Annotated in this window: 49 protein-coding genes and 1 tRNA gene (2 of these 50 cut by a window edge); 11 read left to right on the forward strand and 39 right to left on the reverse strand. The window is 42.5% G+C overall.

What is annotated here, in order from left to right; genetic code table 11:
• The 5 genes from K7G75_RS00270 to pbpC form a co-directional block, all read left to right on the forward strand.
• Positions 1-319: the 3' portion of a LemA family protein gene (locus K7G75_RS00270; protein WP_222981554.1), read on the forward strand. The gene continues 281 nt to the left of window position 1, outside the view; 319 of the gene's 600 nt are visible here — the last part of the coding sequence; its start codon lies beyond the left edge, outside the window; its stop codon occupies positions 317-319.
• Positions 320-321: 2 nt separating this feature from the next.
• The gene (locus K7G75_RS00275; protein ID WP_222981556.1) at positions 322-759 is read left to right on the forward strand and encodes a TPM domain-containing protein; all 438 of its coding nucleotides are present in this window, start codon (positions 322-324) and stop codon (positions 757-759) included.
• Positions 740-1,522 carry a TPM domain-containing protein gene (locus K7G75_RS00280; protein ID WP_222981558.1) on the forward strand — a complete coding sequence of 261 codons (783 nt, stop codon included), beginning with the start codon at positions 740-742 and terminating at the stop codon, positions 1,520-1,522. The genes K7G75_RS00275 and K7G75_RS00280 overlap by 20 nt, the downstream gene beginning before the upstream one ends.
• Positions 1,523-1,685: 163 nt before the next feature.
• Complete coding sequence (locus K7G75_RS00285; RefSeq protein ID WP_222981560.1) at positions 1,686-7,244, forward strand: alpha-2-macroglobulin family protein; 5,559 nt, start codon at positions 1,686-1,688, stop codon at positions 7,242-7,244.
• A gap of 10 nt (positions 7,245-7,254) precedes the next feature.
• Positions 7,255-9,627 carry a penicillin-binding protein 1C gene (pbpC, locus tag K7G75_RS00290; protein WP_222981562.1) on the forward strand — a complete coding sequence of 791 codons (2,373 nt, stop codon included), beginning with the start codon at positions 7,255-7,257 and terminating at the stop codon, positions 9,625-9,627.
• Positions 9,628-9,662: 35 nt separating this feature from the next.
• Here pbpC and K7G75_RS00295 read toward each other — a convergent pair whose 3' ends face one another.
• From K7G75_RS00295 to der, 4 genes are read right to left on the reverse strand one after another with little or no spacing between them, the layout of a single operon-like run.
• A complete protein-coding gene (locus K7G75_RS00295; protein WP_335341882.1) occupies positions 9,663-10,181 on the reverse strand; it encodes an outer membrane beta-barrel protein in 519 nt (172 codons plus the stop codon).
• Positions 10,182-10,205: 24 nt separating this feature from the next.
• Complete coding sequence (locus K7G75_RS00300) at positions 10,206-10,847, reverse strand: outer membrane beta-barrel protein (RefSeq protein ID WP_222981566.1); 642 nt, start codon at positions 10,845-10,847, stop codon at positions 10,206-10,208.
• 56 nt (positions 10,848-10,903) lie between these two features.
• Positions 10,904-11,350 carry a hypothetical protein gene (locus K7G75_RS00305; protein ID WP_222981568.1) on the reverse strand — a complete coding sequence of 149 codons (447 nt, stop codon included), beginning with the start codon at positions 11,348-11,350 and terminating at the stop codon, positions 10,904-10,906.
• Between the two features lie 30 nt (positions 11,351-11,380).
• The gene (der, locus tag K7G75_RS00310; RefSeq protein WP_222981570.1) at positions 11,381-12,682 is read right to left on the reverse strand and encodes a ribosome biogenesis GTPase Der; all 1,302 of its coding nucleotides are present in this window, start codon (positions 12,680-12,682) and stop codon (positions 11,381-11,383) included.
• Positions 12,683-12,758: 76 nt separating this feature from the next.
• Between der and K7G75_RS00315 the strand changes: the two genes are divergently transcribed.
• Positions 12,759-13,262: a GTP-binding protein gene (locus K7G75_RS00315; protein ID WP_222981572.1), complete on the forward strand. Its 504-nt coding sequence runs from the start codon at positions 12,759-12,761 to the stop codon at positions 13,260-13,262.
• A 4-nt stretch (positions 13,263-13,266) separates the two neighbouring features.
• Here K7G75_RS00315 and era read toward each other — a convergent pair whose 3' ends face one another.
• Both era and K7G75_RS00325 read right to left on the reverse strand, forming a co-directional pair.
• Positions 13,267-14,148, reverse strand: a complete 882-nt coding sequence (era, locus tag K7G75_RS00320; protein ID WP_222981574.1) for a GTPase Era — start codon at positions 14,146-14,148, stop codon at positions 13,267-13,269.
• Positions 14,138-15,505 carry an alanine/glycine:cation symporter family protein gene (locus K7G75_RS00325; protein WP_222981576.1) on the reverse strand — a complete coding sequence of 456 codons (1,368 nt, stop codon included), beginning with the start codon at positions 15,503-15,505 and terminating at the stop codon, positions 14,138-14,140. Before K7G75_RS00325 ends, era begins: the two co-directional genes overlap by 11 nt.
• A gap of 112 nt (positions 15,506-15,617) precedes the next feature.
• Between K7G75_RS00325 and K7G75_RS00330 the strand changes: the two genes are divergently transcribed.
• A tRNA-Met gene (locus K7G75_RS00330) sits at positions 15,618-15,690 on the forward strand.
• Positions 15,691-16,426: 736 nt separating this feature from the next.
• On the opposite strand, the gene K7G75_RS00335 is transcribed toward K7G75_RS00330, so the two are convergent.
• A complete protein-coding gene (locus K7G75_RS00335; protein WP_262420208.1) occupies positions 16,427-16,774 on the reverse strand; it encodes an avidin-fold protein in 348 nt (115 codons plus the stop codon).
• 224 nt (positions 16,775-16,998) lie between these two features.
• A complete protein-coding gene (locus tag K7G75_RS00340; protein WP_222981578.1) occupies positions 16,999-17,481 on the reverse strand; it encodes a GNAT family N-acetyltransferase in 483 nt (160 codons plus the stop codon).
• 71 nt (positions 17,482-17,552) lie between these two features.
• Here K7G75_RS00340 and K7G75_RS00345 point away from each other — a divergent pair, with 71 nt between their 5' ends.
• Complete coding sequence (locus K7G75_RS00345) at positions 17,553-17,990, forward strand: MarR family winged helix-turn-helix transcriptional regulator (protein ID WP_222981581.1); 438 nt, start codon at positions 17,553-17,555, stop codon at positions 17,988-17,990.
• Between the two features lie 355 nt (positions 17,991-18,345).
• Here K7G75_RS00345 and K7G75_RS00350 read toward each other — a convergent pair whose 3' ends face one another.
• Positions 18,346-18,807 (reverse strand): winged helix-turn-helix domain-containing protein, encoded by a 462-nt coding sequence (locus K7G75_RS00350; RefSeq protein WP_222981583.1) that lies wholly within the window; start codon positions 18,805-18,807, stop codon positions 18,346-18,348.
• 241 nt (positions 18,808-19,048) lie between these two features.
• On the opposite strand from K7G75_RS00350, the gene K7G75_RS00355 reads away from it, so the two are divergent.
• Complete coding sequence (locus K7G75_RS00355) at positions 19,049-20,383, forward strand: alpha/beta hydrolase family protein (protein WP_262420256.1); 1,335 nt, start codon at positions 19,049-19,051, stop codon at positions 20,381-20,383.
• 137 nt (positions 20,384-20,520) lie between these two features.
• Here K7G75_RS00355 and K7G75_RS00360 read toward each other — a convergent pair whose 3' ends face one another.
• From K7G75_RS00360 to K7G75_RS14880, 14 genes are all read right to left on the reverse strand, one after another.
• Positions 20,521-20,964, reverse strand: coding sequence for an SRPBCC family protein (locus K7G75_RS00360; RefSeq protein ID WP_222981587.1), 444 nt, complete (start codon positions 20,962-20,964; stop codon positions 20,521-20,523).
• Between the two features lie 50 nt (positions 20,965-21,014).
• Positions 21,015-21,530 carry a GNAT family N-acetyltransferase gene (locus K7G75_RS00365; protein WP_222981589.1) on the reverse strand — a complete coding sequence of 172 codons (516 nt, stop codon included), beginning with the start codon at positions 21,528-21,530 and terminating at the stop codon, positions 21,015-21,017.
• A 177-nt stretch (positions 21,531-21,707) separates the two neighbouring features.
• Entirely contained in the window at positions 21,708-22,064 is a 357-nt protein-coding gene (locus K7G75_RS00370; RefSeq protein ID WP_222981591.1) for a YciI family protein, read from the reverse strand.
• 164 nt (positions 22,065-22,228) lie between these two features.
• Entirely contained in the window at positions 22,229-22,861 is a 633-nt protein-coding gene (locus tag K7G75_RS00375; protein ID WP_222981593.1) for a LysE family translocator, read from the reverse strand.
• A gap of 68 nt (positions 22,862-22,929) precedes the next feature.
• Entirely contained in the window at positions 22,930-23,481 is a 552-nt protein-coding gene (locus K7G75_RS00380; RefSeq protein ID WP_222981595.1) for a hypothetical protein, read from the reverse strand.
• Positions 23,482-23,518: 37 nt separating this feature from the next.
• Positions 23,519-23,935: a nuclear transport factor 2 family protein gene (locus K7G75_RS00385; RefSeq protein WP_222981597.1), complete on the reverse strand. Its 417-nt coding sequence runs from the start codon at positions 23,933-23,935 to the stop codon at positions 23,519-23,521.
• Between the two features lie 297 nt (positions 23,936-24,232).
• Positions 24,233-25,132 (reverse strand): hypothetical protein, encoded by a 900-nt coding sequence (locus tag K7G75_RS00390; RefSeq protein ID WP_222981600.1) that lies wholly within the window; start codon positions 25,130-25,132, stop codon positions 24,233-24,235.
• A gap of 15 nt (positions 25,133-25,147) precedes the next feature.
• The gene (locus tag K7G75_RS00395) at positions 25,148-26,854 is read right to left on the reverse strand and encodes a SusD/RagB family nutrient-binding outer membrane lipoprotein (protein WP_262420209.1); all 1,707 of its coding nucleotides are present in this window, start codon (positions 26,852-26,854) and stop codon (positions 25,148-25,150) included.
• Between the two features lie 9 nt (positions 26,855-26,863).
• A complete protein-coding gene (locus K7G75_RS00400) occupies positions 26,864-30,034 on the reverse strand; it encodes a SusC/RagA family TonB-linked outer membrane protein (protein WP_222981602.1) in 3,171 nt (1,056 codons plus the stop codon).
• 646 nt (positions 30,035-30,680) lie between these two features.
• Positions 30,681-31,751 carry a helix-turn-helix domain-containing protein gene (locus K7G75_RS00405; protein ID WP_222981604.1) on the reverse strand — a complete coding sequence of 357 codons (1,071 nt, stop codon included), beginning with the start codon at positions 31,749-31,751 and terminating at the stop codon, positions 30,681-30,683.
• 319 nt (positions 31,752-32,070) lie between these two features.
• Positions 32,071-33,351, reverse strand: coding sequence for a S41 family peptidase (locus K7G75_RS00410; protein ID WP_222981606.1), 1,281 nt, complete (start codon positions 33,349-33,351; stop codon positions 32,071-32,073).
• Positions 33,352-33,405: 54 nt separating this feature from the next.
• Positions 33,406-34,383, reverse strand: a complete 978-nt coding sequence (locus K7G75_RS00415; protein ID WP_222981621.1) for a helix-turn-helix domain-containing protein — start codon at positions 34,381-34,383, stop codon at positions 33,406-33,408.
• 274 nt (positions 34,384-34,657) lie between these two features.
• Positions 34,658-34,876 (reverse strand): transposase, encoded by a 219-nt coding sequence (locus K7G75_RS14855; RefSeq protein WP_222983424.1) that lies wholly within the window; start codon positions 34,874-34,876, stop codon positions 34,658-34,660.
• 9 nt (positions 34,877-34,885) lie between these two features.
• Entirely contained in the window at positions 34,886-35,053 is a 168-nt protein-coding gene (locus tag K7G75_RS14880; RefSeq protein ID WP_470300072.1) for an integrase catalytic domain-containing protein, read from the reverse strand.
• A 522-nt stretch (positions 35,054-35,575) separates the two neighbouring features.
• Here K7G75_RS14880 and K7G75_RS00430 point away from each other — a divergent pair.
• The gene (locus tag K7G75_RS00430; RefSeq protein ID WP_222981625.1) at positions 35,576-36,691 is read left to right on the forward strand and encodes a helix-turn-helix domain-containing protein; all 1,116 of its coding nucleotides are present in this window, start codon (positions 35,576-35,578) and stop codon (positions 36,689-36,691) included.
• Between the two features lie 32 nt (positions 36,692-36,723).
• On the opposite strand, the gene K7G75_RS00435 is transcribed toward K7G75_RS00430, so the two are convergent.
• The 8 genes from K7G75_RS00435 to K7G75_RS00470 form a co-directional block, all read right to left on the reverse strand.
• Positions 36,724-37,311: a hypothetical protein gene (locus K7G75_RS00435; protein WP_222981627.1), complete on the reverse strand. Its 588-nt coding sequence runs from the start codon at positions 37,309-37,311 to the stop codon at positions 36,724-36,726.
• A complete protein-coding gene (locus K7G75_RS00440) occupies positions 37,308-37,835 on the reverse strand; it encodes a hypothetical protein (protein WP_222981629.1) in 528 nt (175 codons plus the stop codon). The genes K7G75_RS00435 and K7G75_RS00440 overlap by 4 nt, the downstream gene beginning before the upstream one ends.
• A 113-nt stretch (positions 37,836-37,948) precedes the next feature.
• Positions 37,949-38,131, reverse strand: coding sequence for a CPXCG motif-containing cysteine-rich protein (locus K7G75_RS00445; protein ID WP_222981630.1), 183 nt, complete (start codon positions 38,129-38,131; stop codon positions 37,949-37,951).
• 11 nt (positions 38,132-38,142) lie between these two features.
• Positions 38,143-39,465 (reverse strand): TolC family protein, encoded by a 1,323-nt coding sequence (locus K7G75_RS00450; RefSeq protein WP_222981631.1) that lies wholly within the window; start codon positions 39,463-39,465, stop codon positions 38,143-38,145.
• Positions 39,465-42,752, reverse strand: coding sequence for an efflux RND transporter permease subunit (locus tag K7G75_RS00455; RefSeq protein WP_222981633.1), 3,288 nt, complete (start codon positions 42,750-42,752; stop codon positions 39,465-39,467). Before K7G75_RS00455 ends, K7G75_RS00450 begins: the two co-directional genes overlap by 1 nt.
• Entirely contained in the window at positions 42,749-43,885 is a 1,137-nt protein-coding gene (locus tag K7G75_RS00460; RefSeq protein ID WP_222981634.1) for an efflux RND transporter periplasmic adaptor subunit, read from the reverse strand. Before K7G75_RS00460 ends, K7G75_RS00455 begins: the two co-directional genes overlap by 4 nt.
• Positions 43,886-44,039: 154 nt before the next feature.
• Entirely contained in the window at positions 44,040-44,933 is an 894-nt protein-coding gene (locus K7G75_RS00465) for a leucine-rich repeat domain-containing protein (RefSeq protein ID WP_222981636.1), read from the reverse strand.
• Between the two features lie 127 nt (positions 44,934-45,060).
• Complete coding sequence (locus tag K7G75_RS00470; RefSeq protein ID WP_222981638.1) at positions 45,061-46,977, reverse strand: ABC-F family ATP-binding cassette domain-containing protein; 1,917 nt, start codon at positions 46,975-46,977, stop codon at positions 45,061-45,063.
• A 65-nt stretch (positions 46,978-47,042) separates the two neighbouring features.
• Here K7G75_RS00470 and K7G75_RS00475 point away from each other — a divergent pair, with 65 nt between their 5' ends.
• Complete coding sequence (locus K7G75_RS00475; RefSeq protein WP_222981641.1) at positions 47,043-47,435, forward strand: DUF983 domain-containing protein; 393 nt, start codon at positions 47,043-47,045, stop codon at positions 47,433-47,435.
• On the opposite strand, the gene K7G75_RS00480 is transcribed toward K7G75_RS00475, so the two are convergent.
• The 8 genes from K7G75_RS00480 to topA all read right to left on the reverse strand — a co-directional run.
• Positions 47,423-48,478, reverse strand: a complete 1,056-nt coding sequence (locus K7G75_RS00480; RefSeq protein ID WP_222981643.1) for an NAD(P)/FAD-dependent oxidoreductase — start codon at positions 48,476-48,478, stop codon at positions 47,423-47,425. The two genes, K7G75_RS00475 and K7G75_RS00480, sit on opposite strands and share 13 nt — an antisense overlap.
• A gap of 319 nt (positions 48,479-48,797) precedes the next feature.
• Entirely contained in the window at positions 48,798-49,292 is a 495-nt protein-coding gene (locus tag K7G75_RS00485; RefSeq protein WP_262420210.1) for a hypothetical protein, read from the reverse strand.
• Positions 49,293-49,550: 258 nt separating this feature from the next.
• On the reverse strand, positions 49,551-50,453 hold the full coding sequence (gene porN / locus K7G75_RS00490) for a type IX secretion system ring subunit PorN/GldN (protein ID WP_222981645.1): 903 nt from the start codon (positions 50,451-50,453) through the stop codon (positions 49,551-49,553).
• Between the two features lie 16 nt (positions 50,454-50,469).
• Positions 50,470-52,041, reverse strand: a complete 1,572-nt coding sequence (gene porM / locus K7G75_RS00495) for a type IX secretion system motor protein PorM/GldM (RefSeq protein ID WP_222981647.1) — start codon at positions 52,039-52,041, stop codon at positions 50,470-50,472.
• Positions 52,042-52,107: 66 nt separating this feature from the next.
• Positions 52,108-52,761 (reverse strand): type IX secretion system motor protein PorL/GldL, encoded by a 654-nt coding sequence (gene porL, locus K7G75_RS00500; RefSeq protein ID WP_222981649.1) that lies wholly within the window; start codon positions 52,759-52,761, stop codon positions 52,108-52,110.
• Between the two features lie 86 nt (positions 52,762-52,847).
• On the reverse strand, positions 52,848-54,227 hold the full coding sequence (porK, locus tag K7G75_RS00505) for a T9SS ring complex lipoprotein PorK/GldK (protein ID WP_222981657.1): 1,380 nt from the start codon (positions 54,225-54,227) through the stop codon (positions 52,848-52,850).
• 119 nt (positions 54,228-54,346) lie between these two features.
• Entirely contained in the window at positions 54,347-55,504 is a 1,158-nt protein-coding gene (locus K7G75_RS00510) for a formimidoylglutamase (protein ID WP_222981659.1), read from the reverse strand.
• Position 55,505: 1 nt separating this feature from the next.
• A protein-coding gene (gene topA / locus K7G75_RS00515; protein ID WP_222981661.1) for a type I DNA topoisomerase crosses the window boundary here: on the reverse strand, positions 55,506-57,671 show its 3' portion. 318 nt of this gene lie beyond the right edge of the window; only the last 2,166 of its 2,484 coding nucleotides appear in the window; the start codon falls outside the window, past its right edge — the gene reads right to left on this strand; the stop codon is at positions 55,506-55,508.

The raw sequence follows: 57,671 nt of genomic DNA on the forward strand, positions 1-57,671 counted from the left end.
GGAACAGTTGGCGGAATTCCAACAGGCACAAACCGGCCTTTCTTCAGCCCTCTCCCGGCTTTTGGTAACGGTGGAACGATACCCTGACCTAAAGGCCAACCAAAACTTTTTGGAACTGCAATCGCAATTGGAGGGAACAGAAAACCGTATCAATGTGGAACGGAACCGTTTCAACAATCTGGCCGGGGAGTACAACATCAAAATTGAAAAAATCCCGACCAACATCATTGCCAGTATTGCCAATTTTGATCCCATCGCACTGTTCAGCTCCAATCCCGGTTCGGAAGATGCCCCCGAGGTCAACTTTGATTTTGAATGATCATGTCGCACGTAGAGGAATTTCTTAGCCCGGCGGAAGAACAGGAGATTATTGAGGCCATCATCCAGGCGGAAAAGAATACGTCAGGTGAAATCCGTGTGCACATTGAGGCCACCGCCAAAATTGACCATTTCAGCAGGGCCCAACAACTCTTTCATCTTTTGAAAATGGACAACACCAAGGATGCGAACGGGGTTTTGATCTATGTGGCCGTGGATGACAAAAAATTCGTCATTTATGGGGACACCGGCATCGATAATGTGGTACCTAAAGGATTTTGGGACTCCACAAAGGATGTGATTGCCACCCATTTTAAGCAAGGAAAATTTAAACTAGGCATTACCGAGGGCATTTTAAGGGCAGGCAAGGAGTTAGAGGACCACTTTCCATGGAACCACAATGACACCAACGAGCTGAGCGATGCCATATCCAAAGGTTAGTTTTCTTGTTGCCTTACTGTTCACTTCAATAGCTTGGGGGCAGTTTACCATACCCGAAAAACCCGATAGACAGACCAGCGTCTACGACTATGTAAACCTGTTGTCCAATGCACAGCACAGTGCGCTGGAGCAGAAATTGATCCGATATTCCGATAGCACCTCTACCCAAATTGTGGTGGCTATAATCAGTTCCACCGAAGGTGAGAACATAAACTATCTTGGAGCGCAATGGGGGCAAAAATGGGGCATTGGCCAAGAAAACAAGGACAATGGTGTGCTTATACTGTTGGCCAAGGACGACCGCAGAATTGCCATCAACACGGGTTACGGGGTAGAAGGGGCACTTACCGACATCATGTCCAAGCGCATTATCGAGTCTGTGATTATCCCCGAGTTCAAGAAAGGGGATTACTATCAAGGGCTTAACCAAGGGGCGGATGCCATTTTCAGGGTGCTCACCGGCGAGTTTAAAGAGGAGCGCACCTTTAATGACGGCTCCCAGTTTTCCAAAAAGATCTTTTTCCTTATCCTCATCTTTATCATTATTATGATCATTCTTTCCCGAAAAAATAAAAATAACCGTGGCGGCAAGGGAGGAAGACACAGAGGGCCTGACATTTGGGATATGATCATCCTGAGCAACATGGGCAGAAGCTCCGGTTCTTCAGGTGGTTTTGGCAGTGGTAGTTTTGGCGGCGGTGGTTTCAGTGGTGGCTTTGGCGGAGGCAGTTTTGGCGGGGGTGGTGCCTCTGGAGGGTGGTAGACCATCGATTTCCAATCCTAAATATTTCCCAACGTTACATCCCTTTCCAATCTTGCATACGTAAATCTAAACACCCCATCCATGAACTTTGGAACCCTTCCTATCCATTTTTAACTATCTTGGTTATGGTTAAAATTTAGTTTAATTAATTCGCCTTTTCAGTATGTCGCGGTCCTTCAAAGCACTTTTTGTTTCCTTTCTGATGTTAATTGTTTCCTGCAAGCAAAAAGGGGACACCACCGAAACCGATAATCTTTTCAAGTTTAAGGATTACATCAGTTACCATACCCACGGAAAACAAAGTGTGGCATCTCCTATAACCATCACCCTGGCCCAACAACTCGACCAGTTTGAGCTTACCCAAGAACTACCCAATGATTATCTCAAAATTTCACCCAAAATCGAAGGAAAACTTATCTTGGAGAACAAAAGAGAGCTCACTTTTCAACCTTCAGAGTTTTTACAACCCGATACCGAGTATACCGTTACACTGTCACTCCACAAGCTTTTTGAAGATATTGAACGGGAATTCAAAAAATATACCTTCAGTTTCAAGACCCTTGCGCCCGATTTCAAAATCAATCTCGGAAACTTACAATCCTACAGCAAGGATTGGCAATATTTAACCGGTACCCTGGATGCTTCCGACATACTGGACGCATCAAAAATACAAAGTGTACTCTCCGTTAAACAAGGTGATAAAAGCATTCCCATAAAATGGGACAACGCTTCGGGGCATGCCCAATATTTCAGCTTTAAAATTGACAGCATTTCCCGAAAAACGGAGGATAGTGAACTTGATATACAATGGAATGGAAAGAAATTGGGCATAGCGAATGATGGCTCCGAAAAATATCCCATCCCAGGTAAGAACAAATTCGTTATCGTGGATGTGAAAACCTCGTCCGCGCCCGATGCGGTGCTCACCCTGAACTTTTCAGAACCCTTAAAACAGAACCAAAACCTAAACGGTCTGGTTACCATAGAAAATGCAGAAAGTCTGCGCTATGAGATAAATGGCAATGTGCTGAAGGTGTACCCATCCAACAGGATTCTGGGCGAAGTAAGGATAAGTGCCTTCGAGGGCATCAAAAGCGAGTATGGCTTCACATTGAAAAAGACCTTTACAGAACTGGTATCCTTTGAACAAATGAAACCCAGTGTGCGACTTATTTCCAAAGGAACGATCTTGCCCAATGCCACTTCCACACCCATCTATTTTGAAACGGTGAACCTTTCCGCAGTTGAAGTAAGGGTAATTCAGGTTTTTGAGGACAATATGCTGCAATACCTGCAAAATAACAGCCTTACACCAGCCTATGATCCAGATTTTAGGCCCGTGGGACGAAGGGTCGCCTACAAAGTGATCCCATTGACCGAGAGAACTGATGAGAACAGCAGTTATTGGAAGGCCCATGCCCTGGACCTATCCAAATTGATCAAGATAAGTCCCGGGTCACTGTATCGCGTGGAATTCAGTTTTAAGAAAGAGCACACCACCTATGCCTGCGATGATTCTACCGAAGATGAGCAGAATACTGGAGATTATACCACCATGGATTCCGAACAGGAAACCTTGGAGGAGCGCTATTGGGACAACGAAATCTATTACTGGCGAAATTACGACTATAATTGGCAGGAAAGGGACAACCCGTGCCACCAGGCCTACTACAACTACGATAGGATTGCAGCAACAAATCTTTTGGGAAGCGATTTGGGCCTGATTGTCAAAAAGGGGAACAATCGATCCTATCATTTTACTGCCACCAATCTCTTGAGCACAAAACCAGAAGCCAACACCTCCATAAAACTGTATGATTATCAGCAGCAAATGTTGGCAGAGGTGACCACAGATGCCTCTGGCTTTGCCCTATATGATGGAGAAAAAAATATAGCCTTTGCCGTGGCCGAAAAGAACGGCAGCTTTGCTTATGCCAAATTGATGGATGGAAATGCACTTTCCCTTAGCAAGTTCGATGTGTCTGGCGAAGAGCTGCAAAGTGGGCTACAAGGTTTCATCTATACCGAAAGGGGAGTGCACCGCCCAGGAGATTTAATCCATCTTACATTTGTGCTTGATGATAAGGGAAATCCGCTTCCCAAGGACCATCCCGTGGCCTTGGAGGTGAGTGATTCCAGGGGCAAGCTGGTACAGCGCAACGTGATTACCGAAAATGAAGTGCCGGTATCGGATGGCCTTTATGCCAAGAAGGATGGAAAATTCTATTATTTTCCAATCCCCACCAAATCCAGTGACCCCACGGGAAGTTGGAACGCCAAAATTGTTGTCGGGGGCGCCCAATTCAACAAAAGTTTGAAGGTGGCCGCCATAAAACCGAATAGGTTAAAGGTGGACTTCCAATTTGAAGACGAAGTCCTGAGGGCCAATGTCAACAACCAGGGAAAAGCTATGGTACAATGGCTGCATGGAGCCCCGGCCCGCAATCTAAAAATTGATATCAATGCCACACTGAACCAGACCACCAATGCCTTTCCCAAATTCAAGGATTATGTTTTTCAAGATCCTGTTTACACCTTCAATGAGACAGAACTGCAGTGGATCTCATCGAAATTGGATGGTGAGGGCGTACTTGACATCAATGAAAAAATACCGGTCAGTGGCAAGGCCCCTGGAATGCTCCAGGCTACTTTTACCACCAAGGTCTTTGAGGGCGGCGGTGATTTTTCCATCGACGTATTCACCAAAAAGGTGGCACCTTTCACCCATTTTGTAGGCCTCAGGTCACCCAAAGCAAGGCAATATGGCTCATTTTTGACCGATGAAAACACCACTTTTGATATCGCCACCGTTGATGCCCAGGGAAATCCATCCGGGAATCGCAAACTAAAGGTGCAGGTGTTCAAGATTGAATGGAGATGGTGGTGGAACCGGGGATACGATAACCTCTCCCGATACGAAAATGCCACGGTCCACCGTCCGTTCAAGGAAATGGAAATTACCTCGGCGGGCAATGGAACGGCCAATTTCAGCATAAATGTCCCAGATGAGGAAGGAGGTCGGTTCCTTGTACGTGTGATCGATGAGGCTTCGGGCCATGCTACTGGGCGTACGGCCTATTTCTATCGTAATTGGTGGAAAAGGCCAGCTTCAGAGGACAATGAAAGTTCCAAGATACTCGTGTTCTCGGCAGATAAGGAAAAATATAGGCTTGGCGAGCAAGCCATTGTGACCTTTCCTTCGGATCGTGGTGGGCGGGCACTCATCAGCATCGAAAACGGTACAGAAGTGCTTTCACAACAATGGGTGGAGACCTCGGCCAAGGAAACCAGGGCCACCATCCCGATAACCGCTGCAATGGCTCCCAATGCCTACATCAACATTTCGTTGCTTCAACCGCATGGTCAGGTGGTGAACGATTTGCCCATTCGACTGTATGGCGTAGTCCCACTTTTGGTGGAAAACCCAGCAACCATCCTGAAACCCCAACTTGCTATGCCGGATGTTCTGGAACCGGAAAAATCTTTTAAAGTGACCGTATCAGAGTCCAACAAAAAATCTATGACCTACACCTTGGCCATTGTGGATGAAGGTCTACTGGATTTGACCCGATTCAAAACACCGGATATCCACAGTTCCTTTTACGCTAGGCAAGCGCTTGGCGTAAAGACCTTCGATATTTTTGATGATGTCATGGGGGCCTATTCCATAAGTGTTGATAATATTTACGCCATCGGGGGTGGTGGTATTGGTGAAGGCGCCAAGAATCGAAAGGCGCAGCGTTTTAAACCTGTGGTCACCTATTTGGGTCCGTTTACCCTCAAAGCAGGCGAAAAAGCATCCCATACCATTGATATGCCAAACTATGTCGGTTCCGTACGCACCATGGTAGTTGCTGGAAATCAACAAAGTGCCTACGGGAATACCGATAAAACCACTCCGGTCCGGAAACCGTTGATGGTGTTGACCTCCATCCCTCGAAAACTTTCCCCAGGGGAAAAGGTGACCATCCCTGTCACCGTTTTTGCCATGGAACCCAAGGTGAAGAACGTTAAGGTTTCCATTGATGCGGGAAAAGCCTTGGAACCTCTCGGCGAAACCTCAAAAAGTATCACTTTCAATACCGTGGGAGAGCAGATTGTCAATTTTGACTTTAAGGTCAATCCGGCATCGGCCTATCAAACCATCAAGGTAACTGCTACTGGTGGGGGGGAGCGTGCCAGCAGTGAAACGGAAGTCGATGTGGAAAACCCAAATCCAATTACTACAAAAAGTACTTTGTACACCATTGATGCCAACGGTTCGCAGACCATTCCGTTTGAAGCTTTTGGAACCTCGGGAACCAACGAGGCATTCATTGAGTTTTCCACACTTCCACCAATGGATTTTTCAAAACGTATGGACTATCTGCTGCGTTATCCCCACGGATGTGTGGAGCAAACCACATCGGCAGCTTTTCCCCAGTTATTTTTAGCGGATGTGCTGGACATCACTTTCGACAAGAAAAAGGATGTTGAGAAAAACATCAAGGCAGCGATAAGAAGATTAGGGGATTTTCAAGCGCCAAATGGAGGGTTAACCTACTGGCCTGGATATGGGAATGCAGATGATTGGAGTACCTCGTACGCAGGCCATTTTATGTTGGAGGCAAGACAGAAGGGCTATCAACTGCCTTTGACTTTCTTGGGCAACTGGTTGAAATATCAGAAAAATAGGGCCCGCCAATGGAGCAATCAGGGTACCGGCTACAACGACGACATTTCGCAAGCGTACCGCCTGTATACCTTGGCACTTGCCCAGCAACCTGAGTTAGCCGCCATGAACCGTCTGAGGGAATCGAAAAACCTGAGCAATGAGGCCAAATGGCGATTGGCAGCAGCCTATGCCCTGGCGGGTAAGAAAGAAGTGGCCCAGGAAATAGCCCAAAAGGCCAATATCAATTTCATTCCAAATGATTACGACTACAGAACCTATGGTTCCGTGTTCCGAAACAGTGCCATGGCCCTGGAGACCATGGTGGTTCTCGGTGATTCCCAGCAAAGGGATTTGGCGGTTTCCTTGGCAAAAAACCTGTCTTCGCAGCGTTGGTACAGCACCCAAGAAACTGCTTTTGCGCTGCTGTCCTTGTCAAAAATGGTCATCAAAAATGGTGGTAAATCCATCGACCTGGTCTTTACCAACAATGGGAATGAAATTACGGTGAAAACCGATCGCGCCATTGCCCAGAGAAATATCACCATTTCGTCCTTCAAGGACGAGATCCAAATAATGAACAAACACGGCAATACGATATACGCCACATTGACACAGACCGGAAAACTGCCTTTGGGCCAAGAACTGGAACAACAACAAAACCTAAACCTATCGGTTGCCTATTTGGATGCGATTGGAAATGCCATGGAGGTAAACGAATTGAGGCAGGGAACTGAGCTCCAAGCCCAGGTCACAGTGTACAACAATTCCAATGACTTTGTGGAGAATTTGGCTTTGACGCACATTGTTCCAAGCGGATGGGAAATCGTGGACACTTCCTACGCCAATGGAAGCAATCCAAATAACTCAAAGGCGGACCATGTGGATACCCGTGATGACCGCACCCATATTTATTTTGGCCTTGAACCTAGAAAGTCGAAAACATTTACCATAAAATTGAATGCCTCATTTTTGGGGGATTACTATCTGCCCGGTGCTCAAGTGGAGGTCATGTACGACAATAACTACCAGGCCCGAAATAAAGGGAAATGGATCAAGGTGGTTCAGTGATGCCGTGTGGATGAAGGATTTCTTATCGCCAGTACTACTATTTATCAAAAAACACAAGATCAAAATCAGTGTTTTGGTCGTCCTATTTGTTTTATGGTGGTTCTGTTTGCCCAAAAATCTTTTTGATGACCCAACATCCACCGTCGTAAATAGTTCGGATGGAACCTTACTGGGCGCTCGCATAGCAGACGACGGACAATGGCGATTTCCGCAGATGGACTCCATTCCGGAACGGTTCAAGCAAAGTATCCTCCTGTTTGAGGATGAATATTTCTATGCGCATCCAGGATTCAATCCCATTTCCATTATAAAGGCTTTGGGCCACAACCTAACAAAGGAAACCCGAAGGGGAGGAAGCACCATTACCCAACAAGTAGTCCGTTTGAGCCGAAAAAACAAGGGCCGTACCTATTGGGAAAAGTGCATTGAAATTTTTATGGCCACACGATTGGAGTTGCGTTATCCAAAAGATGATATTTTGAAGTTGTATGCCTCACATACACCCTACGGTGGCAATGTTGTGGGATTGGAAACAGCCGCTTGGCGCTATTTTGGCATATCGCCACATGAAATGAGCTGGGGCCAGGCAGCGACCTTGGCTGTCTTGCCCAATGCCCCGGCCCTTATCTTCCCTGGACGTAATGAACAGGTGTTTTTGGAAAAACGCAATCGACTCCTAAAAAAATTAAGGGACAACAGGATTATTGAAGAGACAACCTATGTATTGGCCATAGCTGAACCACTGCCCCAAAAACCCTTACCTTTGCCCAACCTGGTCCCTCATCTTACCGAACGTATCCGAAACGAACACAAAGGGGAGCGCATAACCACTTCCATTGACCTTGCCCTGCAAAGACAGCTCAACCATTTATCAGAAAGACATTATCAACGCTTGAAGGCAAACGAAATCCATAATTTGGCCATTTTGGTGCTGGATGTAAAGACCAGAAAGGTATTGGGATATGTGGGCAATTCCCCCTCCGGGGATGAGCATGCCAATTATGTGGACATCATTACCAAAAATCGGAGCACTGGCAGCACTTTGAAGCCATTATTATTTGCTTCTCTTTTGGATGAAGGCCAAATTTTGCCAAACAGTCTGGTGGCCGATATCCCTACTGTGATCAACGGATACCATCCTCAAAACTTCAACAAAAAACACATGGGCGCCGTGCCAGCCAGCAGGGCCCTATCCCGCTCCTTAAATGTACCTGCGGTCCGATTACTGAGACAATACGGCCTGCAAAAATTTTACAACCAACTGGGCAAAATGAACCTGAACTCATTGGACAAACCTGCTGCCCACTATGGATTGCCGTTGGTTTTGGGAGGAGCGGAGAGTTCGTTATGGGAAGTGACCAAAACCTACGCTTCAATGGCTTCGACACTCAACCATTTTTTGGAAAATTCCAGCACCTACCATCAAAATGAATTCGTGGAGCCCACATATTTGCTTCATCGTGAAACCGACTTTGGAAAACAACAATTTGACCCTCCCGTTTTGGGCGCTGGGTCGATTTACGGTACCTTTCAATCCTTATATCAGGTGAACCGACCGGAGGGTGATGAGAATTGGCACTTTTTTGATTCCTCCCGGCCGATTGCATGGAAAACGGGCACCAGTTTCGGGTTTAAGGACGCTTGGGCCGTAGGTGTAACTCCAAAATATGCCATTGGGGTGTGGGCAGGAAATGCCGATGGGGAGGGCAGGCCGGGCTTAACTGGAATCACGGCGGCCGCTCCTTTGCTTTTTGATGTTTTGGATGCCCTGCCGCAGAGCGGATGGTTCCAAGAGCCTTTTGATGACATGGTCCAATTGGAAGTCTGCCCCCTGAGTGGGCACCGCGCATCCCCATTTTGTGATGACCCTCAGAAAATATGGGTGTCCGCCAATGGAACCCGTACCGGTCCCTGTCCATACCATCAAACCATTTTTTTGGATGCTTCGGAGGATTTTCGTGTGCACTCGGAATGTTACCCTCTGGAAAACATGATTGCAAAAAACTGGTTCGTCCTTCCTCCCGTCATGGAATATTACCATACCAGTTTCAATCCCAATTACAAATCCTTGCCGCCCTTTTTGGAGGGATGCTCCAGTATTGATTCCCAACATATGGAATTCCTATTTCCAAAAGAGGATGAGGAGGTACTGTTACCGAAAGATCTGGGCAATAAAACCATGGATGTTATTTTTAAGTTGGCCCATCAGCAAAGCGAGGCCACAGTTTATTGGTATTTGGATGAAACCTACGTGGGAAAGACCGAAAATTTCCATGAACTCATCCTAAACGTAACCCCAGGTGATTACACCTTGACGGCTATGGATGACCAAGGCACTCGTATTCAACAAAGTATCCAGGTTCGGCAGGCTTCTGGGGATTAATTGTTTGTTAGATTTAGAAGCTTAAAGAAGCAGGGCTATTCCAATTTTATCTCCAATCCAAAAGAGATTATATCCCAACTGGCATTTTCGAGTGAGATTCCTCTATATGCACTTACAAGATTTAAATGGTTGCTTACTGACATCGAAACCCTAGGGGAATAATAGAACCCTCCACCAGAAGATTTTTCTAGGCTTAATGCATATCCTAAATCCACCCCGAAGGAGAAAATATTGGAAATCCTGAAACGAGCTGCACTATAAATCGGCACAAATCTGGTATCATCAAATTCAATTACGCCAAAACCAGTATCTAGTTTGTCACCAAAGGAATGCGAGTACCCAGCCGATGGTCCAACCTTCAAATTATCGGTCACATCGAACAAGTAGCCCAAATCAATAGTCCCTGCAATAGTGCTCAAAGTTTTTGAATCCCCAATAGGAAACCCGCCATTGACCCCGACCCTTACTTGAGCTTGTAGCAACTGTAAGCCAAAAAAAGAGAAAATAAGAAATATGATCGTATGTCCTATCAAATTTGATTTAGTGATATTCATAAGCTTTCAAAAAAAATGGAGAAACTATTTGGCAAAAACCCAAGTAAGCATCAATTTAATCGAACTTGTTCTCACATCAATTCCTGCTGGTGCATTACCTTCATTAATCGCTGTATTGACTAAGCCCAATTCATATCGAAGTCCAATTATTAAATCCATATTATTATCAAATTCAAATACCTTTCCTATACCAGAAAGTATACCATAATCCAGCTTTTTAAACTTGGGAATTATAGTTTCGATTTCCAATGATTCTCCCACAAGTAAATTAAGGTACCCCCCCAATTCAAAAAACCAAAGTTTTTCCCTATCGAAAGGAACGTCAAAAGTCACGGGGAAGTTTATGAAATGATATTTGTTCAAGTACTCAGAAATTATTTCTTGGCTACCAAATTGTATGGAAGTTTCCAATTTATAAGCTTTTAATTCATAGTTGAGGTCTACGTTTAGATTCAGGTCGGACATAATTTTTATGCGGTTTCCAAGGCCCGCCATATAACCAATCTTATATTCCAACAAATCGCTGTAATCATTGCCCCTCAATGAATTGTATGTTGCTCCTATATTTAAACCCCAGTTGGACTTATCCTGGGAATATAAATGACCGATGGAAAAAAATCCCATTAGTACAATTATTATCAAGTGAACTTTGAAAAATTTAAACATTTGAAATTGAGGTTGTTTGCAATATTTCTGTTGGTATCCGTCTGCTATTTATCGCTTTACTTTCGAAATAAAAGGGCTCCATTGGCTCCGGCATAATTTAGTATTATGGTTTCCTGGCCATTGTAGGTTCCATAGATAAAGGCCCTTCGGACTGGGCCATTGGTCCCCCAAGGAGTTAAGGCATTTGCATTTTTTGGAGTGAATATTATTTCATATTGTCCTTGATCAAATGACTCTTGAATTTCCCAGTCGTTGACAGGAAAATCATTGTTGAAGTCAATTAAATAATCAGTACCACCTCCTCCATAAATAGCTTCTTGGATATTGTTCAATGAAAAAACATATTGATAGTTTCTTACTAAATCTCCGTTACCGAGTTCTGATTCAGGTGCTATCCAAACACCCAGATATGATTTAGGTATAGAATAACCAAATACATCTTCTTTTGAACATCCTAAGACGAAAAAAAAACAAAGTAGAACTAAAATTTGACGTGTATTCATGATTAAATATATTGGTTAACTATTTGCCCCTTACTTCTTCCTCATAAAAATGGTTATCGGCACTCCGGTGAAATCAAAATTTTCCCTCAACTTGTTTTCCAAAAAACGTTTATAGGGATCGCGAACATACTGTGGCAAATTGCAGAAAAAGGCAAATTGGGGATAAGGGGTTGGCAGCTGGGTGCAAAATTTGATCTTCACATATTTGCCCTTATAGGCAGGAGGAGGTGTTTTTTCAATGATGGGCAACATAATATCGTTCAATTTCCGGGTCACGATTTTCTTAGATCTATTTTTATAGACCTCCACTGCTGTTTCGATGGCTTTGAAAATACGCTGCTTGGTCAACACTGAAATGAAAAGAATGGGAACATCCTCGAAGGGCGAAATGGTTTCCTTTATTTTTGCCGTGTAATCCTTCACCGAGTTGGTTTCCTTCTCCACAAGGTCCCATTTGTTCACCAGAATGATTATTCCCTTATTATTGCGATGGGCCAACCAAAAAATATTCTGTACCTGACCGTCAAAACCGCGGGTGGCGTCCAAAATAAGAATGCACACGTCGCAATGTTCAATGGCCCTGATGGAACGCATCACGGAGTAGAACTCCAAATCCTCTTTCACCTTTGCCTTTCTTCGGATACCCGCCGTGTCCACCAAATTGAACTCGAATCCGAAACGATTGTATTTGGTATCAATACTATCCCGGGTAGTGCCGGCAATGTCTGTTACAATATACCGCTCCTCTCCTATCAATGCATTGATAAATGACGATTTACCGGCATTGGGGCGGCCAACTACCGCAAATCGTGGCAATTCACTTTCTTCTTCCTGTTTTTCGGGAAGTACCTTTACCAAAGCATCCAACAATTCCCCTGTGCCACTGCCATTGATGCTGGATAGCGTGTAGTACTCCCCCAATCCCAAGGCATAGAATTCCACTGCATCGGCAGCTCGTTGGGCATTATCTACCTTGTTAATGGCCAAAAAAACGGGTTTGTTAACCTTTCGAAGCAATTTGGCAACGTCTTCATCCATTCCTGTCACCCCGGCCTCCACATCCACCATAAAGATAATGGCATCGGCCTCATCGATGGCAAGTTCCACCTGTTTGTCGATTTCCTTTTCAAAGACATCCTCACTGCCCAGTACATAACCCCCGGTATCGATCAAGGAAAATTCCTTGCCATTCCAATCGCTTTTACCGTAGTGGCGATCGCGCGTAACCCCGCTAACGGCATCCACTATGGCTTCCCGACGTTGAATGAGTCGATTGAAAAAAGTGGATTTTCCCACATTCGGTCTTCCTACAATGGCTACTATGGCTCCCATCTACATTAAATTTTGGCAAAAGTACCACTTATTTGTAAAGAAAAAATGATACCTTTTTTAACCTTTTCAATCGATTATGAGCGATTTTACCGATGAGATTGTACTTAGGCCCCGTTTTGAAGTGGCTCTGCGAACGAATCTTGACACATTACAGCGGATTTTTGATACGGTCACAACGGATAGATTCGTGGTGAAAAGGATTGATGAGCACATCTATATCAAATTTAGAAAAGCCGAAATCACATTTTGGTCACCACAACTTCACCTGGAGCTTGCCTCTTTTGAAGAGGGTGTCAGCAAAATACATGGGGTTTTTGGCCCAAATCCCACGCTTTGGACCTTTTTTATGTTTCTTCATTTTGGTGTTGGGACGTTTTTTGTCATTTTGGGCATTTTTGCCTACTCCAACTATTCGCTTGGTCACGATATTACCCTTTTGCTTGTGGGGATGTTCTTTCTGGTGATCGTATGGTTTGTGCTATATGCCTTTGGGCGTATGGGCAAATCCAAGGGAAAACCACAAATGGAGCAGTTGAAGCATTTTTTCAGGTCACTTATTGCTGACGTTCCAGCACAATAAGCGATCAATTGTTGTACCCAAAGCGCCTTAGTTGTCTGGAGTTACTGCGCCAGTTTTTGTTGACCTTTACGAACAGTTCGATGTGCACTTGTTTGTCAAAGAATTTTTCAAGGTCCTTTCTGGCTTCCACGCCCACTTTTTTCAAAGCATTTCCCTTATGGCCGATAATAATCCCTTTTTGGGTATCCCGCTCCACCATGATCACGGACCGAATACGGATGATGTCCTTATCCTCCAAAAACTCCTCAGTCTCCACTTCAACGGCGTAGGGAATCTCTTTTTTATAGTTCAATAAAATCTTCTCACGGATGGTCTCGTTTACAAAAAACCGCTCGGGTTTATCGGTGAGTTGATCCTTTGGGAAATAGGGCGGCCCTTCGGGCAACAATTCTAAAATCCGTTCAAAAACTTCTTTAACGTTGAAGTTTTCCAAGGCAGATATGGGATGAATCTCAGCTTTTGGCAAAAGTTCCTGCCAATGTTGTACTTGCTCTTCCAATAGCTGTTGGTCCGCAGTGTCAATTTTGTTCAATAGCAACAAAACGGGAATCTTGCTGTTCTGGATTTTTTTGAAAAAATCTTCATCCTTTAGTGCCTTCTCCCCTATTTCAACCATATAGAGCAGGACATCGGCATCTTCCAGGGCAGACTTTACAAAATCCATCATGGAGCTCTGCAGCGCATAGGCCGGCTTGATTATCCCCGGTGTATCGGATAGGATGACCTGAAAATCATCGCCATTCACAATACCCAAAATCCGGTGTCTCGTGGTCTGGGCCTTGGAGGTTATGATGGAGAGTTTTTCGCCCACAAAGGCATTCATCAAAGTGGATTTGCCCACATTGGGATTTCCAATGATATTCACAAATCCCGCTTTATGTGCCATTTTCTCTCAATTTTTTAAAATATGTCTTGGCTGCGGCATTCACTTTTGGTGACAGGTACAGCACAGCAATCATATTGGGGATTACCATTAGGGCATAGGCCAAATCGATCAGGTTGATGACCAAATCCACCGAGGCAACGGCCGCCAAGACAATCGTTGCCACAAAATACCAATTGTAGTATTTTCCAATTTTGGCATTGGTCAAAAATGATAGGCACTTTACTCCATAATAAGAGTACGTGAACAAAGTGGACAGTGCAAAAGCGGATACAATGATCATGAGCAGCACATCACCATAACCATAAAGCGATTTTTTAAAGGCGATCAAAGTCATTAAAATACCATTGCTCTCGGCTTCAAGATAAGCTCCGCTAAGTATAATCACAACTGCTGTGAGCGTGCACACCACGATAGTATCAATAAATGGGCCCAGCATGGCGACCAAACCTTCCTGTATGGGTTCGTCTGTCTTGGATTGACCGTGGTACATGGGCGCACTGCCCAATCCTGCTTCATTGGAGAACATGGCGCGCCGGACTCCAAAAATGACCAGTCCCCAAAAACCACCGGCTGCCATGGTCTTAAAATTGAAGGCCTCCGTGATTATCATCTTCAGGGAAGGTCCAATTTGCCCAGCATTGTTGAACATGACCACCAAAACGGCCACAAAATAGAGCAAAACCATAAATGGGACGATAGCGGATGCTACTTTGGCTATTTTTCTCAATCCACCAAAAATGACAAATGAGGTAATCAGTGCCAGCGAAAAGCCTATGATCAATTTCCAGTTGAAATCGCCCAAAAGTGCCAAATTTTCGTTCGGTTTTATCACATTCATGAAGGTTTGGGTAAACTGGTTCGCGGTAAACACACCCAAAAACCCAAACAACCCGGCTATGCAAAAGAAAATGGCCAATGGTTTGGCCTTGGCACCAATTCCCTGGGTGATATAAAACATCGGGCCTCCCTGCAACTTACCTTCGGAATCTTCTCCCCGAAACATGATGGCAAGACTACAGGAGTAAAACTTGATGCACATGCCGATCAAAGCGGTCATCCAAATCCAGAAAACCACCCCCGGACCACCCATATAAATGGCTATGGCCACCCCTGAAATATTGCCCAAGCCCACGGTGGCCGCCACGGCTGCTGACAATGCCTGCAGATGACTTACATCTCCCTTGGCTCCCTCCTTGTCATGCTTCCCTGCCGTTATGGCGATGGCATGCCCAAAATACCGGTAGGGTAAAAATCTGGATTGAAGCACGAGGTACATTCCCCCTCCTATCAATAGCAAGAGCATGGCCCACTCGGTGTAGGGCAACATGGCAGATAAAAAATCATTGATGGCTTCCATAGAGACAAAACCCGAATTTATGGATTTTAAGCTTGATAGTCCCAAACGATTTAGGAATATTGGCATTTGTTTGGAAATAACCCAAAAACAGTCGTATATTTGCCGTCCACATCGCGGGGTAGAGCAGTAGGTAGCTCGTCGGGCTCATAACCCGAAGGTCGCTGGTTCGAGTCCAGTCCCCGCTACTAGTAAAATCAAGGGTTCCCGAAAATGGGAACCCTTTTTGTTTGTTCTGGGTACAACATAGGTACAACATTTTGAAGTTCTTGCAACCACATTTTAGATGATGTTATTTAACAATATTCAATATCGTATTTGGCTATTCTGGATCACATCATTTGGTTGGTGTCCTTAAACAGGTTCCTTTTATGAACACATATGAAATTCACCAAGGAATTTTAAATTGCTTTCATCAATCATTTCCTATTGTGGGAACCTCTATGGCCTTTCGTTGGACGTCCATAGACATCAATAAGGTTATCAACAATTCTTATTAATATTTCGGAAAATTTTAATTTTTAGCTCAATTAATGGAGGCGAAATGTTTAAACCATATTTTCTACGGCGCAGAATACATCGTTTTTACTTCCAAATCATAATAAGATTGAGGTATTGGATTATCATGCATACGAATTCTAGATAGTCAAGTAATGGGCTTGAAAATGTTTAAAGCTTCAAAGCATATGAGTTTCAACTGTATATAAGACTTTTTAAGGCAAAAGAACTAATCAATGATAATAATCAACCTTAAACCAAAAAGTTTACTCTTGTTTATGTGCTAAGACTTTGCATGTTTCATTAAGTTTTACAGGAGAAATATGTGCATCAACTATCACTTTTTTAAATTGATTTCCCTTTATTGAGACTACGCACTATTTTCATTCCGTGTATTGGTTAAAGTAGTACATCGGATAGGTATGACTATTCTCGTATCTCCTCCAATATTGATTTCCCAATCGATTGGTCACCTGAAGTCCATTTCCATTGTTCATGAAGTCTTATCTTTCCACTGGGAAGTATTTCTGGCTTTGAATGGCAGATGCCCGTATTTATTATATTTCTATTGTTAATTTGGTGATAATGTATTTCAATGTTCCCCTTTTCATCCACCAAACCCAACAATTGTCCCTGCCTTATTGATGCACAACTATAAGAAGAGGTCAAAATATTACCCTTTTGCTTATAACGGAATATGGTTTCATTGGTCAACTCACCATTTTTAGAACTGTGCACCAGCCGAAAAGTCTTGTTGTTATAATCTATTTTCAAAACATGAAAGTCTTTATCTTCTTAAGCTAAACTTCACTGAGAAACTGCATATATTGCTTGATACCATCACTTAGTTCTTTTCCATATGGCTTTTGCAAAACATGAAGTGAAAGGTCGATTCTGGCTGTAAAATCCGGCCGAGGTCATTATCTGGCCCTCCAAAATATCCACATTTTCAAAAATTAATCCCCCTACGTTGAACTCACAATAAAATATAGTTTTAGTTATAATTGCTTTACCATCCATATGTTACAGCCAAAATGACCAGAATCCCCTAAAGGTTTTGACAATGGCTTAAAACCATACCGCTCGTACATGGCAACCGCATTAGAGAATTCGGGTAAGCTCTCAAGATATAAGCTGCTATACCCAAAATCCTTGGCAGAATCAATGGAGAGATTCAGTATTTTTTTACCAATTCCCCGACCTCTTTGATCTTTAGCCAAATAAAACTTTACGAGCTCCGCACAACCATCGGGAAGGCCCCGAGTTGGATAGATTCCGCAACAACCAATAATAGTATCATTCTTCTTTACCACCCAGCATATGGAGTCTTCTTTTCGAAATAGATCAAAAAGATTATCGGTAGTAGGATCCGTATAAATTGTTCCTCTATGTAAATGGGCGCCAAACTCTTCAAAAACATTTCGAATTAGTAGGGCCAAGGTCTTATTATCCTTTTCTTCGATTGGCCTATAGGTTATCATTAGGAAGAATATTATATTACAAATATATTTCAATTAGTTGCTTTAGTCAACTATTTTTTCCATTTATTCTTATGATTAACAAAAAACTGATAGCAGAAATACGATCCTTCAACAGATTTTATGTCAAAATACTAGGGCTTCACAACAGATATTTGCACAATAGTGGTTTTAACCTGATTGAAGCCAGAATTATCTACGAGGTATTTAACAATCAAAAAGTAAGTGCAACTGATCTTACCCATATCCTTGGTGTGGACAAAGGATACTTAAGTCGGGTGCTTAAAAAACTTGGTAGGGCCGGGCTATTGGATAAAGTACCTTCTTCAATTGACGGACGTACCGCGTATTTGCGTCTAAGCGATAAGGGCATTAAAACCTACAATAAATTAAATCACGAATCTGATATTCAAATTGAATCACTTATCGCCCCGCTTAAGAATGAGGAAAAAAAGGCTTTGATTATTAGTATTTCCAAAATTCAACAATTACTTTCAAGAATGGATGGATAACTATATGGAGTGATTCTCAGTAGACTGTTTTCTTTCACCACAAATAGTTTTACTCAAATACATTCCAAGCTGCGTTGCCAAATTCTAGAGAAATATACACTTATTCACAAATGATGACAATAGGGTTAGCCAATTAAACTGGAATAATCTAAGGAAAAATCCAATAGCATAAAAAACCACCAACTCCTTCCCTAACTATCCAAATATTACGACCATTTTAACTTGTAAGAGCAGGTAAATAATTGAAGTAAACGTCTGGATTGCTGAAGAATGAACCATTCTTTAATTATGTTCTTTTACAAAGATGATCTTCTTATAAAAATGGCTGCTGAAGAAACTAATTTGGACCAAGGCTCTAATGTCCCAACCTATGAACTGTAGTATGGAAAAATTCCGGAAAAATTAATTTCATTAGGAAAACGAATAAGACCATAGTAAAAATAACGTATAATATTTTGCTCCATTTTGTTTTGCTTAAACTATGACTCTTTTTTTGATGATTAACTCTACCGCAAACCAAACGATAACCTTTCTTAGGAATGGTCTCTATCAAATTATTTTTGTTGAACCTTTTAAAAGTAAGCCTAAGCTTGTACACCATTTTTCTCAAAGATGGCTTGCCGACATATTGATTCCCATCCCATAAAGTCTCGATTAGCTCCAAAGGTGTACAAACTTCGCCATTTTTATTGAGCAGATAAATCAACAAATCCATTGCCAGTGGTTCGATTCTAATGCGCTCTGATCCCTTGCCAATAAATTCCAGTTCATTAGAATTTGGGTATGCAATTATATCGGGTTCAATATTGATTTTCATTTTTCTCGATTACTTAAAATGGGGGATTATTGCAGATAAAAGATACTTAATTTTAATCAAAAGAAGTTATATTCAAACGAACTTTCCTAGATGAACATCTAAAAGTCTTCTAATCTATTTTCCAAAAAAAGAGGGTATTACATCTTAGAATTTTAAAAGGAAAAAAAAAAGACGGGCTTTACCCTTTAAAAGATTACTAATCCTAATATCATTGGGTGCAAAATCCTAAATTTTGGAAAAAATGCATTTGTATACGCTTATAATATATTTTTTGATAACCAGTTGTCAAGGTGAAGGTAAACAAAAGCGGATTGAATTGCCCGTTGAAGAAACCACCACTTACTTGGATACAATCGTCTTAGGAGAAGATAAGAGAATACTAGTTGTCGAATTCGATGCAAGGGAGCCAAATAAAGGGCGATGGGGAATCAATAAAAGTGGAAAACATCGTATTCCATTCATAAATTCCAATTACAATAGTGATACAAAAAAGTTTACTGGTGATTTGTCTTTTTTTGGAAACGAAGTCTTGGGCTCTATTTCTCTTGAAATCAAAAATAATGGTGCACAAGGTAAATTCATCTGGCATAAAGACACCCTAAATGTGAATTTAAACAGGGTAGAGGATAATCTTAGCTACAAAGAGGAGGATATTTCCTTTAACAATGGAACCAATGTATTGAAAGGTACACTAATTCTTCCAAAATATGGGGAGGCGAAATCACCTGTAGTTGTTTTCATTTCTGGTTCAGGCTGCTCTACACGGTGGTGGGGAATGTATTGGGCCAATGAATTGTCCAAAATAGGAGTGGCATCCCTTTTATATGATAAAAGGGGATGTGGAGAGTCCACTGGCACAAGCTGGACAAACTCTTCGCTCAATGATCTGGCGGAAGACGTAATTTCCGGCATAAACCTTCTTGAAGATCATTCCGGAATAGATCAAAATAAAATAGGCCTCTACGGTGTCAGTCAAGGGGCGTGGATCGCAAGTAGGGTTAATGGTATTACGGGAAAAAACCATTTCATCATTGCCAATTCTGGAGGTGGCGTTTCTCCCTATGAAGAAGAAATGTTCTCATATGACCTTCAAATGAAATTCGGAGGTATAGACGAGAATGGCATTGAGGAAGGCAATACCATGGTCAAACAATATCTAGACTACATTGCTACCGGTAAAAATAGGTCTGATTTAGAGGATGCCATGAGAACAAATAGAGATAAGAAATGGTTTCCAATACTGGGGCTAGATAAAATCTTGGTCTCAGAAAAAAATAGAGCGGATTGGAAATGGATTGCCACTTACAATCCCAAGGAAGATATAAGGAAGATAAAGGCCCCCGTTTTGGTAATGCTTGGAGGTCAAGACCATCATCAACCCACAAAAATTTCTTCAAGAAAATGGGAAGAAGGCTTGAAAGAAGCGAACAATGAAAATTTCAAAATAAAAATTTTTGAGGAAGCTGGTCATGGATTGAGAGTCGGAGGACATGATGGCCAAGGATTCCCTAACTATGCACAGGGGCACATTGAATTAATGAAAGAATTTATTGAGAAATCTGTTCTAAAGAAGTAGTTCAAATTGATTTCTTTGATTCATGGATTTAATCCTCTATGTTCGTTATGAATGTGACATTGCCAATTCCAAATCCAATTCTTTTTGTGGTCATATATTTTCAAGCGCCAACATGTAGGATATATTTACCAGCTGCATTAATCCCCATGATAGAGTTTCAATTCTTTCGGATATGGGGTTCCCACACCTATTTCCAAGTATTGTTTTAAACTCAACAGGTATACCGTCCATTTTGTGGAAAAGTAGGTATATGACTCCATATCATCCTCAGCGATGTCTTGATGGATAAGTGTTAAAAAAACTTGTTGATCCTTTTTCTCAATATTGAAAATAAGTTTGGTGCCGTTCCAAGCTTTAAAGGATTGGAAGCAGACCAGCACCAACTTCTTATTCTTTACCACTTCATCACATTTGAACTTTAATGTAGTCAACCCATCGAATTCAAGTTCTACCACCTGGCCCGCCAGCACATTGCCTTTGGCCTTGGTCGCCCACCACTTGGTGAGACCTTCAGTTGTGGCCATGGCCTCGAACATGGCTTCTTTGGTAGCTGTGGTTCCTATGAAATGACGCGTTTCCAAATCTTGTTTTTTTGTGATTAATATTATTAAACTATTCCCAACATTGAGCTTTAGACCAATTCAATATTCATTATGCGCAAATCTCTATATTCATCTTTAAAATAGGGCACTTCAAGTCTCTTGATGCTGTGAAGGCAAAACCCTAGTTTTTCATAAAAGCGTATGCCTTTAAGGTTTGCACCCAGAACCTCTAGAAATAGAACCTCTTTACCTCGACTTTTAGTAATCTGAATCACCTGTTCCAAGGCCTTTCTTCCAAGCCCCATTCCCTTATATTCCGGATAGACATACATTTTCTCGAGTTCAGCGCACTTATCAGCAGAAAACATATGGGAATTGGGATTATTGTTGACCTTTATAAAGCCTATGGCACTATTTTTTAAAGTGATAAAGTAGTAATCGACTTCTCCATTATTCAAATCTGATCGCAGCTTGTCATCGCCAAATTGTACGTCAAGGTACCAATTGAGACCACCATCCATCCAACAATGACCAAAATAGTTTGAATAACAATCAATACAGATTCTTTGCAGCTTTGAAAAATCCTCAAGTGATGCTCTTTCCAAGTTCATCATTTAGTAAAACCTTGCATTATCTATTAAAAATGTTTTTTTTATTGTCATTAAACACTGCCAAGATCACAATTCTTTCTATGGTGCACAATGCCCATAAAATAGATAATATGCCAAATGATTCGCAAGTTAATCAGGCAATTCTAAAGTCATCATTTGTCAAATTTTTAATTAGTTGATGCCTTCCAATTGCTTTATCGGTCTTATTTCTATGCTGCCATTGGTCTCATTCCAAATAGGGTTTTGTTTGGCAATTTCAACTGCTCCAGCTATATCCGGAGCAATGACGTGAAAATAGCCTACAATCTGCTCATTTGAATTTTCGAAGACACTTTCCATGAAAGCCCCTTCTTTTTTATGGATAACTACACCATCCATTTCTAGAGGTTGTGCCTCCTTTAGTTTTCCCTGTTGCATTAACTGCCCAAGGTAACCTCCTACATTTTCAATATGTTTCTTTTGTTTTTCCAGTGGAAGCCCCTTTAGATGGTCTCCTGCGGTCTTGATAAAGATTACAAAATTTGCCATAATCCCAATTGTTATATAAAGTATTAATATTTTAATATCGCTCTAGTAAAAATCAAAATGCTTTTTATGGGCTAAAACGTGCACCCTCGAACTTGCCATCACTTTACAACGAACTACCTTATAAAGCTTTCATCTAAGCAAAGTATCTAAGTCATCAGTAATACCTATTTTTTTGCCAATGCCAGTTTTATTCCAATTGCTATGAAAATGATTCCCATGGTTTTATCCAGCCAACTTTTTATTCTATGGTTTCTTCTTATACCTTTCGCCAATTTGGAAGCAAAAAGCGCCAATGCCAAACTCCAGGCCGTTCCAATTACCAAGAATGTTATCCCAAGAATAAGGAAGGGCATTGAACTTTCGGTATGGCCCGGTTTTATAAATTGTGGTAAAAATGCAAGAAAAAATAAGGCCACTTTTGGGTTTAGAACATTCGTCAAAACTCCCGAAACATAAATCTTTGTGTAATCATTCATCTGATTCTTTTCGTTTAGCACATATTCTCCATTCGTCTTTTTCCGCAAGGTTTTAATGCCTAAAACCGCTAGATATAAGGCCCCTAAATTTTTGACAATTTCAAAAGCCAATGCCGACTTTGATAAAATTAATGACAGCCCCAATGCCGCAAAAATGATGTGGCATACCACTCCGGTGGATATTCCCAATGCCGATAAAATTCCTGCCTTTTTTCCTTGTGCAATACTTCTGCCCAGTATGTACATCGTATCCGAACCAGGTGTCAGTATCAACACGAAGGCAGCAACCAAAAAGGTCTCCATATTTATTATTCCAGACACTATGCTTGTCGGTTTGTTTTAGTAGTTGGTATTTCGGAATATTTCCCAATCAGTCAAAAATGAATTAACTATTTGGGAACCCTTACCTCGGCTCCGGTCTGTTTCCACGTAAGCCCATTATCAAAGGATTGGAAGATGTTGTTTATAACTTTCGCACCCTCTTTCCAGATTTCAACCCTTTCAAGCACTTTTTCACCATTGGCCCTAAGTTCATGTCCAATCCAAACGAACTTGTCACCTTTCATTTCCCCTTCAAACGATTCTATAGTCCCATTGCTTACAACCAGAATTCTCTTCCACTTGCCCGAAGACAAATCAAAATAGTCCATTCCTGCCCCTGAATGTCCGTTAAATGCAGTGAATTTTTCAGTGATTAAGCATCCCTTTCCATCTTTTTTAAGTGTTATGTCACCCACCAATAATCCTTTGGTAGTAATTTCCCAATCCCCCAACATAAAATCCAATAGGGCAAACCTTTCTTCATTGGCCAAACATGGGAAATCGTCATCTAAATAGGGTCTTTTGGGCAAATCATCAATACCTTGACTGAATACGGTTAAATTACCAAAGAGCATTGCGATTAACCAAAATTCTCCAAATTTTGATAATGTTCTGTTCATGGTGATAAAGATTTATACCTAATTGCTTTTAGTTTTTTTACTGCTGCTCCCAGATTACTTGATCGATAATCCAATAATCGTCTTGTCGTGATAGCAAAATATAGTCCGTGCCCCACCAAGCCTCCACCTTGGCAGCAGCGATATGATTTGAAATGTCCAAAACCACTGCTCTTCGCACTTCTCCAGTCTTCTTCAAAGTGTCCACCGAATCAACCATTTTACTGTAATCGATCATTTCTTTATACGTGATGTTCCGATAGGGAATATGACCTCCTGTTTCCTTTGACCTAATATATCCGAACTTGTGGAGATTGGGACGAACGTATTTTTTGATCAAAGAAGAGTCTCCTTGATAGAGCCCATCGAGATACCCAAGGCAAGCCTGCATCACTTTTATCTCATCATCGGTTTGTTTTTCCTGTGCCTTTACACCAATCACAAGGAGATACATCATCACTAAAATAATTCTGAAACAGTTGGGTAACATATGCTTTTCTTTATTTGTTAAATCCGAAATCTCGACAAACATGTTTAACCAGATTTCTATGTAGGTTCAGAGTCTTAGTATATCCTCCTCAACAGAAGACCACATTAGGTGGTTTTGTGTTTAAGGTTAAACATGGTCACTATTCTTTCTTTTCTTAAAAATAACGGCTGTACCCAGTTAGGTACAGCCGTTTAGGTATCTCATGTTGAAAAGTAATCCAACAGATGGCAGGGTTCTATGGTGCACATTTGTACCATACAGTTATTATTGTTTGACCCAAATCTGAGTTCCGGACATAAAGTCGCTTGAAATATCCATACTCCAACTCCCATCAGGATTAACAGTGCCGGATACCTGAACAGTACCGCCGCAACAATCCGGTGTACTGCCGGACAAATCTCCACATACATCGGTAATTTGACCAGAAGCTGCAGCAACAGTGCCACAAATACCAAAGGCACCACAAAAAAGTGCATCATAGGCTCCTGCGGCCATGTCAGATAATGTATAGATTCCACCTCCGTCAGCGGTCACTGTAACCATGGCTTCCGAATTGGCAATAGATGGTACGCCACAACACCCATCGGCTGTTGTGATAACTAAATATGTCCCCGTAAGATCGGACGGACAAGACACTGGATATTCAATCCTTACATCATAAATTGGCGTATTGGCCTGTATATTGGTCCCTGTATTGTTTGAACCGTCGACAGGGTCAATCAAATCCAATACCCTCCCATCTTCCATGGTAAACCTTGCAGATAGGGAAAGATTATCCCCGACAGCAATGTTGGTCCTTTCCAATTCTGCAAAAGCCGCAACAATGTCATCAACAGTCATACTGAACTCACCAGGCAATGAAGCGTTTGGAAATAGTACTGTAAAATAGGTTTCTCCACTAACTGTTTGGTAAGCGCCAACAATATCAGTAGTAACCGGGTTTCCAGCCGCTAACTCTACGGTGAAACGGATCTCTGGATTTTCTCCCTGGCCCACTCTTATCAAATCAATAAATCCTTCATTGGTTTCGCTAAAAACCTTTTCAAGGTTTACGACAGCACCTTCTTCCAACTCTATTGCCGACGTTCCTCCATCGTCTTTACAAGATTGAAATAGACAAATGGTCAGTATCGCAACGATGCTTAAAAATCTAAACTTTTTCATGTCTTAATCTGTTAATTAGTTATCCCAAAAAATGTTATACGTGGCCGGATTCTTCTGATCAGGCGCATTTTGGTTAAGATTTAACTCTGTGTCTGGCCAAAAGATGGAGATTTGATACGGGTTGTCTTGTACTGTCTCCGCATCATTCAGCAGGAACCCATCACCATTATCGAGCTGATATTCTGGGGACTGTGCCCCCAAAGGTTCGGCCAAAATAGGATACCCCGTACGTCTGTAATCAGCATATTGGTCCAATGAATCTCCGAAAGTGGCTACCCATTTTTGGGTCATTATGATTTCAAACTGCTTTTCATTATCGGCAGCATCAAATTCGGCCATTATGCCATCTATAAATGACGTAACAGCAGCGGAACCGAAAAGCATTGGAACTGTCTGGGTCGTCCCGGTACCGGCCACAACCTGGTCCACCTTGGCAAAACTTGCCTCCACGGCTTCCCTTAGCTTTGCCCTTGAATCTCCAGGTAATAATCCCACATGCATCAACTCAGCCTGAATGTATAGAAATTCATCATATGTTAGAATTCTTCTGGGAGCAACACCAGTTCCACTGTTGATTGTTCTGGCAAACCCTTGACCATCATCGTACCTGCCTCCACACGGAAATATTCCTGGAAAAGTGGCATCGCCTTCAACAGCATTGTCCCTATAGGGGCCAATACTACCAAAACGAATCGAAAAGAATCCTGTTGAGGCATCCCAGTAGTCAGCATTGGGGTTACCTGTTTCGGCATTTCCCTGATCTCGTGGAAATTGGCCGGGCAATAGTTGATTTACGAAATAATAGGGTAATCTAGGATCTGGATTTCCATTATGGACATTTGGGTTGACACCTTTCAATATCTCATAGAACCAAGGGCTGGCATATTTTGTCACCTGTGCCCCTCCGTAAGCGTTTATGAACATTTGGTTCCGTTCATCGGTAGGTGCCTGATTGGCCGTATGGGTAAACTGAAAATCATCTGTGTTAGAAGTAAAAAAGTTATCCTCCGCTACCAATGCATTGAGAGCAGATTGATCGAACAAGGAAGATAATCTAATCTGATTATAGAGCTTCAGTTTGAACGTATTTGCAAACTTGACCCAATTATCTGTGGACCCAGCATAGAACAAATCATCCGAACCTGGTTGATTTAACCCTTCTCCACTGGCCACGTTGGATTTCCCATCTTCCAATAATCCTAGACAAACGCTATATATTTCTTGTTGGTCGTCAAAGACCGGGCTTATAATACCAGCTTCAAGTTGCGTAGCTTCGGAAAAAGGAACATCGCCCCATATATCAACCGCGGTCGTCAGTAAATAGGCTTTCATAATCTGTGCGATTCCCAAGTAAACCCTATCTCCAGACTCCTGTGATTGGGCAATTAAGGTTTCAATGTCTGTCAATCCCAAATAGATGGCATTCCATTCGTTGCGCATTAAAATGCTATTGGCCTGTAGTCCATATTGGTCCTGTGCGCCCCTTGCGGTAAATTGATGAACATACACTTGAAGAATGTCGCCGCTCCAGAAATTGGAATCTCCCACGTTTGCCAATCCAACCTGGATATTGGGCAACAATTGATTCAATGGTGCGGTAATTGGCGAATCAGTATCCGTATCAACATCGAGATAGTCTTCGCAACCAATAAATAGGAATATCATCGGAAGGATTTTCCAAAAACGCTTAATCATGCTCATATAGAATTTTATTTTTTTCATGCTTTTTTTTTAAAAAGTTAAGTTTAGTCTCACTCCATATCTCTGTGCTGTTGGTGCAGCTGAAATTTCCACGCCCTGTAGTCTTGTGGACCCAAAACTGTTTACCTCTGGGTCGAAATTGGTGTATTTTGGAACGTTCGGAGCAAAAAACCACAGGTTATTGCCAAGCACACTTATGGACATCCTGCCGAATGGGGTTTTGTCCAACCATTTTGATGGAAAATCATAGGTTAAACTGGCCTCTCTTAAGCGATAGACCGTTCCATCATATATTCTTGCTTCATCAACAGCATTTTGCCCAAATGTGGTTGAGCCGCCTCCAGGTGAGAAATAAAGTTCGTTTATATCCACTTGGGTAGTATTCGGAATCCGGTTTCCGTTGGAGTCTAAAATGGGACCCTGCCCATCCCCATAAAAACCAGGGATGACAACGGTACGTTCCCTATCCTCCGTATCCTTGGTAACTCCTCGGCCTAGGAGCGCCTGGATGCTGGTAGAAGCAATATCTCCGCCCTCCTTCCAGTCAAACTGGGCTCTGAGCGTCAAACCTTTGTAGGAAAATGTATTGATCAAACCTACCCTAAAGTCAGGGTTAGGATCGCCTATTACACCATTTTCCAAATCTACTATCACCCCTCCGCTGGCGCGGTTGATTAAAAAATTGCCTTCGTCATCCCTTGCAAATCGAGTACCATAAAATACCCCGAAAGGTTCTCCAACTATGGCGTGCGATACTTCATTGGGATTGAATTGGATTCTGTCCAATCCTTCTACCAATTCGGTCACCTCATTTACATTTCTAGTGAATGTCCCGAAGAAATCCCATTTGAAGTTCTTGGTCTGGATCGGTACAATATTTAGCCCTATTTCAACCCCCGTGTTCTGAATTTCCCCAATGTTGGTGTTGAATGTGGAAAAACCACTGGTAGTAGGAACACTTACCGGTGACAATAAATCCGTGGTGATTTTCTTATACCAGCTAAAATCAATAATCACCCTGCGCTTAAATAATTCCAAATCAACGCCTGCTTCCAACTCATCCGTAAATTCAGGGGTTGCCTCTTGATCTCCCAGGGCGGTTCGGTTTCCTATTACTGGGTTACCATTGAAGGCGTTACCCACAGCAAAGGTTCTGTTCAAAAACTCTGCGGGAGCATCCCTCCCCACGGAAGCATAACCAGCTCTTAACTTTAGGAATGTAATTATGTTGCTGTCAATATCAAATGCTTCGGTAGGAATAAATGACAAGCTTGCGGAAGGATAAAAATAAGAATTGTTCCCTTCGGGAAGCGTAGAGCTCCAGTCATTTCTACCTGTAACGTTCAAAAACACAAAATCTTTATATCCTAGACTTAAATCCCCAAATATCCCTACATTCCTATTTCTGGCAAAACCTATTCCGTTAGTTGGTGTGGGCTGTACCAAAGTCACATTAAGGTTGTTCTCAACTGTAAAGATTCCTGGTGAGATAAAGGTGTTTGCCAATATCGCATTCCGTTGTTGAGAGTTTTGCAACACGTTGTTACCCAAAATTAACCCCAAGGAAAAATCTTGGGTGAGGTCATAATCAAAGTTCAACAAGAAAGTGGATTCTATGGCTTCATTCAAAAAGTCGTCCGTTGTTATAGAACCCACTCCCAAACTTGCTCTAGATCCAATATTTCGAATCTCCTTACGGCTCAAATCATATCTATTGATACCGAACCTGTAGGTGGCGGAAATGTTGTTGTTGAATGCATAATTGAAGTTAACATTGGTAACTATCCTGTTGGTCTGGGTAATTATTTGGTCGTTCTTCCAAGACCACAGTGGATGGTCCCATCCATTGTTCGGTGTAACAGATCCTCCAGTAGCAGGATCAGTGAAAGGAAGATCCATGTTCCATGTTCTTCCCAGCCATAAAGCCCTAGCAAAAGATGAGGCAGATCCTGCAAACTGGTTTTCGCCAAAAAAACCACCGACCTGTTCCGTATCACTATAGCTCAAAGAAGCTCCTACAGTAATCTTATTGCCAAGCTTGAAGTTCCCTCCAGCAGAAATAGAGGTTCTGCCAAAGGTATTATAAGGGATATATCCATCTTGGTTCAAATCCGACAGGGTAACACTAAAGTTGCCATCTTCATTACCATAGGAAAGGTTCACGGAATTATCGAAAACGAATCCTGTTCTGAACAGACTTTCAACGTTGTTTGGTTGAGCTACATATGGTTGAGTTGGGCCAAGTTCTGGAAAGGCTGCCAACAGATTAGGCCATGTGGGGATTGTTTCAAGAGAATCAAATCTTGGCCCCCAGGATCCGTTTGCATTCAAATATTCAAAATTTACACCATTACCATACGTATTTTGATATTCAGGAAGATTGGCAATTTCTTCAAAATAAACTCCCGAATTTAAGCCAACACTAAGCTTGTTGTTTCCCGTAGATCCTCTTGGGGCACCAGACTTTGTCGTAATTACAATTACCCCATTGGCAGCTCTTGATCCATATAAAGCGGCTGCGGCCGTACTTTTTAGAACGTTTACCGAAGCTATATCGTTGGGATCCAAGGTAGCAATCCCTGATTCATAACCTCCACCTCCAGTTGTCTGGTTTGAAGTGGAAACCTGACTATTGTCATACGCTACTCCATCTACAATAAATAGGGGTTGGCTTGCACTTCCAAGGGTGGTTGCACCACGAATGTTTATTTGGTTTGCAGAACCTGCGACACCATTTGAAAAGTTCACATTAACACCTGGAACCTTCCCGGCAAAAGAACGGAGCACATCTGGTTCTGAATTCTCAAGAATATCTGCTGTCGGAACTTTACTGACAGCATAGCCTAAACTTTTTGGATTTCTTTGAATACCAAAGGCAGTGACCACTACCTCATCCAAGGCTTGTGCGTCTTCCTGCATTTGGACGTTAATAACGTTTTGGGACCCTACCGTTCTTTTTTCTTCCCTTTGTCCGATATAGGTAAAAACCAGTACTTGACCCTGACTTGTGATTATGGAATAGTTTCCATCAAAATCCGTCTGTGTACCTGTAATGCTGTTTTCGACAACAATATTAACACCAGGAAGCGGTAATCCACTGGAGTCGGTTACGTTACCAGTAACTGTTTTCTGCTGGGCAATTACAAATATGGTTCCCGCACAGAAAACCATTAAAGCCCAAAGCAATTTCTTAACTTTCATAGAGTTTAAAGTTTCGTTAGTAAATTATTGAGTTAGAGCAATTGAGAAAGGTGGGCGGGAAAAGTTGTGATAGCTAATTCAAAAATCAAAAATGAGAACAAAACTCAGTGGTTGTCTCTTTCTTGGTAAGACTTCTCGCCGCCCTACCTTACAATTGCGGGGTAAAAGAAAGAAATGGTATTCTTAGAAAAGATTCTTCCTATAAGGGTATACTATAATTCCGAAACTAAGAGACTTCCCGAAAAAAGGAGAATGTTGAACTTACTATATGAGCTCGTTAAAGGGAATGATATTCAAGGAGATTGCCAGAGAAAAATTATTTTTAAATACAAAATCGGTCAGATAAATAAGCTAATTCAATTCTATAAAAGAATATGATACTTAGAAATGAAATTTCAGGAGATAAGCCAGTTCATTGTAATTGCTTTTTATAAGGATGAACGGCCCGGCATAATAAATCATAACCTCAATGCAATGATAACTGTGGGTGGTCAATTTTGTCAATCATATTTTTCTGCAATGAACCGAAAACCTCTTTTGGGAAGGAAAGCTTTTAGACAGGCATAACTTTTCATGTAAAGGGGTCTTGTAAACTTGTTGCCTCGTTCTTGTAGACTTGTTACTATAATAAAAAAAAGGGAAGTTTTTACGCAGTCTCTAGAGTGTCATTTATATAATTTGTTGGTGATGTGCCCACAAATTTTTTAAAAGCCTTATAAAAACTGGCTTTATTGTTGAAGCCTACTGCATACAATATTTCAATAATGTTGGGGTCTTCATCTGCCATCTTGTCATTTATCAAAATACTTTTCGCCTCCTCAATCCTATATTCATTGATGAAATCAAAAAATCCTTTGTCAAAATGTTGGTTTATTACTTGCGATGTATGGTGTCTTGAAATCCCAAGCATTTGCGCAAGGTCATCTAGTTTTAATTCTGGATTCAGATAGGGTTTTTCAAATTCCATAAGGTTCATCAACTTTTTCCTATATTCCAGAGAGACACTATCCGACATTCCTGTTTTACTGTATTTTATAAAAAGCTTTAAGTTTTTTAACTTATTCCAATTAATTAGTACCTCTGGCGTTTCACGTACCAAATATCCTTGAAGTGCAACCAAAAGTGCCATTGCAATCGTAATGATATAGTCCTGTCTACTGGTCAGAATATCCGTTCGCGCAAGTACAGCATATAATGCCCAGGAAAGGGAAAAGCCCATAAAAAAAACATTCAAATATAAGAACCACCTGTCTTTTCTCATTTTTCCTCTGATGCGGCTATAATAATTTAACCAAGAGATAACTGCAAAAAAAAGCAAACAGCCTACAAGAATATTTTCCATCTGCTCTGGGGCGACGACCAAATATTCATGTAATTCTTGACGGCTTTGAAATTGCCGTCTAAAATATTCAGACAAAAAGAAATACTTACCATAAAAACAAAAAACAAAAATCAATGGAGTCAATAGAAGTAGTATCCTCCATGGTTTTGGCTTCCAATTGCCGGTGACCATTTGATTATAGATGAAGAAGAGAGGGCCGTAAAGAGCCAAGGGTATAAAATAGACATAGTTAAGTTTTCGATTAAGTTCTGGAATGATTTCCGACCAGTACATCACGCTATAAAAGATATGATATGAAAACAAGAACATGAATGCAAACCAAAGCCACTTAGCCTCTTTTTTACCCTTCTTGGAAAAAAGAATCAAAAAAGCCAAAAGCAACGATTGAAACGCAAAAAACAAAATGGTGCTCTCCCAGATGTTCATTCAATAAAATATTCAATTTAAGTCCAAAAGTCAATCCCTTAGATTCCAATCAACTGAAAGAGAATGAACTTTTAAATCAAAAAATACGCTACTTAAAGTTACCCTTTCCAGTTTTAATAAGGTCTATTATCATCGGGATTTCAAGCCTGCCGAACGTAAGTGATAACATTTAACTTTTTTTAGCAAAGGCGCGTTTCTTCCCAAACAATATTGAGCCGAAAGAATTGTACTAGTTGCCATCTCACTCAAAACAGTTGTTGAATAAAGACTAATATTTGTTTTCCAAATATTCAAGAATGGTTTTCATACTTGGGTCAACTCCATTCCGAAAATCGTCAGCCGTCAATAATACGGATAATTCGGGGGCAATCCATTTTCGGTCATCATCGGAAGTCTTACCTCCTTGCCAATATCTTGAGCTAATACTTCCGATCAATCCGCTATTTGGAAGTTGAAAATTATTTTCCTCTCCATAAAAATTAGGACTGGAACCCGTAGGTTCACCTACAAAAATGGCATGGGTTTCTTGTTCTAAATCAGATGCAAGATTCATGGCAGCTGAAAAAGTCCGTCTACCCGTGATGACGAATAGTTTGTCTTTTTGATTTACTTTTTGATTGCATATCAATTTATGAATCAATGACTTGTTCAAAAAGTTATTTCCCCCATTGTTCAATCTTAAGTCGATAACCATTGATTCCACATCATTGTTATCAATAAAGCCAAACAATCTTTCAACAAAATCGGCTATTGATTCTTCCTCCTTATCAAGAATATTGTTGAACTGAAAATAGACCATCTTGTTTTCTTTCAAATATTCGAACCAATAAAAGTTCGCTGCATTCTTAGTCCAAAGGTTGTTGCCAGCATCTGCCATTTGTGTCCAATGGGGAGGCGCAAAAGGACTCATCGGGTTCCATTGCAAGGGTCCACTGGCCACAGATATCGTTTGTTCAGTATCCCCTTCCAGATAGGTAAATTCAACCGCATCAAAGGTAGTTTTGTTATTAAGCAATCCATAGACCTCCGCATATTGCAATGCCAAAGGGAGAATCCATTGCACTTGAAATTTGTTGTCCCTACTAATGTGCGGCTCAAGTTTTGCTAGCAGTTCCTCTATAGGTTCTCCTGCGACCTTAAGTATTTGTTTGCCCACCAAGTTTTTATACTGGGGCAGGGCGGCACGAACATATAAAAGGTCATCAAAAAAATAAAACTCCAAGGGCAGGGCGTGAAATGCAAGCTCTCCTTCGTAAGGCGGATATAATACTGTGTGTCCGTCCTTGACCATGGCCAACAACCTCATCAGGGACATTACTATTTCATGATCCTGCATTTTGGGAATATTCTCTAGAATATCTTTAATGGAATTTTCCCATTTATCGAGCTCCATGGTGTGGAAAAGATTAAAGTGCGATTGTTCGGCAAATTCCTTTAGAAACTTAAGATCTTCGCTCCACGCTTTTGCATCTAGCTCTGATTGTTGTGGGCTGGCATAGCGACCTAAAAGTAATAGGCAAACCATACTTATTTTTTTCAGACTTTTCATTTTTAGCTTTTCAAATTACAAGCTATGTTATGAAAGTCTTTCTTACGAGTCGACCTATTCTGTAGGATGAGACCTATTCAATTCTCTAAATTGTATGGGGGTCATGCCCGTTATTTTTTTAAAAATTCGATTGAAGGAAGCTTTGCTTTGAAAACCGGACTCAAAAGCTAAGGCCAATATCTTTTTGTGGTTTTCACTTGGGTCAAGAAGTTTTCCTTTCATGTATTCCACCCTATATTCGTTGATCAAATCGTTGAATTTCCTTTCCATCCCCTCGTTTACAACTTGGGACAAGATGTTGGTCGATACATTTAGATTATCTGCCAAACCAGATAGTGTCAAATCAGGATTTAAGAATACTTGCTGTTCGTTAAGCAGTTTATTCAATTGGATCTGAAGCAAATAACTATCCTCTTCCTTAAGATTGGAATTCGAATACTTTGGACCAAAGGGTCTTTTCTGAAAAAAAATGTCCGGGTTTCTTAAAATCAAAAAAGTAAGCAAATACACCAAAAAAGTAACCAAGATGCACGCCAGATAATCTGAATCAATCCAAACGGAAAATCCAAAATACATCATAAAAAAAACTCCATAAGAAACCAGGAACACCAAAGTAAACGACCAAATTATGTAAGCCATGAATACTCGTTCAGGTACTCTGACATGTTTTGACTGAATTAATTTTTTATGGAGCATCGCCAAGTAGAACGCTATGAGCAATAGCTTTAAAAGCACAAAGGTGGCCAATTCATTGCTCATATTCCCACTGGGCAGAGCAGTGAAAATATTGGTTGCCATTGAACTATTCAACCATATCAAAACCAAAAGAAACGGTGCAAAATGCCAAATATCTGTGCTTCTAATTCCTCGATTTTTATTTGAAAAGGAAAGAATGAGCAACCAAACCAAGGGACCGTATGTAAGGTCTAGCCCCATAAATAGGGTCGACCAGCCGTCACCAAGATAAATCCCAGTTAAATCGAGTAATTCGCTTCCTATCAACACCCCTAGGGCCATAAAAAGTAAGGCCATAAAAAAAGGTTTGGTCTTTGACTCAAGAAACAATAGTATACTTAAAATGATGGCTTGGAGAAACCCGACCCCAAAAATGATTGGTAATATAAACTTTGTAAACATCATATTTTGTAAATATAATCATGCGATGGAAGAATATTAATGTTGACCGCAGTTAGATTTTGGCCTCATATCTGATAAATTCTTAGACTTGCATAGGAACTTTTTAATTCCTCTTAGCCAAGACTAATAACTTCTAATCAACTGTATGCGCCCCCAGATTAGCTATGATTTAGGTTTTACAAATTAGTTCATTATTTGATATGGAAAAGCTGGCTTTTCCATATTTCCTCAAAAGATATTTAAGTGTTATTTTCTGTAGGGCCTCATGGAGCCTTTTTTTATTGTAATGTTCCACCCCCTGTTCGGTCAACACCCTTACCTGTGACAGAGATTCGAACAGGTAAGAGTTCAGTACTTCCTGCCGATAGCTCCTGTTGAAGCGTTCGATACGGCTGTTCTAGACCGGTTTCCTGGGTTGTATATATTTAATCTCAATATTTCTTTCCCTGTACCATAAATGGAAACTGGCCGAAGTGAACTCTGGCCCGTTGTCCACTCTTATCGCATGAAGTTTTCCCCTGAAAGCCACCAATCTGTCCAGTTCCCAGTACAGTGCAGTCGCCACAAATTCGGTCTACCAGTAAATAAGGTCCTGTGCTATTTTGCGGATCAACATTTTCATCGGCAGAATCATTATTGTCAGTGACATACCTAAGAACATTTCCTTCAAGTATGGGTCTAAGAATGCAGTCCCCTTCCACGTTTGTAAGTCTTGGAGCCACTAAAGTGCACGGATCAATGAACGGGAGCAATGGTTCTCCTTTATAGAAATGCTCATAATTAAAAAAATCGTTTTTGGGATACCGATGCCACGTCAAAATAACCCAAAACCCTTTCTCGTTTATCTATTGTTGATGCAATATTGCCTTGTAAAAAGAAAATGCCTCATCGGATTGTACCTAATAACCGTAAAGGTCGCTGGTTCGAGTCCAGTCCCCGCTACTGAAAAAGAGAAGGCTTCAGGAAAACGTGAGGCCTTTTTGTTTCTATTTTCTTGTTGGCTGTTAGCTTTCAAATCCCGTTTATTCTCTAAATCCCGATAAGAGTTTTATATTCAAGTCTGCTTTGTTCGTAAATTCACAGACAGATGACTTTCTGGGAAACATTTTTCATGTTTTTGGGCTTTCAAGCCTTTTTGCTTTCCATGCTGTTTTTCTTTAAAAAAGAGAGCTCTTTTGCCTATGCCAATAGAATGTTTTCCCTATTCATGTTCCTGTGTGGCTGGCTTATCATATATAATGTACTTTTCTGGACCGGAAAACTCTATCAGTCCCCATTCATACATATAAACGTTACCTATGTACTGGCACTTTCGCTAATTGGCCCAGTGTTCTTTTTCTACTTAAAGCATGTTGTGGAAGGATACAGGCTAAAGCCTTTTCGGGATTCTATCCATGTCATTCCCTTTTTGTTCATATTTGTCCTTAACGCTCCTTATCACTTGCTGTCCGCAAAAGAAAAACTGGAGGTTCACCATACCAAAACTTTGGGTCAGTTTATACATGTAAATGCTTATTTGGAAATTGGTTTGTTGTTACTAATGACATTTTACGGTGTTTATGCCGGTATACGATTCCATAGCTTTTTTGGCAAGGACGAAGACCTCCATCTATGGGTCCGGGCCATTCTTTTTTGTTATGCGGGTTGTGTTTTAAGCTATATCGCCTACTACGTGCTGGTTTACTTGGGTGTCCTGACGCTGGAACAGGATTATTTCATTACACTGGTCCTGTGTGTCTCGGTGATGACCGCAGCGTACTTTGCCTTCAACTTTCCTCAGATTTTCCAGGGCAAGGCCATGTCCGCTTTGGTGCCATTCATGAAATATAAGAAAACAGGGCTGTCCGAAAACTATTCCAAGGAACTCAAGGAAAACCTGCTTGATCTAATGGTCCAAGAAAAGCCCTATTTGAACAGGGAACTCCGATTGGATGATATCGCTGATTCCCTCGGCATAGCAAGACATCACGCATCGCAGATTATCAATGAGCACTTTGATACGCACTTCTTTGATTTTATAAATCTGTATAGGGTGGAAGAAGCAGTGCGACTGCTCGAAAAAAACAAGGACCGGATAAATTTGGCCGAAGTCGGCTTCTTGTCGGGATTCAACAATACGGTCTCCTTCAATAAAGCCTTTAAAAAACAAATGGGGTCCACCCCTTCCCAATACAGAAAAGATTTGATTTCCAATGGTGTATGACTCGGTGCAAGAGTCACGCTACCCTGCCCCAATCAAAGCGATTCGTTTCTTTTGGCGATAATGGTGGTGTTGATATGTAGGGTGCCGTCCGGTTGCCGCACCTCCCATTTCCAATCAAAACTTTCTACTGAAATATTGTAAAAGGTAATCTGCCATTGTTTGGATTCATCGTACAACAATATTTCATCTTCCTCGGTTTGATGGGACAACCAAATACCCGAAATGGAGCTTGCCTGATTCTCCATCCAGGCACATTGCCATAAATCCAATTGTGGATTGAAAATCCTGATATTGGTGCCTATTATCTGATTTTGGTCTGTTGAGTCCAATACCGCGGGATTTTTCCAAAAATCCTGTATGGCGTAGCCATCCAGTGCATACTTAAACACCCAGTTTGCCTTGGTTTGCGAAACAATGGTGTCGTTCTGATAATTGGTGATCAAACAGTCCCACATCCCAACCAAACGGCCATACTGTATGGTTTCCTTCGGGGCATTCTTGTTCCATGTGCCATACCCTGTATGTTTTGGGCCTTCTTTTTCCTTGACCTTAGGTTGGGTTTCATTGCATGCCAGGATAACCATAATAAGCAACCCAAATACAATTGAGATTCTTTTCATTTCTTCTTTTTATAATCAATCTGCCAATTGAGCGTCCATGTTTCCCCTCCATCGGTGGATATTTCCCAATCCCATGTCATCGCAGCTTCTGTAATATGGTGGAACACCATTCTCTGTGTATTCTTTTTCCCATCTTCCGTCTCGCTGATCTCAGTTTGAAAAATTTTTCTATCCCCTTGCAAATCTCCTGTGAAGGATAAAAAACTCCCTTGATTGTCTGCCCAGGACTGTTTCCATTCCCCTGTCCTTGGTTGATAGACCGAAATGCTAGTGCCCTTAAACCCTTTGGAACCTCCACCAAGTACTTCAAAATGCTCTTGCATTACTTTTCCATCAAGGATTTTTTCAATTTTGTTGCTGCCATGGCCACGTTTCCCTTCGGCCTCCTCCCAACTTACTTCCCAGGTTCCCTCCCAGAAATCCAGAAGTTTTGATGGTTCCTCTTCCTGCGCAAACATTATGGCTGTACCAAAAAATAAACAGACACCCATAAGCAATTTATAGTTCTTAGTGCTGTAACTCATACGGATTGTTTTTAAGTTAGAAATCAAGAACAAGTTACTATCTGGGCCGCTTTTTTTTGATTATCCCTATAAACCTTTATGCTTTTTTAGCGCTTGATTGATCAAAAAAAGGATTATTGACCCAACTGCGCAGCGGTAAACCCCATGAGTCCCTCGTTTTCAAAAACTACGGAAACCTCTATTGGATTACAGCATACTTCGCAGTCCTCTATGTAGGTCTGATGGGGCACGGAGGTGTCCAACAAAAATGAAATTTGCTCCCAACAATATGGGCAATGAAAGAAATGTTCCAGCACCTTTGGTCAGGTTAAAAATCTACATTCAACAACTGACCGCTTATCTGTAGCATCTGTAATTCGGCCAGTTTGGCGTTATATTTTGCTTGGCTCTTCGCCAATTCCGCGTTCAATAAATTCAGTTGCGCCTGCCTAAACTCAATTGAGGTGACCTGCCCTAGTGCATACCGTTCATTGGTACGCTTAAAGTTGTTTTGGTTGGTCTGTAAATTCTTCTCCTGCACTTGAAGAACAAAAAGCGCATTGGTATAAGCGTCCCAGGCATTCTGGATGTCACGTTCTACCTCCAAATCCATTTGCTTCTTGAGCAATTTCTGGTTCTCCATGACTATTTTGGCATTTTTCACCCCCGTTATGGATTGTCCCCCATCAAACAGGTTCCAGGTAAGATTCACCCCACCCGATAGTACTGTGGAGGTATTTTGGATCACGAAGGCCAGTGGACTATTATTATTGAGTTCGTTCCATCCGTAACTTCCCGTTAGCCCGATGGTTGGCAAAAAAGCGCTTCTGGCAGCCTTGATGCCCAATTCGTTAATTAGAATACCCTTCTCCGCAATCTGAAGACGTACATTGTTCGCCTTGGCTTCGCTCTGCATGCTTTCCATTCTCAGTTCTGGGACAAAGTTCACCGTGGTATCCGCCTGGAACTGGACGGTAAGGTCCCTGTTGAGAATTAGGTTAAGGTCCCGCATCGTATTTCGGAGCTGCTGCTGGGAGTTCAATAGGTTGATGCTGTCCGCATTTACATCAACTTCTGCGTTCAGCACATCCAATCCTGTGTTTTGTCCATATTCAAATTGATACTTTGCCCGTTGGAGCCTGTCCTTGGATATTTCCAGTGCCTGTTCCAGATTGTTCGTGTTCTCCGTAAGCCTGGCCACTTCATAATAGACAGAAAACAACTGTAGGATGGTGGTTTCTATCGTTTGGCGTACCTCAAGTTCGGATTGCTGGCTGCGTTCCTGAAAACTCTTGTAGTTGTAATACCGTCCCAATCCGTCAAACAGCGTATAGTTCACATTCAAGGAGGCGTTGTACCTCCTGGTTTCCGCCCCGTCAGCGGTACGGGTCTCCCCATTGGCCAGGATACCCTCTGTGTTTTGGCGGTCTATATTGCCCCCAGCGTTGGCGGTGAGTGTAGGCAAATATCCCGAATTGAGTATGCCCGCATTGTTCTCTTCAAACTTATTGATGTTCCTTGCCACTTGTATGCCCAGGTTATTCTCCAAAACCAGGTCAATGGCCTCTTCCTTGGAAAGTTGCTCCTGTGCATGTCCATACTGTGCAAAAACCAAAATAAATGGGAGTATCGCAGAAAAAATACTTTTCATTATGTTGTCTCTTCTAAAACTTTTGCAGCGGTTTCATCACCCATGGCCGTATCGGCATTTCCATTAAGTTGCTGTTTGGTGCCCGCTATCATATGTTCTTCTTCATGCTGTTCCTTTATTGCCCTTTCCACTTCTTCCTTGGAGACCTTCTCACCCGTCCATAGTCTTTTGGCCAATACCTTCACATTGTTTCCGAAGGAGAGGAACAAAGGTAACATCAACAAAGTCAGGACCGTAGCAAAGCCGATACCATAGGCAATGGATATGGCCATCGGCTTCAGGAACTGTGCTTGACGGCTTTTTTCCAATAACAGCGGTGCCAAACCCGCAATGGTGGTTACTGAGGTCAAAAAAATGGCCCTAAAACGTGAACGTCCTGCCTCATAAATGGCATCGTTGAAATTCATCCCGTTCCGTAGGTTGATGTTGAATTTTCCTATAAGCACAAGACCATCATTTACCATGATTCCAATTAGGGCAATAATTCCGAGTAGTGAAAGAATATTTAAGGGAAAGCCATGAATCCAATGTCCCCAGGCAACCGCAGTAAGACTAAAAGGTACCAAAAGTATGAGCAACAGGGGTTGGCTGAAACTCCTGAAAGTGAAAGCAATGGTGATAAAAATGAGGAAAAGGACGGTGAGACCAACAAAACGCAGTGAGTTTCTAAACTTGTTGGCTTCCCTGTTCTGGCCCTCATAAGAAGGGATTATGGTTGGGTATTTGGATTGGATATCCGGCATTACCTCATTTTTGATCCATGCCATGGCGTCGGTTCCACTTGTGGTCTCTGGATCCGTCAAATCTGAAGAGATCTGTATCTCCCGCTGCCCGTCCAAATGGTTTATCGCCACATCACCTCTTTCAATGGTGTACGTGGCTATCTCCTTCAGAGGAATTCGCTCTCCATTGGGTGCCACTATCCGCATTTCATCCAAATCGGCAATGGACGATCTGTTGGTCCTGTCGTAGCGCACCCAAACCCGTATCTCATCCTGGCCCCTTTGAAACCGCTGTGCCTGCACTCCAAAAAAAGCGGCCCTTACCTGATTCATCACCGTGCGCAGGTCCAAACCAAGTAGATAGGCATTTTCCTTAAGCTCCAAACGTATTTCCTTGATCCCTGCTGGATCATTGTCCGTTACATCTTTAAGATTGGCATTGTTGAGCATGGCTGCTTTAAGCTCTTCCTTGGCAGCCTTTAATTCGGCAATATTGTTGCCCAATAGGGAAACGGATACGGGATCTCCCCCAAAATTTCCCCCAGAACCATAGATCAAACTTTCCACGCCAATTACAGGGCCTACCAGCTCCCGCAATCTGGAAGTCACAATATCCGCTCTTATTTCATCCGGGCGGTCTTCTCCCGGCAATAAATTTATTTCCAAAGTGGCGGCAGAGGAACCGGGACCCACATTTTTTATCATGTTTTCGAACAACACCTTGCCCGTGCCACTCAAATATTGCTCGGTAAGCTCTTCATTAACGATATATGCCTTTTCCTGGATCAAACTGATGATGGAATCGGTCACCTTTTCGTTTGTGCCATTGGGCATTCTTAGTTCCACGGCAATCCTATCGCTGGCAATCCTTGGAAAAAATGCGGTTCTGATAATTCCCCCGCCAATAGATCCGAAAGTAAGGACCAAGGCCATGAAGAAAATGGAAAACATCAAAAACTTGTAGTCCAAAGCAAACCGTAAAGTGGGAGCGTACCATTTGTCGCGCATGTAGCCCATGGCACTATCCCCGAACTTATTTATTAGACGAAGCTTGGAAAATACCTTGGCCAATCCTTTTTTGGGCCCCTTTTCCTGTGGCTGCAATGCTTTTGAGTGTGCCAAGTGGGCGGGAAGTATGATCAATGCCTCTATCAACGAAACGACCAGTGTCAATATAACGATCACGGAGACCTCGCTAAAGAAATCACCTATTCTTCCATCCAAGAAAAGGAAAATGGAAAATGCCAACACGGTTGTTATTATGGCGGATATGATCGGAGGGAGTACTTCCAGGGTTCCATCTATGGCCGCCTGTATCGGGGACTTCCCCTTTTCATAATGTTGATAGATATTCTCGGCGATAACAATACCGTCATCGACCAAAATACCTATTACTATAATCATCCCAAATAGGGATAGGACATTGATGGTTACATTGAGCATGGGTGCAAAAACGAACATGCCCAAAAATGCAATCGGTAGTCCAAAGGCCACCCAAAATGCCAGCCGCGTATTAAGAAAGAGGGAGAGGAACACAAGTACCAACAGCATCCCCACCATGGCATTTTCCCTTAGCAATTCCGTCCGTTGCGTCAATGTTTTTGATAGATCGCGCACTACTGCAAGCTGCACGTTGGCGTATTTTTGGTTAAAGTCCGCTATGTAGGCCTTTACCTTTTCGGCCGAGCCTATCAGGTCCTCGGTATTGGTGCTGGTAATGGTAACATTTACCGCCAAATCCCCATTAAAATAAGAGGAGTTTGGTGTTTCGGAAAATCGGTCACGGATGATGGCCACATCTTTCAGCCTGACGGTTCTACCGTTGGCATCGGCCCGGACCACTACGTTGGAAAGCTCGTCCCCGAAATATGACCTATTGTTTGCCCTGATCAGGTATTCTTCGGTTACTGTCTTTATGTTTCCCCCTGTGACCAGGATATTTGCATTGGAAACGGCTTGGGCCACTTCACTAAAGGACAGGTTGTAGGCAAGAAGACTATTCTCATTTACCGCAATCTCAATCTCCTCTTCGGGATAACCGGCCACCTGAATCTGCGAAATCCCATCTATGGCCCTTAGATCGTTCTCAATCTGACGTCCAATTTGTTTCAATGTCACCAGTGGAATGTCCTGCCCACTTATTGCAAAACTTATGGTTTGCCTAACGGCTTCCAACTTGGAAACAATCAAAGGTTCCATGCCCGCGGGAAAGGTGGGCACCCTGTCCACTGCGTTTTTTACCTCCAGGAGCATAAAGTCGATGTCCCTTCCCTTTTCGATCTCCACATTGATGGAACCACTGTTTTCCCTAGAGGTGGAAGTTACTCTTTCAACCCCCTCGAGCCCTTTGAGATTATCTTCTATCTTGAGCACAATGCCCTCTTCAACTTCTTGTGGAGAAGCCCCGGGATAGGCAATGGTGATCAACACATTTTTGGATTCGGTGAGTGGGAAAAAGGATGACTTCAGCGAAAGTGCCCCAACAATACCAAACACAAAAAATGCCACGATAATCACATTGACCGCAACATGATACTTGATGAAATAAGAGATGACCTTCCTCACGATTTGGTTTTTTCGGATGTTCCTCCGTTATAAATCTTCACCAACATTCCCGCATAGGCCCCCATCAAAGCTTTGGAGACAAAAATTTCCCCTTCGGGTACGTTTTTAAGCACTACTTTTTTATCGGAAAAATAAACCGGACTCACATCAATTAAATCAAGTATGGAATCCCGGACCACAAAAATCTGATTGTTTTCCAATAAAAGGGAACGGTCTATCTCAATGGCATTGGGTTCTTCCTTGGCCTCTAGGTTGGCTTCCAGATATTGACCCTCCTTTAAGTTGTCGCCGCTTACCTCGATATATGCGGTAATGGTCTGTGAGTTTTGATCTACCCGTCCATTGATCCTGGTCACCTCACCCACGTACTTTTGGGTTTTGTTCAGATTGAACAGCTCCACTTTTTTGCCTTCTTTTAAAAAGTCACCATACGTTTTGCTAACGGAGACTTCCAACTCATATACTCCTGTATTGATGAACTCGCCCAATTTTTGACCCGCACGGACCAATGTGCCCTCGGTTACCAGGGCATCGGTCAAAACTCCTTGGAAAGGGGCTGTTATGGTATACTTGACCAGGCGTTGCTCCATGTTCTTCACATTATAGTAGCTGGTGATGATCCCACGGCCTGTAATGAAGAACTTTTCCTTCTCAGTGGTCATGCTTGGCAATGGCGGCGTTGTCTTCTCCAAATCAAAACCGTTCAAATATTCCTGCCATTTTGGATGAATCTCTGGGTAGTCCAGTCGCAGGTCTGGCATAATGGATGCCAACAGATTATAAAGATTACTTTTGGCAGACTGTACGCTGGCATAGTACTCCCCAGCATCAATCCGAATCAATGTTTGCCCCTGCCCATATTCTTGGCCTGTCCTGAAAAGTTTGCTCCCAGGCCTGAATACGCCCTGAACTTCCGAAAAAAGTTCAACCCTTCGTTTGGCCTTGAGATTTCCATTCGCCGGCAGGACTATCGGGACCGTTCCATTCTTCACAGTATCCACAAAAACCGTTTTGATCACTCGTGGGGATTGTGGTCTTCTATCATCCTTGCTTCCGGCTATGATCCCGGCAAAATATAATGAGACAATGATAATAACAGCGCCTACCACCGCTGAGATAATGAGCTTTCGCATGTGTTGGAAGAATTAATCCGTACAAAACTATTGGCTAATGGAGGTTCCTTTGGTTAAATATTTCATAAAATGTTAAAATTTGGAATCGTTCCAAAAAAATGGGGACACAGTGCTGTATCCCCAAACCAAACTAACTAAAGTATAACTAAACTACTTATTCGTCAAAACCTTCATCTTCAAATTTGGTGTCTGCCATTCGTGTTCTAGGCACTTGGATTTGATTGAACTTGGGATGAAAAACATCCTCGTCACTATCAAAAACCAAAAACTGGTCTCCTTTCATCATTTTTAGGCCAGTGTATGAATTAAATCGGTTATTCTGAAGCTGTAAAATCTTCAAGCTGGCCAATTGGCCAAATTCCTCGGGGATTTCCCCATCCAGTTGGTTGTTGGCCAAAACCAACTCCCTTAGCTGCACCAGTCTTCCGACAGTGGTGGGAATGGAACCTTCCAGGTTGTTTTCAAAGAGGCCCAAACTTTCGAGCTTTTCCAAATTTCCAATGGATTCGGGAATCACACCCCTTAAATTATTGCTGGACAGGTTCAACTCCTTTAGGTTTTTCAATTCTCCAAAGGTGGCAGGTATGGGACCGGATAGGAAATTATTGAACATGGAGAACACTTCCAATTGTGTAAGCTCCCCTACACCCTCCGGAATGGTTCCCTTTATTCGGTTCATCTCCAACCGAAGTACCTTTAAGTACTTCAGTTCCGTAATGTCTTTCGGCAAAACCCCGGTTATGTTGTTGAATGCCAGGTTAAGGTGCCTTAAGTATTTAAGTTCCCCTATGCTTTCTGGTAATACGCCTTCAAGGTTATTTTGAAAAAGATTCAGTCCAATCACATGCCCGTCCATAACATCAACTCCTTGCCAAGTGGCTATATCGGCATCCAAATCCCATGGTGCATTCCAGTTCTCTCCCTTAGTCGCCTCATAAAGTGCTATCAGCGCATCCTTTTCCCTTGAATCAATATTTGCAAAAATAGAGTTCAGGCCGAACAACGCGAGCATGAGGATAATTAATAATGAAATCCTATTCGTTTTCATGATTACTAAGAATTTACCTACAAATTTAATAAAAGAAAGAAAAGTATTACATACTAATTCGATGAATCGCATGGTAAATGTTGTGAAAACGGGTATAAATGTGGTGTAAATTAATTCCTACAAGTCGTTAAGCCAATTGTTCCACTTCTTGGGACAGTGTTTCCCAGTCTTCCATCAAGGTTTCCAAGTCCTTCTTTTTCCCTTGATAGGCATCAAAAAAACCTGGCTGGGAGATGGTCTTGTCGTAATCCATCAGTAGGTTGTGGTCTATACTTGCTATTTCCTTCTCCAACTGGGCAATTCTTTTCTCCACGTTACTGAGCCTATTTTTTAACGACTTGAGCTTTTTCTGGGTGCTATAATCCGCATTGGTCTTGTCCTCCGTTCCTACTAAAAGTTGCCGTGTTTCCTCCTTTTTTTCAATTTTTCTGAAATCATCGGCCTTTCGCTGGTCCAAATAAAAGTCGATGTCTCCCAGATATTCTTTGATTCGCCCGTTCTTGAATTCATATACCCGGTCCGTCAACCCCTGTAAAAAATCCCGATCATGGGAAACAAGCACCAGAGTCCCCTCAAAGTTTTGCAAGGCCCGCTTTAAAACATTCTTGGACTTGATGTCCAAATGGTTGGTAGGCTCATCCATGACCAACACATTGAAAGGCTGCAGCAGCATCTTGGCCAGTGCCAATCGGTTGCGCTCGCCCCCAGAAAGCACTTTGACGTATTTGTCCACCTCATCTCCCCGGAACAGAAAAGAACCCAGAATATCCCTTACCTTGCTTCTATTGCTCTCATTGGCGGCATCGATCATGGTATCCAAAATGGTCTTTTCCCCATCCAGATATTCCGCCTGGTTTTGTGCAAAATAACCGATCTGCACGTTATGCCCGATTTTGAGTTTCCCCACATGATCCAACTCACCGACCATTATTTTGGCCAGGGTGGTCTTTCCTTGTCCATTTTGACCCACAAATGCCGTCTTGCTTCCTCGCTCCACCAACAAGCTCACCTTATTGAGAACCCGGTTGTCACCATAACTTTTGGATAGATCTTCGAGTTCGGCAACCACTTTTCCAGGGTTTATCGAAACTGGAAACCGAAGGTTCATCACGCTATTGTCCTCTTCATCTACCTCAATGCGCTCAATCTTGTCCAATTTTTTGATCAACGACTGCGCCATGGTGGCCTTGCTGGCTTTGGCACGGAACTTTTCAATCAGTTTTTCGGTTTGCTGTATCTGCTTTTCCTGATTTTTCTGCGCATTGCGCTGTTGCTCCCTGATTTCTTCCCTTAGGTCGAGGTATTTGGAATACGGTTTGTTATAATCATAGATTCTTCCCAAAGAAATTTCTATGGTCCGATTGGTGACATTATCGAGAAACATTTTGTCGTGGGAAACGATAACGACAGCCCCTGAATAATTCCTCAAAAACTGTTCCAGCCAAATAATGGATTCTATATCCAAGTGGTTGGTGGGCTCATCCAAAAGCAGTACGTCGTTATTTTGAAGAAGTAGCTTTGCCAGCTCAATACGCATGCGCCATCCTCCTGAAAACGTATCGGTGATCTTGTTAAAATCGTCCCTTTTGAACCCAAGGCCCATCAAAACCTTTTCCGTTTCCCCTTGGTAATTGTATCCGCCAAGAATTTCATAATGGTGGGTCACATCATTCAGGTCTACCATAAGTTGATGGTAGGCTTCGCTTTCGTAATCCGTTCTCTCGGCCAAGGCTTTATTGATTTCATCCAACCTAGATTCCAGGGCCTTGATCTCGGAAAAAGCAAGATAGGCTTCTTCCAAAACGGTGCGCCCCTGTTCAAAATCGATATCCTGTTTCAAGAATCCTATTTTCAGGTCCTTTTCGGTGGCAATGGTCCCGGAATCGGGACTCACTTCCTTGGAAAGCAGTTTTAACAGGGTGGATTTGCCAGCGCCGTTTTTTCCAATCAAACCCACCTTGTCCCCGCCATTTAAACGGAAGGCGATTTCCTCAAAAAGATATTCCCCGCCAAAGGCTACTGAAAGGTTGTGGATATTGAGCATTTATTGTGACTTGAATTACAAAACAAACGTGCACGATTGCGTAATTTTGTGCAAAACTGCTGCAAATGTTAAAAAAAGGAACCAAACTGTACAGTATTTTAACAGGAAGTTGCCCCAAGTGCCATGAGGAGAGCATGTATGTGAACACCAATCCCTATGCCATTACCCAGATTTTTGAAATGCACGAGCGTTGTTCCAATTGCGGCACCAAGTACAAAATTGAGCCTTCCTTTTTTTATGGGTCCATGTATGTGAGCTATGGAGTGGGCATCGCATTTGCCGTAGCGGCATTCGTAGTGGCCTTTCTTTTTGTTGGCACCACCCTGCTGAACACTTTTATTGCCATAGTTGCCACACTCGTCGTGTTCATGCCCATTATTATGCGCCTGTCACGGAACATCTGGATCAATTTTTTCATCAAGTACGATTCCTCGGCCGTAAAAGGTCAGTTGGAATAATACTTTTTTGTGAATCTCCTTATATCCAGTTCAGGGTCCAGTTGCTGGCCCAACTCAATGGCGTTGTACAATTGTTTTGACGCATAGGGGGCAATGAGCACTCCCCTGGAACCAAATCCGTTCAACACGAACAGGTTGGCATGTTTGGGATGCCTTCCGACCAAGGGCCTTCGGTCCACCACTGTTGGTCGTATTCCCGCCACGTGTTCCACAACCTCAAATTCACATTTCAGGAACGTCCTCAATTTTTCGAGTAATTCCTCCCTGGCAGATTCCGTGGGCACGTTGGTCTTGTCCTTCCATTTGTAAGTGGCACCTACCCGGTATAGGTCATTTCCCAGTGGGATGGTAAAAACGGCGGATTTTATTACGTTGTTCTCTTTGTAATCGTGGGCTTTTATGGTCAGCAACTCACCTTTGGTACCGGCAAGGGACAAATAGTTGAAGTATGGATTCTGTTTGAGGCCGTAGCCGCAGGCAAAAACAATATGCCTGGCTTCCATGTTTTTATAAACGATATGATCGTGGTTAATCTTGAGCTTGGTAAAATCGAAATGTTCTTCTTGCCACAAGGATTTTTGCCCTAAATATTTGGCATAGGAAGCAATCAGCATAGCTGTATCCACCCAGCCCGTATGCTTGACCAATCCAAAGCCAAAGGGTGCATCCAAATGGGGGTTCTTGTTCTCAATAAGGGTCGTGGACAGAAAATTGTCCAGCCCCGGTCTATCCGAAGCCTCAAACCAAGCATTTTGTTCTTCAATGGAAGCAAATCTTCTCCAAACTGGTATTTTGTGGTCCAGTTTCACCCCCAGCTTTTCCTCCAAACGGGAATAGAAGGGTTCCACCAGTTCCATTTGCTCAGCGGCCTTCCAGGCCATGGTAAAGCGTTTCAGAATTACGGGATTGTAAAGCCCCGCGGCAACCTGGGATGCCTTTTGGGAAGCATCGGAGATCACTTTGAAAGTCTTTCCGTGTTCTTCCAGCGTTTCGCAGAAAGAAATTCCTGCCAAGCCCAATCCTACAACCAAATAATCATACATGCTGCAAAAATAGGCATCTCAGGCAGATGCGGCGTATAGTGCATTGGTCAATTTACAGATGGACACGAATTGTACAAAGTATTGCGAATTTTGGATGGGGTTACGGGTGGTGGATATTGATCTTCAAGTTTCCTTGTTCCTTTTTTAAAACCAAAATGTGCCTATGGAAAGGGATGTCACTTATCGGTGTGTGTAACCTCGTCGTTGCGTGGTTTTGGTACCAAAATAGTTAAAAAGCACCAGCTTTTCCGCATGCGAGGATTTTCCGAAGAGGAAAATCAGAAGCAATGCGGGTTACACGTTGTTCTACACCGTTTTTTTATTTTAAATATCTCAAATTAAATATTGCTTTAGGGTCAGATTCTTTGAAATCAAAAATTCCATCGATAATTTTTTTCATTTCTTTTCCTAAAAGCACACTGTTATTTGTTTCGGGTATAAACTTGGCAAAAGTCCGAATTGGAGTTTGTCCGTGCATTTCGTCCAATTCGACAAGTTTTAAATCCGATTTCTGATAATTAATATATGTCTCATTATTTTCAATTCCATCGCGGTCAATTATAAAGAAAATCACAAATCCGTTTTTGTATTTTTCTTTGTCAACGTCAAATACTTTGAACCAAGATGGTGTAAATCTAAGTGAATCAACTTGCAGAATTATCTCGTTGTTTCTTATTATTTCTAACTGCACTCTACTTTTCTTGCTGTCACGAATAAATTTCTGAACAAATTCAGTCGGGTTTTTGGGTTTTCTAGTCAGAATGTTTTTTATAAAATTCACGATTGTTATGTCAGAAGTTGAGTTTTTGGTCAAATGGTGTAGAACGATTAGCTAAACATCGTTTTAATGATGTTTTAGCGAATGATAAGTGAAGTTCGCAAAATCCAACTTAAAATTCAAGAGCCAATTGATGGATAAGGCCAATGGGTTAGCTCAGGGATGGGAAAATATAGTTGGATTTCTTGCTTGGTCTTTGGATTTCTGCCCACGCAGGAATAACAGTTCATGATATAAAAAAAGCCGCACAATTGTGCGGCTTTTTGATTTATTGAATTGGAAATTTGGGGTCTTTTAGTACGCCCACATATCTTGCTCCCGGTCGCGAATATGTTCTTTGATCCTATTGGCTTCCAAAAGCTGGAACAGGGCATTGTCGAAAATGTAATCGTCAATCTCACGGTCTCCGTGAACGTTTTCCTCTTTGTAGATGACACCATTGAAACGGCGGGCGTTCAAAAGCATATCAAAAGAGATGGGCCTTGCGGAGTTGCGTTGGTTGTAAACCTTGGCATCGTGCAGTATTTGTCTGGCTGCAGGGTACCATATCCAGAAAAGCTCTACTTTGTTCTCTCCTGGATCCACCGATTCATCATCGATGAAGTTTACATCGGGCGCAACGGGTGCTATGCCCAACAAACGAAACTTAAGCTCGCCTTGACGCTTGTCAAAAAACCAGATTCCTTTTATGCGATACTCTTCAATATCGGCCGCGGTCAAATCCCTTTTGTTTATAAACTCTGGGGAAATTTGTTCACCGGCGTTCAATTGTTCGTATCCAAGGTCCGTGGTATCCACCTTTTGCAAGGTTGCAGCCAAGTCGGCCAAGGTCCGTTTTTCAGTGAAATACGAATCCGTGTACACCTCGGTCAGTTTACCGTTCCTGATGTTCTTCATCAGCACATGGTACAAAGACCTTCTGTCCTTCCCTATACCTATGGTATCGGTGGGATAGTACAGCGGGAAGTTGACGCGCTCGTCAAGGTCAATGATCTCCCATACGGTCTTGGACCAAAGGATATCGCGATCATCAACATAGCCATACTCCAGGGGAGCATCGGCGTCCTGCTCTATCTGGGCTTCGGTCTTTTTGCCTATATCGGTCGGCAATTTGGCATTCAAGATGTTTGCCTGGGCCATTATCGATACGGGCAATAGGCCCAAAACTCCGATTATTACTGCGTTTTTCCAATTCATGATAACTTCTATACTTTTAGTTTGTAAGCTCAACCACAACAGGTGACACCTTTTTCAACTTGTAGGTTCTGTTGTTGGTGATATAGGCTTTGATATCGAAAATCTGGATGGCATCACCTCTTTTGGCTCTTTGAAGGGCCGACTTGGCTCTTCCATCCAATTTGTTGCCATTGACATCGATGGTAGGCTGACCTGGTACCTTGAACTTAAATCCGCTAACGGCAAGGTTCAGGTCGAAGTCGAAGTCTTCCAACATAGCGCCAACGGTTGAAATCTCAAGGTTCCTCCTAGGCATTTGAACACTTCCTGATTCTCCTCGAACGGTTCCTCCCGGTCTTGGAATATCCTTGATCCTAAATTCAGATCGTGTGGAGATGGTCTGCCCATCGGGTAATTTTCCAGAAGCCGTAATGGTAACGGTTCTTCCTGTTCCTGGATTCATAATGTAATTGCTACCGCTTCTTCTGGTAAGGCCAGCTGCAGAGGCGTTAACTTTGTTATCTGGAATTCCAGGGATGGAAATCGTCATTGGGTTGGCAACACCACGGTATACCACATTCATCTTGTCCGCAGAGATAACCGCAGCATTAGGCTTGGTTATGGTGGCAAAGGTATTGTTCACCGGAACGGGAACTTCCTCACCATCCTGCATAAAGTACATGGTCCCTTCAATGGTGTGATCACCTGGAGAACCAGCACTGATCAACATTTTGATACCACCTTCTTCCAAAAGATAATCGGTACCTTCCTTAAGGTCCCTACCGTCCAACTTCAACTCGGCCTTTACAGGCTTGGAAGTTTTATCGGTTTTACTGATGATGATCTTCCCATCATACTTTTCACCTGCGTAAAAAGCAGACTTGGAAGCATTCAATGCAGTTGCGAAATTCTTCAAGGAAACTGCCTCGGTAAGGTTACCTTCCAGCAGTCCTTTAAGGACCTCTTGCTCAGTGGCCTTGATATCGGCCTGTAATTGAGTGATCTTGGTCAAAGAAGCCACCAAAGGATATCCTTCGAAGTGATAGTTCATCCAATCCACTTTTACTTGATCGCGAATTCGCTCTACTTTACCATCTTCACCACCGGTCTCAAAACGAGTCTGAATAGCTCCCTTAACATCGGTCATGTTTTCAGGGATGGTTTTCAGCATTTGTTCGCGATAGTTCTGAAGATTTGAAAGGAATTTTTGGCCTTCCGGCTTCAGATTGTCTCCTTGGAAAAATAGGTTGTCCAGATAGTCCGACTTATCCATTACAACATAGTTGTTGGGGTCTTCCTGATCGGCCAACATGCCTTTCTTCAATTCACTCAAGTATTCGTAATACTCTTGTGAAAGTTGTTTTACTTGCTGGGCTTTTTCAAACAAGGGACCGTACTTCAGTGCATCTTCTGATGCTTTGGTCTCAAGGCCTTCAAAGTAAGCCAAATTGTTTGCGTCCGCCTTTGCGTTGGAAGTTTCCAGCTTTGCATTCATCAATCCGAATGCGGCCAGGACCTCCTTGCTCATATTAAGGGCCAACATCGCGATGAAGATCAAATACATAAGGTTGATCATCTTCTGACGTGGCGATTGTTTTCCTGATGCCATGTTATTTTCTAATTAGAATTATTAATTGTTTGATTTGGGTTTGGTATCTGCTCAATTAATACCTAATTAGTTTTTACTGCTCATGGCAGAAAGCATACCTCCGTAAACTCCATTCAAGGAAGATAGGTTGGTTGCCAAAGATTCCATTTGATCTTTAAGAGCACCTGCGTTCTGTACCACTTCCTCATTGATGGAAGCCTGACGGCTGGCGCTTTCCAATTGTACTTTGTACAAGCTGTTCAAAGACTCCATTTGAGCTGCAGCGTGGGACAACTCTTCAGAGTATTTCTTGGTGTGCTGGATTGCATCCGTAGTAGGAGCGATGTTCTTGGCAGCACCTTCGAAGCTCTTGATACTCTCACCAAGGCTTGAGAAAAGCTCAGAGTCGATGTTTGCTTCTTTAAGCAATTCATCCAATTTTCTGGAAAGAAGACCTTCAGCCTCTTTAGCTTGCTTGGCGTCGTTTTTGTTTCCTTTGGACTGACCATTGGCCAATTCTGGATAAACCAAGGACCAATCGTATTCGTCGTCCACGGGTTCAAACGCACTGATAGCGAATATCAATGCTTCGGTAATAAGTCCGACAGCAAGAAGAAGTCCACCAGTAAGTGGTCCAAACTCCCAGTGCAGGATCTTGAACAATGCACCAATAATAACTACCGATGCCCCAAGGCCATAGGCCATGTTAAACAGTTTTTTTGTTGATTTTGACTGTGCCATAATTCTAGTTTTAATTAAGTGATATAAATAAGTATTTGGTTACTACTTGGTTTATATAATGTTCTCTTCTCTTCAGTTTCAATATGTTAGTTTGGAAGCCCTTGGCCCCTGGTGGAATCCTCTTCACCCATGTAATCCTGTACTGTACGGAATCCGATATAGCTACGTGCTGAATCTTGGTATTCATAGTCCCTGGTGCTTACCTGTAGGAAGTAGGCAACATCTTTCCAAGATCCTCCACGAATCACTTTTCTTTGGTTCTGTCCCGATCCCACATTGGGGTTCATGGTGGACAAATATTCGTATGCCCCTGGATCAAAGCTAGAGCTTGTCCATTCGGATACATTACCTGCCATATTGTAAAGGTTGTAATCGTTTGGTTCGAACGATTTGGCCTCTACCGTATATAAAGCGGCATCTGCGGCATAATCCCCACGTTGGGGTTTAAAGTTGGCCATAAAACAGCCTGTGTCACTGATCACATAGGGTCCTCCCCAAGGGTAGGTACCTCCTTCAATGCCACCTCTTGCCGCATATTCCCACTCAGCCTCAGTTGGCAAACGAAACTGGTTCACAAATTGCTTGCCACGGCTTTTTTGGTCATCGTTCTTGAACTTGGTCCTCCAATTGCAAAAGGCTTTGGCCTGCATCCAGTTTACCCCTACCACGGGATAGTCGCTGTACGCATCGTGCCAAAAATAATCATTGTGCATGGGTTCGTTGTAGGAATACTCAAAGTCACGGATCCAAACTGTGGTATCTGGGTAGATTTCCAATTCCTCGTGTTTGATGAATTCTTTTCGGTTACCGGTTCTGGCACGTGCGGCCGCCTCAATGTCCATCCAACTGTACTTGTACTTCAGTTGGGTAACATCTATGGAGCGAAGACCGTTATAGCTTTCCTCTTCGGGAAGGTATAGGGAATCCATTACCTCGGCATAGTATTCGTCCGGGTACTCTGAGGTGTCCCAGATCAAATCTGCATCCTTGTTGAGCGCCCTGCCCTCGTAGCCTGTTTCTCCCAGTCCCGCGTAGTTGTCCAACTTATACTTGTCGTATACCGAAAGTTCGGTAGTGTCGGTGTCCTTAAAGGCATATTCGCCAATTCCCTCGTCCTCTGCACCCAGACCGAGTTCGTCGGCCAAAATAGCCAACTTGGTCCTGGCGACCGAGTCCTTTACCCACTCTACAAACTGTCGATACTCGCTATTGGTGATCTCCGTATCGTCCATATAAAAGGAACGCACGGTAACGGTTCTTGTGGGGGCGTTCAAAACTTTTGCCTGATCTTCCTCAGCTTTCCCCATTACAAAGGCGCCTCGCGGAATAAGTTCCATCCCATAGGGTTTCTCAGGATGCCACTTTTTTCCAGCGACCCCGACGAGCTCACCTTTTGACCTGGATTTTGACCCACAACTTGTAAGCAAAAAAACAAGCGCAATAGATGAAAAGAATAGCTTTCTCATACTTTAGGTTAAATTTTCGATTTAAGATTTTAAACTGTGCAACACAAATTCATTACTCTCAAAACTATTTTTTGGATAATTTATTGTGCAGTAACAGTTAATGGCCAAATTTAATTTGTTTAGTTGAAGCCCTTTTTATAGGCCTTGAACCACCTTTCGGGAATGTTCTGGTTGCAAGCATCCAAATAGTCCCCTTCGGTGCAAGGTAATAACGCAGGTGAGTTGGTTTTAGTATGTTCGGGCAATATTGATGGCACCTCCACCCACCAGCGCTCGGTAAGATGGCTCTTGTAGAAGATGAGTTCCTCTGTATCCGTAGGTACGGTGAATTTCGTGAAATCCTCGCTCTTGGATGTTGGGTGTTCCTTTATCCTAAAACTTAAGCCCTCTATAAAATACCAAATGATCTGGGCAATCATCTGAAAGGCCTGGTGTGAATTTTCTCCTTCGTAGATTCCGAAAAGGGAAACGCGATCACTCAGCCCGGCATAGCGTGCAATGGTGCAGATTTCCCTTCCGGTGAACCCATTGGGCGAAAAGTTTCTGGACAATCCCATTTCACTGGCACGAATGGCCCTGAGGTCAAGGCTGACTATATCGCTGCTACGCAGGACGGGTTCTGCCAGTTCCAAATGGGCCGCAATGTCCCCCAAACGATGTGCATCAAAGAAAAGACGTTCCATAAGGTCTATCTCTTCTTGGGCATTGAAGTAACTTTGGTACCCAATGTTGGAAAAGTTAAAAAGGTTATTGGGTTTATCCGTGATTATCCTGCTCATGTAAGAATGCGAGGAAATCAGTTCCTCATCTTCCCCAAAATCGAAACGGCTATCTATGGAAACCAGATTCACCATTTGTCGAATATTGTCAAAAGCGCGATAGGTGGGAAAGGTAATGTCCTGGGTATAGCCTATAATAATAGGTATAATGTTTTCTTCGAGCAGTCCGGCCACAATTTCCTTTACCACAAAGTAGGTGTCCTCAACGGTATCTCCTTCCTCAACATCCCCAATGTCTATAATGGTGGAATTCCAGTTGCCCATCATCAATCTGTACAATTGGATCCGAATCTCATCCACATCCAATTTTTCGGTTTTCTTCTCAAAGGCATTTCTGGATTCGAGCACCCCAAATATGGCGACGGTGGCATTGGCAAATACCGGAAGGCCATCCTTTTCTGTATGAACGAAGATGTTCTTTCCCAGGGCTTGGGGAGGGAGTAACTCGGAAAACGCCAAAACTTTGTCCTTTACAGGTACCAAAAAATCGAACGCCATATTATTTCTTAGCTTTTGCCGTGGACTTTTTCTTTGGGGCTTTCTTTTCCAAAAGGGCCTTGGCCTCCTCCAGGGAGACTTTTGAAGCGTCCACATCCTTGGAGATCTCCACTTTTATTCTTCCCTTGATTATGGTATGCCTTCCCCATCTTGCTTTTTCTATCCTAATCTTTTCTTCGGGCCATTCCTGGACCAATTTTTCTGTTTCCTTTATCTTTTTGGCCTCGATGAGCTCCTTGATATCGGATTGGGAGAGATTGTCAAAATCGTATTTCTTGTTCACGTTGATGAACATACCGTCCCATTTGATGAAGGGGCCGAACCGTCCTTTACCTTTGGTAACCGCTTTGCCCTCATGAGTGGCAATGGGTGCATCCGCCTTTTCCTTTTGCTTGATGAGTTCTATGGCACGGTCCAAATCCACATCAAAGGCACTTTCACCATTATCCAATGAAATGAATTTCTTGCCAAACCGGACATATGGACCATAGCGGCCTACGTTGGCTTCAATCTCTTCTCCTTCATATGCGCCCAACTTTCTGGGAAGCTGGAAAAGTTCCATGGCCTCCTCAAAGGTGATGGTGTTTATGGATTGATTTGGCAACAGGCTCGCAAATAATGGCTTGTCCTCCTCATCCACAGTACCGATTTGGACCATGGGTCCAAAACGCCCCAATCTCGCGGCCACTTGTCGTCCGGTTTTTGGGTCAGTGCCCAAAACACGCTCCCCGCTGGCCCGTTCGGCATTTTCCTCAACTTCCATAACATTGGGGTGAAAGTCCTTATAAAACTCCCTCATGACTTCTTGCCAATCCTCTTCCCCTGCGGCAATCTCATCAAAATCCTCTTCTACCTTTGCGGTGAAATTGTAGTCCAATATCTTCTTGAAATTGCTTACTAAGAAATCATTCACGATCATCCCTATATCCGTGGGGACCATTTTCCCCTTATCGGAGCCTATGGTTTCAGAGAGCTTTTTTTCTGCCAGATTTCCTTTCTCCAAAACCAGCTGTGTGTAGGTGCGTTCAGTTCCTTCTACGGACCCTTTTTCCACATATCCCCGATTTTGTATTGTGGAAATGGTCGGCGCATAGGTAGAAGGTCTCCCGATTCCAAGTTCTTCCAACTTTTTCACTAAGGAAGCTTCTGTGTAACGATAGGGAGGTCTGGTAAAACGCTCGGTGGCAGTAATGAAATTGTTTTGCAGTGTCTCGCCGACTTTCATTGCTGGAAGCATGCCCTCTTGCTCTTCCAAAATATCTTCCTCATCGGTATCCTCTAAATAAACTTTCAGGAATCCATCAAATTTTACTACTTCGCCATTGGCCACAAACTCCTCATTGTGGGTGTTGGCCTTTATTTTTACATTGGTGCGTTCCAATTCGGCGTCGCTCATCTGCGAAGCCAGCGTACGTTTCCAAATAAGTTCGTATAGTCTGGATTGATCTCGCTCCAATGAAGGTGATTGCAAAGTCATATCCGTGGGGCGAATGGCTTCGTGCGCCTCTTGGGCCCCTTTCGTTTTTCCGGTATAGTTCCTGACCTTGCTATAGGTTTCGCCATAGTTCTGCACAATGGCGTCCTTGGCGGCGCTAAGTGCCTCTTTGGACAAATTAACGCTGTCCGTTCTCATATAGGTTATCAGACCCGCCTCATACAGGCGTTGGGCCACTTGCATGGTTCTACTAACGGAGAAATATAGTTTTCTGGATGCTTCCTGTTGCAAGGTAGAGGTGGTAAAAGGCGCTGCGGGAGATTTCTTTGCAGGCTTTTTGTCCAAATCAGAAACCGAGAAATTCGCATTTGTATTTTTCCTGAGAAATTCCTCCGCGGACTTTTTATCCGGAAAGGTTGTATTCAGTCTAGCTGTAAAAATGCTGCCATCCCCAGTTTTGAACTCCGCTCTTATCCTGAAGGACGCTTCTGGCCTGAACTCCTCAATTTCCCTTTCCCGTTCTACAATCAATCGTACGGCAACCGACTGTACCCGTCCCGCTGAAAGTCCAGGTTTGATTTTTTTCCAGAGCACCGGTGAGAGCTCATACCCCACCAAACGATCCAAAACCCTTCTGGCCTGCTGCGCATTCACAAGATTATAATTGATTTCCCGGGGATTCTCAATCGCATTTTGAATCGCCGATTTGGTAATCGAGTTAAAAACAATCCG

The sequence above is a fragment of the Flagellimonas meishanensis genome (assembly GCF_019880545.1).
In the GTDB taxonomy this organism is placed as follows: Bacteria; Bacteroidota; Bacteroidia; order Flavobacteriales; family Flavobacteriaceae; genus Flagellimonas; species Flagellimonas meishanensis.

What these genes read in the sequence shown, in the direction of transcription:
- K7G75_RS00275 (WP_222981556.1), top strand. Translation starts at nt 322, where the DNA reads ATGTCGCACGTAGAGGAATTTCTTAGCCCGGCGGAAGAACAGGAGATT.
- K7G75_RS00280 (WP_222981558.1), top strand. Translation starts at nt 740, where the DNA reads ATGCCATATCCAAAGGTTAGTTTTCTTGTTGCCTTACTGTTCACTTCA.
- K7G75_RS00285 (WP_222981560.1), top strand. Translation starts at nt 1,686, where the DNA reads ATGTCGCGGTCCTTCAAAGCACTTTTTGTTTCCTTTCTGATGTTAATT.
- pbpC (WP_222981562.1), top strand. Translation starts at nt 7,255, where the DNA reads ATGAAGGATTTCTTATCGCCAGTACTACTATTTATCAAAAAACACAAG.
- K7G75_RS00295 (WP_335341882.1), bottom strand. Translation starts at nt 10,181, where the DNA reads ATGAATATCACTAAATCAAATTTGATAGGACATACGATCATATTTCTT.
- K7G75_RS00300 (WP_222981566.1), bottom strand. Translation starts at nt 10,847, where the DNA reads ATGTTTAAATTTTTCAAAGTTCACTTGATAATAATTGTACTAATGGGA.
- K7G75_RS00305 (WP_222981568.1), bottom strand. Translation starts at nt 11,350, where the DNA reads ATGAATACACGTCAAATTTTAGTTCTACTTTGTTTTTTTTTCGTCTTA.
- der (WP_222981570.1), bottom strand. Translation starts at nt 12,682, where the DNA reads ATGGGAGCCATAGTAGCCATTGTAGGAAGACCGAATGTGGGAAAATCC.
- K7G75_RS00315 (WP_222981572.1), top strand. Translation starts at nt 12,759, where the DNA reads ATGAGCGATTTTACCGATGAGATTGTACTTAGGCCCCGTTTTGAAGTG.
- era (WP_222981574.1), bottom strand. Translation starts at nt 14,148, where the DNA reads ATGGCACATAAAGCGGGATTTGTGAATATCATTGGAAATCCCAATGTG.
- K7G75_RS00325 (WP_222981576.1), bottom strand. Translation starts at nt 15,505, where the DNA reads ATGGAAGCCATCAATGATTTTTTATCTGCCATGTTGCCCTACACCGAG.
- K7G75_RS00340 (WP_222981578.1), bottom strand. Translation starts at nt 17,481, where the DNA reads ATGATAACCTATAGGCCAATCGAAGAAAAGGATAATAAGACCTTGGCC.
- K7G75_RS00345 (WP_222981581.1), top strand. Translation starts at nt 17,553, where the DNA reads ATGATTAACAAAAAACTGATAGCAGAAATACGATCCTTCAACAGATTT.
- K7G75_RS00350 (WP_222981583.1), bottom strand. Translation starts at nt 18,807, where the DNA reads ATGAAAATCAATATTGAACCCGATATAATTGCATACCCAAATTCTAAT.
- K7G75_RS00355 (WP_262420256.1), top strand. Translation starts at nt 19,049, where the DNA reads ATGCATTTGTATACGCTTATAATATATTTTTTGATAACCAGTTGTCAA.
- K7G75_RS00370 (WP_222981591.1), bottom strand. Translation starts at nt 22,064, where the DNA reads ATGGCAAATTTTGTAATCTTTATCAAGACCGCAGGAGACCATCTAAAG.
- K7G75_RS00380 (WP_222981595.1), bottom strand. Translation starts at nt 23,481, where the DNA reads ATGAACAGAACATTATCAAAATTTGGAGAATTTTGGTTAATCGCAATG.
- K7G75_RS00385 (WP_222981597.1), bottom strand. Translation starts at nt 23,935, where the DNA reads ATGATGTATCTCCTTGTGATTGGTGTAAAGGCACAGGAAAAACAAACC.
- K7G75_RS00390 (WP_222981600.1), bottom strand. Translation starts at nt 25,132, where the DNA reads ATGAAAAAGTTTAGATTTTTAAGCATCGTTGCGATACTGACCATTTGT.
- K7G75_RS00395 (WP_262420209.1), bottom strand. Translation starts at nt 26,854, where the DNA reads ATGAAAAAAATAAAATTCTATATGAGCATGATTAAGCGTTTTTGGAAA.
- K7G75_RS00400 (WP_222981602.1), bottom strand. Translation starts at nt 30,034, where the DNA reads ATGAAAGTTAAGAAATTGCTTTGGGCTTTAATGGTTTTCTGTGCGGGA.
- K7G75_RS00410 (WP_222981606.1), bottom strand. Translation starts at nt 33,351, where the DNA reads ATGAAAAGTCTGAAAAAAATAAGTATGGTTTGCCTATTACTTTTAGGT.
- K7G75_RS00415 (WP_222981621.1), bottom strand. Translation starts at nt 34,383, where the DNA reads ATGGCCTTACTTTTTATGGCCCTAGGGGTGTTGATAGGAAGCGAATTA.
- K7G75_RS00430 (WP_222981625.1), top strand. Translation starts at nt 35,576, where the DNA reads ATGACTTTCTGGGAAACATTTTTCATGTTTTTGGGCTTTCAAGCCTTT.
- K7G75_RS00435 (WP_222981627.1), bottom strand. Translation starts at nt 37,311, where the DNA reads ATGAAAAGAATCTCAATTGTATTTGGGTTGCTTATTATGGTTATCCTG.
- K7G75_RS00440 (WP_222981629.1), bottom strand. Translation starts at nt 37,835, where the DNA reads ATGAGTTACAGCACTAAGAACTATAAATTGCTTATGGGTGTCTGTTTA.
- K7G75_RS00450 (WP_222981631.1), bottom strand. Translation starts at nt 39,465, where the DNA reads ATGAAAAGTATTTTTTCTGCGATACTCCCATTTATTTTGGTTTTTGCA.
- K7G75_RS00460 (WP_222981634.1), bottom strand. Translation starts at nt 43,885, where the DNA reads ATGCGAAAGCTCATTATCTCAGCGGTGGTAGGCGCTGTTATTATCATT.
- K7G75_RS00465 (WP_222981636.1), bottom strand. Translation starts at nt 44,933, where the DNA reads ATGAAAACGAATAGGATTTCATTATTAATTATCCTCATGCTCGCGTTG.
- K7G75_RS00470 (WP_222981638.1), bottom strand. Translation starts at nt 46,977, where the DNA reads ATGCTCAATATCCACAACCTTTCAGTAGCCTTTGGCGGGGAATATCTT.
- K7G75_RS00475 (WP_222981641.1), top strand. Translation starts at nt 47,043, where the DNA reads ATGTTAAAAAAAGGAACCAAACTGTACAGTATTTTAACAGGAAGTTGC.
- K7G75_RS00480 (WP_222981643.1), bottom strand. Translation starts at nt 48,478, where the DNA reads ATGTATGATTATTTGGTTGTAGGATTGGGCTTGGCAGGAATTTCTTTC.
- porN (WP_222981645.1), bottom strand. Translation starts at nt 50,453, where the DNA reads ATGAATTGGAAAAACGCAGTAATAATCGGAGTTTTGGGCCTATTGCCC.
- porM (WP_222981647.1), bottom strand. Translation starts at nt 52,041, where the DNA reads ATGGCATCAGGAAAACAATCGCCACGTCAGAAGATGATCAACCTTATG.
- porL (WP_222981649.1), bottom strand. Translation starts at nt 52,761, where the DNA reads ATGGCACAGTCAAAATCAACAAAAAAACTGTTTAACATGGCCTATGGC.
- porK (WP_222981657.1), bottom strand. Translation starts at nt 54,227, where the DNA reads ATGAGAAAGCTATTCTTTTCATCTATTGCGCTTGTTTTTTTGCTTACA.
- K7G75_RS00510 (WP_222981659.1), bottom strand. Translation starts at nt 55,504, where the DNA reads ATGGCGTTCGATTTTTTGGTACCTGTAAAGGACAAAGTTTTGGCGTTT.